The 56,619-nt window shown below is 71.7% G+C and carries 55 protein-coding genes (1 of these 55 only partly in view); 32 read left to right on the forward strand and 23 right to left on the reverse strand.

What is annotated here, in order from left to right:
• Positions 1–51 precede the first annotated feature (51 nt).
• A complete protein-coding gene (locus tag AC07EQ_RS23130) occupies positions 52–1,413 on the reverse strand; it encodes an HNH endonuclease signature motif containing protein (RefSeq protein WP_478389987.1) in 1,362 nt (453 codons plus the stop codon).
• Positions 1,414–1,940: 527 nt separating this feature from the next.
• Here AC07EQ_RS23130 and AC07EQ_RS23135 point away from each other — a divergent pair.
• Positions 1,941–2,399, forward strand: a complete 459-nt coding sequence (locus tag AC07EQ_RS23135) for a MaoC family dehydratase N-terminal domain-containing protein (protein ID WP_478389988.1) — start codon at positions 1,941–1,943, stop codon at positions 2,397–2,399.
• Here the strand turns inward: AC07EQ_RS23135 and AC07EQ_RS23140 are convergent, their stop codons facing one another.
• Complete coding sequence (locus AC07EQ_RS23140) at positions 2,400–3,737, reverse strand: carboxypeptidase regulatory-like domain-containing protein (protein WP_478389989.1); 1,338 nt, start codon at positions 3,735–3,737, stop codon at positions 2,400–2,402.
• Positions 3,738–3,948: 211 nt separating this feature from the next.
• Here AC07EQ_RS23140 and AC07EQ_RS23145 point away from each other — a divergent pair, with 211 nt between their 5' ends.
• The 19 genes from AC07EQ_RS23145 to AC07EQ_RS23235 all read left to right on the forward strand — a co-directional run bounded on the left by AC07EQ_RS23145 (position 3,949) and on the right by AC07EQ_RS23235 (position 19,142).
• Entirely contained in the window at positions 3,949–4,575 is a 627-nt protein-coding gene (locus tag AC07EQ_RS23145; protein WP_478389990.1) for a TetR/AcrR family transcriptional regulator, read from the forward strand.
• Positions 4,576–4,608: 33 nt separating this feature from the next.
• Positions 4,609–5,241: an NUDIX hydrolase gene (locus AC07EQ_RS23150; RefSeq protein WP_478389991.1), complete on the forward strand. Its 633-nt coding sequence runs from the start codon at positions 4,609–4,611 to the stop codon at positions 5,239–5,241.
• A 70-nt stretch (positions 5,242–5,311) separates the two neighbouring features.
• Positions 5,312–6,289 carry a DUF3048 domain-containing protein gene (locus tag AC07EQ_RS23155; protein WP_478389992.1) on the forward strand — a complete coding sequence of 326 codons (978 nt, stop codon included), beginning with the start codon at positions 5,312–5,314 and terminating at the stop codon, positions 6,287–6,289.
• A 5-nt stretch (positions 6,290–6,294) separates the two neighbouring features.
• Positions 6,295–7,395 carry a CapA family protein gene (locus AC07EQ_RS23160; protein WP_478390133.1) on the forward strand — a complete coding sequence of 367 codons (1,101 nt, stop codon included), beginning with the start codon at positions 6,295–6,297 and terminating at the stop codon, positions 7,393–7,395.
• 91 nt (positions 7,396–7,486) lie between these two features.
• Positions 7,487–7,939 carry a TSCPD domain-containing protein gene (locus AC07EQ_RS23165; protein WP_132484160.1) on the forward strand — a complete coding sequence of 151 codons (453 nt, stop codon included), beginning with the start codon at positions 7,487–7,489 and terminating at the stop codon, positions 7,937–7,939.
• 106 nt (positions 7,940–8,045) lie between these two features.
• Positions 8,046–8,858 carry a PA domain-containing protein gene (locus AC07EQ_RS23170; RefSeq protein WP_478389993.1) on the forward strand — a complete coding sequence of 271 codons (813 nt, stop codon included), beginning with the start codon at positions 8,046–8,048 and terminating at the stop codon, positions 8,856–8,858.
• Positions 8,855–10,123 (forward strand): M28 family peptidase, encoded by a 1,269-nt coding sequence (locus AC07EQ_RS23175; RefSeq protein WP_478389994.1) that lies wholly within the window; start codon positions 8,855–8,857, stop codon positions 10,121–10,123. The genes AC07EQ_RS23170 and AC07EQ_RS23175 overlap by 4 nt, the downstream gene beginning before the upstream one ends.
• Positions 10,124–10,244: 121 nt before the next feature.
• Complete coding sequence (locus tag AC07EQ_RS23180; RefSeq protein WP_478389995.1) at positions 10,245–10,730, forward strand: NUDIX domain-containing protein; 486 nt, start codon at positions 10,245–10,247, stop codon at positions 10,728–10,730.
• Between the two features lie 223 nt (positions 10,731–10,953).
• Positions 10,954–11,775, forward strand: coding sequence for a CoA transferase subunit A (locus tag AC07EQ_RS23185; RefSeq protein WP_478389996.1), 822 nt, complete (start codon positions 10,954–10,956; stop codon positions 11,773–11,775).
• Entirely contained in the window at positions 11,772–12,542 is a 771-nt protein-coding gene (locus AC07EQ_RS23190; RefSeq protein WP_452614138.1) for a CoA-transferase subunit beta, read from the forward strand. Before AC07EQ_RS23185 ends, AC07EQ_RS23190 begins: the two co-directional genes overlap by 4 nt.
• A 69-nt stretch (positions 12,543–12,611) precedes the next feature.
• A complete protein-coding gene (pcaH, locus tag AC07EQ_RS23195; RefSeq protein ID WP_478389997.1) occupies positions 12,612–13,364 on the forward strand; it encodes a protocatechuate 3,4-dioxygenase subunit beta in 753 nt (250 codons plus the stop codon).
• Positions 13,364–13,936 (forward strand): protocatechuate 3,4-dioxygenase subunit alpha, encoded by a 573-nt coding sequence (gene pcaG, locus AC07EQ_RS23200; RefSeq protein WP_478389998.1) that lies wholly within the window; start codon positions 13,364–13,366, stop codon positions 13,934–13,936. The genes pcaH and pcaG overlap by 1 nt, the downstream gene beginning before the upstream one ends.
• On the forward strand, positions 13,908–15,266 hold the full coding sequence (gene pcaB / locus AC07EQ_RS23205; protein WP_478389999.1) for a 3-carboxy-cis,cis-muconate cycloisomerase: 1,359 nt from the start codon (positions 13,908–13,910) through the stop codon (positions 15,264–15,266). Before pcaG ends, pcaB begins: the two co-directional genes overlap by 29 nt.
• Positions 15,263–16,024 carry a 3-oxoadipate enol-lactonase gene (pcaD, locus tag AC07EQ_RS23210; protein ID WP_478390000.1) on the forward strand — a complete coding sequence of 254 codons (762 nt, stop codon included), beginning with the start codon at positions 15,263–15,265 and terminating at the stop codon, positions 16,022–16,024. Before pcaB ends, pcaD begins: the two co-directional genes overlap by 4 nt.
• On the forward strand, positions 16,024–16,419 hold the full coding sequence (gene pcaC, locus AC07EQ_RS23215; RefSeq protein ID WP_452614133.1) for a 4-carboxymuconolactone decarboxylase: 396 nt from the start codon (positions 16,024–16,026) through the stop codon (positions 16,417–16,419). Before pcaD ends, pcaC begins: the two co-directional genes overlap by 1 nt.
• A 15-nt stretch (positions 16,420–16,434) precedes the next feature.
• Positions 16,435–17,235 carry an IclR family transcriptional regulator gene (locus AC07EQ_RS23220; protein ID WP_478390001.1) on the forward strand — a complete coding sequence of 267 codons (801 nt, stop codon included), beginning with the start codon at positions 16,435–16,437 and terminating at the stop codon, positions 17,233–17,235.
• Between the two features lie 28 nt (positions 17,236–17,263).
• Positions 17,264–17,596, forward strand: coding sequence for a hypothetical protein (locus tag AC07EQ_RS23225; protein WP_478390002.1), 333 nt, complete (start codon positions 17,264–17,266; stop codon positions 17,594–17,596).
• A gap of 30 nt (positions 17,597–17,626) precedes the next feature.
• Positions 17,627–18,802, forward strand: a complete 1,176-nt coding sequence (locus tag AC07EQ_RS23230) for an acyl-CoA dehydrogenase family protein (protein WP_478390003.1) — start codon at positions 17,627–17,629, stop codon at positions 18,800–18,802.
• Positions 18,803–18,929: 127 nt separating this feature from the next.
• Entirely contained in the window at positions 18,930–19,142 is a 213-nt protein-coding gene (locus AC07EQ_RS23235; protein WP_132484184.1) for a hypothetical protein, read from the forward strand.
• A 113-nt stretch (positions 19,143–19,255) separates the two neighbouring features.
• Here the strand turns inward: AC07EQ_RS23235 and AC07EQ_RS23240 are convergent, their stop codons facing one another.
• Genes AC07EQ_RS23240 through AC07EQ_RS23250 form a run of 3 tightly spaced genes read right to left on the reverse strand, consistent with a single transcriptional unit; the run spans position 19,256 to position 22,005 of the window.
• Positions 19,256–19,819 carry a GNAT family N-acetyltransferase gene (locus AC07EQ_RS23240; RefSeq protein WP_478390004.1) on the reverse strand — a complete coding sequence of 188 codons (564 nt, stop codon included), beginning with the start codon at positions 19,817–19,819 and terminating at the stop codon, positions 19,256–19,258.
• Positions 19,809–21,287 (reverse strand): APC family permease, encoded by a 1,479-nt coding sequence (locus AC07EQ_RS23245; protein WP_478390005.1) that lies wholly within the window; start codon positions 21,285–21,287, stop codon positions 19,809–19,811. Before AC07EQ_RS23245 ends, AC07EQ_RS23240 begins: the two co-directional genes overlap by 11 nt.
• A 19-nt stretch (positions 21,288–21,306) precedes the next feature.
• The gene (locus tag AC07EQ_RS23250; protein ID WP_478390006.1) at positions 21,307–22,005 is read right to left on the reverse strand and encodes a GPP34 family phosphoprotein; all 699 of its coding nucleotides are present in this window, start codon (positions 22,003–22,005) and stop codon (positions 21,307–21,309) included.
• Between the two features lie 269 nt (positions 22,006–22,274).
• On the opposite strand from AC07EQ_RS23250, the gene AC07EQ_RS23255 reads away from it, so the two are divergent.
• Positions 22,275–24,152: an ABC transporter ATP-binding protein gene (locus tag AC07EQ_RS23255; RefSeq protein ID WP_478390007.1), complete on the forward strand. Its 1,878-nt coding sequence runs from the start codon at positions 22,275–22,277 to the stop codon at positions 24,150–24,152.
• A gap of 6 nt (positions 24,153–24,158) precedes the next feature.
• Here the strand turns inward: AC07EQ_RS23255 and AC07EQ_RS23260 are convergent, their stop codons facing one another.
• Positions 24,159–24,650: a MarR family winged helix-turn-helix transcriptional regulator gene (locus AC07EQ_RS23260; RefSeq protein WP_478390008.1), complete on the reverse strand. Its 492-nt coding sequence runs from the start codon at positions 24,648–24,650 to the stop codon at positions 24,159–24,161.
• 92 nt (positions 24,651–24,742) lie between these two features.
• Positions 24,743–25,732 (reverse strand): PHP domain-containing protein, encoded by a 990-nt coding sequence (locus AC07EQ_RS23265; protein WP_478390009.1) that lies wholly within the window; start codon positions 25,730–25,732, stop codon positions 24,743–24,745.
• A gap of 125 nt (positions 25,733–25,857) precedes the next feature.
• Between AC07EQ_RS23265 and AC07EQ_RS23270 the strand changes: the two genes are divergently transcribed.
• Positions 25,858–26,925 carry a tartrate dehydrogenase gene (locus AC07EQ_RS23270; RefSeq protein ID WP_478390010.1) on the forward strand — a complete coding sequence of 356 codons (1,068 nt, stop codon included), beginning with the start codon at positions 25,858–25,860 and terminating at the stop codon, positions 26,923–26,925.
• 65 nt (positions 26,926–26,990) lie between these two features.
• Here AC07EQ_RS23270 and AC07EQ_RS23275 read toward each other — a convergent pair whose 3' ends face one another.
• The 10 genes from AC07EQ_RS23275 to AC07EQ_RS23320 form a co-directional block, all read right to left on the reverse strand.
• Entirely contained in the window at positions 26,991–28,337 is a 1,347-nt protein-coding gene (locus AC07EQ_RS23275) for an amidase (protein WP_478390011.1), read from the reverse strand.
• 84 nt (positions 28,338–28,421) lie between these two features.
• Positions 28,422–30,035 carry a thiol reductant ABC exporter subunit CydC gene (gene cydC / locus AC07EQ_RS23280; RefSeq protein WP_478390134.1) on the reverse strand — a complete coding sequence of 538 codons (1,614 nt, stop codon included), beginning with the start codon at positions 30,033–30,035 and terminating at the stop codon, positions 28,422–28,424.
• A 5-nt stretch (positions 30,036–30,040) separates the two neighbouring features.
• Positions 30,041–31,642, reverse strand: coding sequence for a thiol reductant ABC exporter subunit CydD (gene cydD / locus AC07EQ_RS23285; protein ID WP_478390012.1), 1,602 nt, complete (start codon positions 31,640–31,642; stop codon positions 30,041–30,043).
• The gene (locus AC07EQ_RS23290; protein WP_478390013.1) at positions 31,639–32,415 is read right to left on the reverse strand and encodes a cytochrome d ubiquinol oxidase subunit II; all 777 of its coding nucleotides are present in this window, start codon (positions 32,413–32,415) and stop codon (positions 31,639–31,641) included. The genes cydD and AC07EQ_RS23290 overlap by 4 nt, the downstream gene beginning before the upstream one ends.
• An 11-nt stretch (positions 32,416–32,426) precedes the next feature.
• Entirely contained in the window at positions 32,427–33,698 is a 1,272-nt protein-coding gene (locus tag AC07EQ_RS23295; protein WP_478390014.1) for a cytochrome ubiquinol oxidase subunit I, read from the reverse strand.
• 109 nt (positions 33,699–33,807) lie between these two features.
• On the reverse strand, positions 33,808–34,473 hold the full coding sequence (locus tag AC07EQ_RS23300; protein WP_478390015.1) for a response regulator: 666 nt from the start codon (positions 34,471–34,473) through the stop codon (positions 33,808–33,810).
• The gene (locus tag AC07EQ_RS23305) at positions 34,470–35,630 is read right to left on the reverse strand and encodes a sensor histidine kinase (protein WP_478390016.1); all 1,161 of its coding nucleotides are present in this window, start codon (positions 35,628–35,630) and stop codon (positions 34,470–34,472) included. The genes AC07EQ_RS23300 and AC07EQ_RS23305 overlap by 4 nt, the downstream gene beginning before the upstream one ends.
• Positions 35,627–36,394, reverse strand: a complete 768-nt coding sequence (locus AC07EQ_RS23310) for an ABC transporter permease (protein WP_478390017.1) — start codon at positions 36,392–36,394, stop codon at positions 35,627–35,629. The genes AC07EQ_RS23305 and AC07EQ_RS23310 overlap by 4 nt, the downstream gene beginning before the upstream one ends.
• Before the next feature lie 9 nt (positions 36,395–36,403).
• A complete protein-coding gene (locus tag AC07EQ_RS23315) occupies positions 36,404–37,378 on the reverse strand; it encodes a S1C family serine protease (RefSeq protein ID WP_478390018.1) in 975 nt (324 codons plus the stop codon).
• Between the two features lie 65 nt (positions 37,379–37,443).
• Positions 37,444–38,259 carry a TerC family protein gene (locus tag AC07EQ_RS23320; protein ID WP_478390019.1) on the reverse strand — a complete coding sequence of 272 codons (816 nt, stop codon included), beginning with the start codon at positions 38,257–38,259 and terminating at the stop codon, positions 37,444–37,446.
• Between the two features lie 292 nt (positions 38,260–38,551).
• Between AC07EQ_RS23320 and AC07EQ_RS23325 the strand changes: the two genes are divergently transcribed.
• Together AC07EQ_RS23325 and AC07EQ_RS23330 are read left to right on the forward strand one after the other, a co-directional pair.
• Positions 38,552–39,238, forward strand: a complete 687-nt coding sequence (locus AC07EQ_RS23325) for a GntR family transcriptional regulator (RefSeq protein WP_478390020.1) — start codon at positions 38,552–38,554, stop codon at positions 39,236–39,238.
• Between the two features lie 17 nt (positions 39,239–39,255).
• Complete coding sequence (locus tag AC07EQ_RS23330; RefSeq protein ID WP_478390021.1) at positions 39,256–40,155, forward strand: aminoglycoside phosphotransferase family protein; 900 nt, start codon at positions 39,256–39,258, stop codon at positions 40,153–40,155.
• Between the two features lie 25 nt (positions 40,156–40,180).
• On the opposite strand, the gene AC07EQ_RS23335 is transcribed toward AC07EQ_RS23330, so the two are convergent.
• Together AC07EQ_RS23335 and AC07EQ_RS23340 are read right to left on the reverse strand one after the other, a co-directional pair.
• A complete protein-coding gene (locus tag AC07EQ_RS23335; RefSeq protein ID WP_478390022.1) occupies positions 40,181–41,014 on the reverse strand; it encodes a class I SAM-dependent methyltransferase in 834 nt (277 codons plus the stop codon).
• On the reverse strand, positions 41,011–41,916 hold the full coding sequence (locus tag AC07EQ_RS23340; protein ID WP_478390023.1) for an NAD(P)/FAD-dependent oxidoreductase: 906 nt from the start codon (positions 41,914–41,916) through the stop codon (positions 41,011–41,013). The genes AC07EQ_RS23335 and AC07EQ_RS23340 overlap by 4 nt, the downstream gene beginning before the upstream one ends.
• Before the next feature lie 65 nt (positions 41,917–41,981).
• Here AC07EQ_RS23340 and AC07EQ_RS23345 point away from each other — a divergent pair, with 65 nt between their 5' ends.
• Positions 41,982–42,548, forward strand: a complete 567-nt coding sequence (locus AC07EQ_RS23345; RefSeq protein WP_132484230.1) for a helix-turn-helix domain-containing protein — start codon at positions 41,982–41,984, stop codon at positions 42,546–42,548.
• 21 nt (positions 42,549–42,569) lie between these two features.
• Here AC07EQ_RS23345 and AC07EQ_RS23350 read toward each other — a convergent pair whose 3' ends face one another.
• From AC07EQ_RS23350 to AC07EQ_RS23360, 3 genes are read right to left on the reverse strand one after another with little or no spacing between them, the layout of a single operon-like run.
• Positions 42,570–43,511 carry a 2Fe-2S iron-sulfur cluster-binding protein gene (locus AC07EQ_RS23350; RefSeq protein WP_478390024.1) on the reverse strand — a complete coding sequence of 314 codons (942 nt, stop codon included), beginning with the start codon at positions 43,509–43,511 and terminating at the stop codon, positions 42,570–42,572.
• 42 nt (positions 43,512–43,553) lie between these two features.
• The gene (locus AC07EQ_RS23355; RefSeq protein ID WP_478390025.1) at positions 43,554–45,371 is read right to left on the reverse strand and encodes an NAD(P)H-dependent oxidoreductase subunit E; all 1,818 of its coding nucleotides are present in this window, start codon (positions 45,369–45,371) and stop codon (positions 43,554–43,556) included.
• The gene (locus tag AC07EQ_RS23360) at positions 45,362–47,284 is read right to left on the reverse strand and encodes a molybdopterin oxidoreductase family protein (RefSeq protein ID WP_478390026.1); all 1,923 of its coding nucleotides are present in this window, start codon (positions 47,282–47,284) and stop codon (positions 45,362–45,364) included. The genes AC07EQ_RS23355 and AC07EQ_RS23360 overlap by 10 nt, the downstream gene beginning before the upstream one ends.
• A gap of 455 nt (positions 47,285–47,739) precedes the next feature.
• On the opposite strand from AC07EQ_RS23360, the gene AC07EQ_RS23365 reads away from it, so the two are divergent.
• The 5 genes from AC07EQ_RS23365 to AC07EQ_RS23385 all read left to right on the forward strand — a co-directional run bounded on the left by AC07EQ_RS23365 (position 47,740) and on the right by AC07EQ_RS23385 (position 55,064).
• Positions 47,740–49,440, forward strand: coding sequence for a thiamine pyrophosphate-binding protein (locus tag AC07EQ_RS23365; protein WP_478390027.1), 1,701 nt, complete (start codon positions 47,740–47,742; stop codon positions 49,438–49,440).
• Positions 49,441–49,665: 225 nt separating this feature from the next.
• Complete coding sequence (frc, locus tag AC07EQ_RS23370; protein WP_478390028.1) at positions 49,666–50,892, forward strand: formyl-CoA transferase; 1,227 nt, start codon at positions 49,666–49,668, stop codon at positions 50,890–50,892.
• 2 nt (positions 50,893–50,894) lie between these two features.
• Positions 50,895–53,024: an acetate--CoA ligase family protein gene (locus AC07EQ_RS23375; RefSeq protein WP_478390029.1), complete on the forward strand. Its 2,130-nt coding sequence runs from the start codon at positions 50,895–50,897 to the stop codon at positions 53,022–53,024.
• 194 nt (positions 53,025–53,218) lie between these two features.
• On the forward strand, positions 53,219–54,652 hold the full coding sequence (locus AC07EQ_RS23380) for an Nramp family divalent metal transporter (protein WP_478390030.1): 1,434 nt from the start codon (positions 53,219–53,221) through the stop codon (positions 54,650–54,652).
• Between the two features lies 1 nt (position 54,653).
• The gene (locus AC07EQ_RS23385) at positions 54,654–55,064 is read left to right on the forward strand and encodes a hypothetical protein (RefSeq protein ID WP_478390031.1); all 411 of its coding nucleotides are present in this window, start codon (positions 54,654–54,656) and stop codon (positions 55,062–55,064) included.
• Between the two features lie 13 nt (positions 55,065–55,077).
• Here the strand turns inward: AC07EQ_RS23385 and AC07EQ_RS23390 are convergent, their stop codons facing one another.
• Positions 55,078–55,245, reverse strand: a complete 168-nt coding sequence (locus tag AC07EQ_RS23390; protein ID WP_397525411.1) for a hypothetical protein — start codon at positions 55,243–55,245, stop codon at positions 55,078–55,080.
• A gap of 93 nt (positions 55,246–55,338) precedes the next feature.
• Here AC07EQ_RS23390 and fdhD point away from each other — a divergent pair, with 93 nt between their 5' ends.
• Both fdhD and AC07EQ_RS23400 read left to right on the forward strand, forming a co-directional pair.
• Positions 55,339–56,172: a formate dehydrogenase accessory sulfurtransferase FdhD gene (gene fdhD, locus AC07EQ_RS23395; RefSeq protein ID WP_478390032.1), complete on the forward strand. Its 834-nt coding sequence runs from the start codon at positions 55,339–55,341 to the stop codon at positions 56,170–56,172.
• Between the two features lie 136 nt (positions 56,173–56,308).
• A protein-coding gene (locus tag AC07EQ_RS23400; protein ID WP_478390033.1) for an MFS transporter crosses the window boundary here: on the forward strand, positions 56,309–56,619 show its 5' portion. 1,039 nt of this gene lie beyond the right edge of the window; the window shows 311 of its 1,350 coding nt (coding positions 1–311); it begins with the start codon at positions 56,309–56,311; the stop codon falls past the right edge of the window.

Below are 56,619 nucleotides of genomic sequence, written 5' to 3' on the forward strand. Positions count from 1 at the left end.
CACCGGCGAGACCTGCAGCGACGCGTCCTTGCTCTGATCACTCATGGTGCACTATCCTCCACTGTGGACAGTTACACCGCAGAACTTACAGTCCCCAGTGCCTCTGCCACCTGGTCTGGGTGTTCGCCTGGGGTCCACTGTGGGCGGTGGGATGAACTCGGGCCGCCCATCGCGCATGGCGATGTCCCACCTCTGGTTGTGAAGCGTGCGGTGATGGTGTGCGCAGAGCATGACCATGTTGTCCAGGTCGGTGGCGCCGCCGTCGACCCAGTGCTGGACGTGGTGTGCTTCGGGTGTTCCCGGCGGTCGGTCGCATCCTGGGAAGGCGCATGCGCCGTCGCGGCGGAGTAGTGCGGTGCGGATGTGGGTGGGTGCGGTGCGTTTCGTCCTGCCGACGTCCAGTGGGAGGCTGTCGCCGTCGAGGATGATGGGCAGGATTTCGGCGTCGCAGGCGATGCGGCGTGCGTTGTGGGCGGTGATGGCGCGTTCGGTGTTGAGGGTGCCGGGCATGCCGTCCTCGCCGATGACCTCCAAGCCCCGCTTCAAGTCCTCGAAGTCGATAGCGATCGTCATCTGCGGTCGTTGTCCACCGGTGCGGGGCATTCCGTCGTGGTCCAACGCCAAGTCCAGTAGCGTGGCGAAGCCGTCGGCGTTCCGCTGCCCCGCAGTGCGAGGATCCTTCTCCCCATCAACCTCAGGGTGGGGTGCGGCGAGGGGCTCGATCAACGCGGCGAACTTCGCCCCGGTCTCCCGGTCCAGTTTCGCTTTGATGACGGTCATGCCGTCCCGGGTGGTCGCGTAGTGCAACTCGCGTGCGTCGTGCTGGGCTTCCTCATCGCGGAACGCACCGTCCTGGTCGAGGAGGTAGCGGATGCGTTCGGCAAGTTTCTCCAACTCCCTCGGCGGCATCGTCCGCGCATACCCCGCAAGCGTTGATTCCACCTCAGCGACCTGGTGGCAGCGGGCGTACTCGGGCAGACGCCGGATTCCGTTGACGATGACACGCGCGTGGTCCAGCCCGATCGCGCCCTCAGACAAGGCGGCGGCGGTGTCGGGCATGTCCGGGGGCATCGTCTCGCCGTGGAAGGTTTGCCGGTCTTCGACGTTGCGGGCGACTGTGACGCGGGTTTTCGCGTCACGCGGGTCGATATTGAGAAGCCCCTGCAACCAGACCTGCAGCGACCGGGCGGTGGTGTCGGTGTGGATGGCGCGATGGTCGGCTTCAGCGATGCACCGCAGCTGTTCCCACAGCAGCACCCGCATCTCCTTCTCCAGCCTCTGAATGCGGGTGGCGAGTTCAGCATCGGTGCACGACACCGCCGACTGTGGAGGCATGGCCTCAACTGTCGTGTCCTGGGTGTTCAGTAGCGGTGTCATACCTCCATTCTCCTGCACTCGAACGCGTGTTCGCACTGTTTTTATGGTCGCTTGATCAGGTGAAACACCCCACCAAAGACGGCGAAAATCGAGTCGCGCCAAGAGAAACGGCCACGACACGCCGAAGGCGACCCGCATCCACCACCAAACCCCGCACCGCCACCGGCCGCGCACACCATGCCCGGCGACCAGGGCCGAGTACCCACGAAATCGCGCCATCCCCACGCAACCCAACCCCTGCGACGGATCACCCGAAACCAAACCCCCACCAGCCCCGGCCAACCCGAAACCCGCCACCCCGCAACGCAAGCCCCCAACGAGCCAGCCCACCCCGGGCCATCCCCGCGATACAAAGCCGCCCAGGGGCTGCGGGCCGGATGTCAAGCCTGAAACCCCGAAGGGGCGGCCGCCAGGCCGGGCTTGACCTCCGGCACGCAGCACCAACAATCCACCCATCGCGGGGATGGCCCCAAACACACCGAACCTCTAAAAGCCCCAACCCCAACCACCCCCAAACCCCGTACGATCCCAACCACCCCCACCCAGCAAAGGACGCCAAAAAGATGGCGATCGATCCAACGGTGATCGGCAAGCCCCTCCCGGAGATCAAGGCAGAGATAGAACCGGGCCGCCTCCAACAGTTCGCCGCGTCGATAGGTGAAACGGACCCGATCTACACCGACCGATCGGCCGCCCGAGCAGCAGGCCACCCAGATCTCCCGGTGCCGCCGACATTCCTGTTCGGCCTAACCCTGCAAGGGCCGGACTCCTTCGGCTTCATAGCCGATCTCGGCGTCGACCTGCGCCACGTCCTGCACGGCGAGCAGGCGTTCACCTACCACTCCATCGCCCACGCCGGCGACACCCTGGTGCTGCGCCCGGTGATCGCCGACGTCTACGCCAAGAAGAACGGCCGACTGGAGTTCGTGGTCCGCGAAACCGTCGTCACCCGAGACGACGGCAGCGCGGTGGCGGATCTCAGGGAGGTCCTGATCGTGCGCCACCCGCCGGCCGGCGGCTGATCAGCGCGCACCGGCCATCCGGTGGTGCCGGGCTTCCGGTTCCAGGACGAAGTCGTAGCCGGCGATGCGTCCCGGCCGCACCGCGACCCGGTCCACCGCCGGTCGCATGCCCGGCGCGGAGACGACCACCGTGACGTACTGCCGGGGCAGGTCGTGCACCTCGTACTCGCCCGAGTTCGAGGTCACCAGGTGCGCCAGCTGACCGCCGGTCGGGTCGGTGACGGTCACGATGGCGCCGGGCACCGGCTCGCCACCGGCGGCCCGCACGGTGCCGGTCAGGGTGTGGTGGTGCTTGGGCCGGGGCGCTTCGATCGCCGGGTCCACCACGACTTCGCTGTCGTCCTCGTGCTCGTAGGTGCCCGCGGTGGTGACCGCTTCCGGGTCCGCGGCCTTCTTCCGCTTCATGCGAAGCTGGTTGAACACCACCAGCAGGACGCCCAGCGCGCACCAGGCGACCAGGCCGAGGACGGCGGGCAGGGCTCCCGCGCCGTTGAAGTACAGGACGCCGCGCATCGAGTCCACGGCCTGCCCGAGCGGCAGGAACCGGTGCAGCGACTGGAAGAACACCGGCACCAGTTCCTTCGGGATGGCGCCGCTGCTGGAGGGCATGCTCAGCAGCACGAACAGTCCCATGGCCACGCCGGGGATGAACTGCTTCACGAACGGCACGAGCCCGAACGTGGTCCACGCGACCGCCTGGGTGAGCAGGAATCCGATCAGCATCAGGACCGGTTCGTTGTAGATCACGTCCATCGACAGCGCGGCGAAGTAGCACACCACGGAGGCGAACGCGCCGACTCCGGCCAGCGCCAGCAGTTTCTGCCGGGTGGTCAGCGCGGCGCGCAGCAGCATCATCACCGTGATGTAGGGCGGGATGTTCATCGCCAGCAGGACGTAGAAGAGGCCGGTGCCCATGACGTCGCCGGGCGCGGGCGGGGCGAGGTCGACGAGCGCCAGGTGGTGGCCCGCGGCCGTGGCGATCGGGGTGAACACCTGCTGCAGCACCATCATCAGCGCCGAGCCGTTGGCCTTCGCGTAGAACAGCTGCCCGTCGGCCGGGTCGTAGGCGGCGACGACCTGGCGCTGCAGGATCGCGTCGCGCGCGCCCTGCTCGTCGGGCACCGCGGTGACGTCGATGCCGCCGGGCATCGCCTGGGCGAAGGCTGCGTCGAGGTGCTGCGCCGCCTGGTCGCCGACCACCGCCACCGGCATGTTGTGCGGCGCCGGGGCGTGGAAGGGCAGTAGGTAGCACACCATGAATCCGACGATGAAGAACATCGGGAACCACAGCGCCGATGCCAGGGTGCGCACCAGTGAGCTCGGCTGTGCCTCGGTCAAGAAGCCTCCTCACGACGGGACGGGGGTGCGGCGCTGCACTGGTTCGGATCGCCCGGCCGAGGGCGAGAACTACCCATTGATGGTTAGCGACCCTAACGTATTTCTGCAGTCTGTGCAAAAATGCACGGATGCAACATCGATTTGCCGGAGATGCCGGAAACCGGGCACTAGGCTGAGACGGCCGCCCCGACGAGAGAAACGGACGCCCCCGATGGCCAGGACGACGGCCGCGAGCAGCGCGGGTGCCGAGCAGGAGTGCGGGCTGCGCGAGCGCAAGAAACGGGCGACCCGGCAGGCCCTGCAACAGGCGGCCGTCCGGCTGTTCCTGGACCGCGGCATGGACGCGGTCACCGTCGAGGACATCTGCGCCCGCGCCGAGGTCTCCCCGCGCACCTTCTTCAACTACTTCACCGCGAAGGAAGAAGTGCTGGTGCCCTGGGATCCGGAGAGCGTCGCGAGCACCGCGCGGCGAATCCTGGCCCAGCCCGCCGAGCGCTCGCCGCTGCAGGTGGCGCACGTCGCGCTCGGCGCGGCCATCGACGCCGCGATGGCCGCGCCCATCTGGCGAGACCAGGCGCGGCTGCTGCGCGATCACCCCGAGGCGCTGCGCCGGATCGTGCTCGCCTCGCGCGCCCTGGAGGCCGCGCTCGCCGACGGCCTCGCGCAGCGGCTCGGGCGGGACCGCGCGGACCGGTACGTCCGGCTGCTGGCGGCCACCTCGATCACGGCGATGCGCAGTTCGATCCAGTCCTGGCACGAGGCCGACCCGGACACCGACCTGCACGACTTCCTGGACGAGGCCTTCGACCTGCTGGGCCGCGGCCTGCCACCCGGCTGACCGGTCCCCCGGCGCCCGATCGAAAGGACCGCGATGGCCGACGAACTCGCCACCCTCCCGCAGCGACCGGACGACGCGCGCCGGCAGATCGCGGCCCGCCTGGCCCGGTTCCGCACCAGGCTAATCCCGCTGCAGGGCCGCCGGGCCGCGGCGGTCGCGATCACCCTGGCCAGCGACGGCGGCGAGCTGGGCGTCTGGCTGACCCGCCGGGCCACGACGCTGCGCGCGCACGCGGGCCAGTTCGCGCTGCCGGGCGGGCGGCTCGATCCCGGCGAGGACGCACGGCAGGCCGCGCTGCGAGAACTGCGCGAGGAACTGGGCGTGGCCGCGCCGGAGCAGGACGTGCTGGGGAGGCTCGACGACTACGCGACGCGCTCCGGTTACGTCATCGCGCCGATCGTGGTGTGGATCGGCTCCGCGCCCGAGTTGTCGCCGAACCCGGACGAGGTCGCGCGGGTGGACCTGGTGACGTTGTCCGAGCTGGACGTCGCGCCCCGGTTCGTGGCCATCGCCGAGTCCGACCGGCCGGTCATCCAGCTGCCGCTGCTGGACACCCTCGTGCACGCCCCCACGGCGGCGGTCCTGCACCAGTTCCGCGAGGTGGTGCTGCACGGCCGGGACACCCGCGTCGCCGACCTGGAGCAACCGGTCTTCGCCTGGCGCTGACCCGCTTTAGTGCCCTGGCAGGCGCACTGCGGGCGTAGCCTGGAGCGCGGAGGGATTGCCGGGAGAAACGATGCGACGCGGGCGCACGCGCACGCTGTTCGCAGCGGCGCTGATCCTGCTCGCGGTGTTCGGCACGGCCGCCTGCGGCCTGTTCTCGACGCCGCGCGCCGGGTCCCCTGCGCCGCCGGAACAGCAGCCCGCCACCAGCGGCACCGCCCCGCCGTCCGCCGGGATCCCGCCGCCGGGCCCGCCGGTGCTCGCGGTGAAGATCGACAACGTGGCCGATGCCCGGCCGCCGGTCGGCATCGGTGCCGCCGACGTGATCTACGTCGAGCCGGTCGAGGGCGGTTACAGCCGCCTGCTGGCGATCTTCGCCTCGCACCAGCCGCCGACGATCGGGCCGGTGCGCAGCGCGCGGGAGACCGACGCCGAGCTGCTCCCCCAGTTCGGCCACCCGACGCTCGCGTACTCCGGTGCGGCTCCCGAACTGCTACCGCTCATCGCGGCGGCCCCGGTGACCGACGCCTCCGACGGGCACCAGCCCGCCGCCTACACCCGCGACGAGTCGCGCACCGTCCCGCACAACCTGTTCCTCGACCCGGCGAAGCTGCCGCCCGGCGCGCCCTGGCCGGGCCAGAACCGGATCGTCGCCGGGCCGGCTCCCAGCGGCGGCACGCCGACGGACCACTACGAGGTCACCTTCCCCTCCGCCACCGTCGGCTTCCAGTGGTCCGCCGAGGAGCACCGGTGGCTGGCCTCGATGGACGGGGAGCCGTTCGTGTCCGTCGACGGCGGGCGGCTCGGCCCGCCGACGGTGGTGATCGAGCGGGTCAAGGTCCGCGAGTCCGCGATCCGCGACGCCGCGGGCAACCCGTCCCCGATCGCCGAAACGATCGGTAGCGGCGCGGTCTCGGTGCTCCGCGACGGGCGATCGTTCGAGGGCACCTGGTCCCGGCCCGCCCCCGATGTCGCGGCCACCTACACCGGCCCGTCGGGCAAGCCGCTGCTGCCCGCGCCCGGTCAGGTCTGGATCGTGCTGACGCCGTGAGCGGAATGGACCCGATCCAGCTCTTCCTGTGCGGCGACGTGATGCCAGGTCGCGGCGTCGACCAGATCCTGCCGCACCCCGGCGATCCGGGCCTGCACGAGGCGTACCTGCACGACGCGCGCAGCTACGTCGCGGCGGCCGAGGCGCGCAACGGCCCGATCACGAAGCCCGTCGGCTTCGCCTGGCCATGGGGCGGCGCACTGCACGCTCTCGACGTCGCCGCGCCCGACGTGCGGGTGATCAACCTGGAATCCAGCATCACCTGCAGCGGCGAGTTCGCCCCGGGCAAGGGCGTGCACTACCGGATGAACCCGGCGAACGTGGGCTGCCTGACCGCCGGGCATCCGGACGTCTGCAGCCTCGCCAACAACCACGTGCTGGACTTCGGCCGCCGGGGGCTCGACGACACGCTCGACGCGTTGTCCGGGGCGGGCCTGCGCTGGGTGGGCGCCGGGCACGACGCGGCGGAGGCCCGCCGGCCGGCGGTGATCGGCACGCCGCGCGGCCGGGTCGTGGTCTTCGGCTACGGCGCCGCGTGCAGCGGTATCCCGGCGAGCTGGGCGGCGACCGCGAATCGGTCGGGCGTCAACTTCCTGCCGGACCTCTCCGACCGGCGCGCCGCCGAGATCGCCGGCGAGATCCGCGAGCGGACCCGGCCCGGCGACGTCGTGGTCGTCTCGCTGCACTGGGGCACGAACTGGCAGTACCGCGTCGGTGCCGACCAGGTCCGCTTCGCGCACCGGCTGATCGACGGCGGGGTGCACGTGGTGCACGGGCATTCCTCGCACCACCCGCGGCCGATCGAGATCCACCACAACCGGCTCGTGCTCTACGGCTGCGGCGACTTCATCGACGACTACGAGGGCATCCCGGGCTACGAGCAGTACCGCGACGATCTGCGTCTGCTGTTCTTCGCGTCGCTGGACGCGGGCGGCGAACTCGTCGACCTGCGCATGCTCCCGATGCAGGCCAGGCAGATGTGCCTGCACCCCGCATCGGCCGCCGACACCGACTGGCTCCGCGCCACCCTGGCCCGGATCAGCGCCGCGTTCGGCACCGATGTGGTGCTGTCGAACGGGACGCTGCGCGCACGGCGCCGGGCGTGAAGCGGCCGCCCGGGCGCGGCGGTGGTGCGGCGCTGCGGTACCGTCCCGCATTGTCCATATAGGACGACCCCACGAAGGAGCGACCCCTGGCATGGCCCGCACCGACGCCCCGGCGCGCCGCAGGCGCCGGGTCATCCGGATGGATCAGAGCGCTGCCCGGCAGCACCCGCCGCGCCGCCGCCGCGGCTACACCCTCCGGTTCGACATCGGCGGCGTCACGGGCCACCTGACCACCAACGCCTACCCGGACGGGAAGCTCGGCGAGGTCTGGGTGAGCGTGGAGCAGCAGGGCAGCCCACTCAGCGGCTTCCTGGACAGCCTCTTCGCCGCCGTCTCGCTGGGCCTGCAGCACGGCGTGCCGCTGGAGACCTACGTGGCGAAGTACGCCGGCATGCAGTTCGAGCCGCGCGGCCCGGTGTCCGATGCGGACATCGGCTACGCCCACTCCTTCCCGGACTACGTCTTCCGCCGCCTGGCCCTGGACTACCTGGACGCCCCGACGTGCACCCGACTCGGCATCGTCGGTGGCCCGACCGAGGAGTAACCCGGGCAAACGAGTGGTGATCGTTGTGCGCCCGGATAGCCCTTTGTACCTTTCGTCTTGCTAACCGAATCTTGCTCGCTGCATGCCACGGCATTCAGGAGGACGGATGTCCCAGCACGCACCGCTCCGGCCCCGCAGGTGGTTGTTCGGTTCGGCGGCGTTGGCCACGGCGCTCGTGGCCGGGCTCACCGCGCAGACCTCGCCGGCGACCGCGCAGGGCGGACCCGGCGACCTGCGGTCCTGGGAGCGGGCGCTGCAGCGGGAGGTCGATGCCGACAGCGCGGCGCGGATGAGCGAAGCGATGTCCACCTACCCCGGCCGGGTCGGCACGGAAGGCGCCGAGCGCAGGGCGAACTACTCGGTGGACGAGCTGACCAGGTGGGGCCTGAACGCGAGGCTGGAGAGCTACAGCGTCTACGCCTCGGTGCCGCGGCACATCGCGGTGACCATGACCGGCCCGCAGCGGCGGGAGCTGGAGGTGAAGGAACCTCCCTACCCGTGGCACGAGAACTTCGAGGACGTGGTCGTCGGCTACAACGCCTATTCGCCGGCCGGGCAAGCCACCTCGGACGTCGTCTACGTCAACTACGGCCTGCCGGACGACTACGCGCGGCTCGCCGAGATGGGCGTCGACGTCCGGGGCAAGATCGTGCTGGCCCGCTACGGGCAGAGCTTCCGCGGGGTGAAGTCGAAGGTCGCCGAAGAGCACGGCGCCGCGGGCGTGATCCTGTACTCCGACCCCGCGGACGACGGCTTCACCCGGGGCGAGGTCTACCCGGACGGGCCGTGGCGCAACGCCGACGGCATCCAGCGCGGCAGCGTGCAGTACATCTTCCGTACCCGGGTGACCCGCTCACGCCGGGACGACCGTCCACACAAGACACACCGCGTCTCGATCCGTCGGACGCGGAGAACATGACGAGCGTGCCGACCACGCCGATCTCCTACGGCCAGGCCCAGCACCTGCTGGCCGCGCTGCAAGGCCCGGCGGCACCGGCGGAATGGCAGGGCGGCCTGGACCTGACCTACCGGGTGGGCCCCGGGCCGACCCGGGTCGACCTCGACCTGGACATCGACTACCGGCAGATCCCGGTCAACGACGTGATCGTCGAGATCCCCGGCTCGAAGCACCCGGAGCAGAAGGTGGTCCTGGGGGCGCACTACGACTCCTGGACCTACGGCACCAAGGACGACGTGTCGGGGTGGACGACGCTGATGGAAGCGGCGCGGGCGCTGGCCGAACTGCGCGACCGCGGCTGGCAACCGGAGCGGACCATCGTGCTGGCCGGCTGGGACGGCGAGGAGTACGGGCTGCTGGGCGCGACCGAATGGGTCGAACAGCACCGCGCCGACCTGCTGGAGAACGCCCTGGTGTACCTGAACATGGACGGCGCGGGCGGCGGCAAGAACTTCTCCGCAGGCTCGGTCCCCGCGCTCGACGCCGTGCTGGCCGACATCGCCAAGGACGTCCGCGATCCCGAGCACGGCACGCTGTACCGGAACTGGCAGCAGGCTTCGGGCGAGCAGGACCCGGTGCCGGACCGGCTGGGCAGCGGCTCGGACTACACGCCGTTCCTGGACCACCTCGGCATCGCCTCCGCCGAGTTCGGCACGTCGACGCCGAGCGGCGAGTACCACAGCGCCTACGACGATCTGCGCATGATGCGCGAGTTCCTCGACCCCGGTTACCGGTACCACGAGGCGTCCGCCGCGTACGCGGGCACTTTCGCGTTGCGCATGGCCGGTTCGGACATCGCGCCGATGCTCTACTCCGACTACGCGACAGCGGTCGAGGGCCATCTGCGGGACTTGGACGAGAAGCAGGCCGACGGCCAGGTCGTCGACCTCTCCCCCGCCTACGCCGCGGCGCGGGAATGGCACGCGGCGGCCAAACGGCTGGAGAGCGAAGCGCACGGCGCTCGCGGCGAGCGCGCCGACGCCATCAACGACGCGCTGATCGCCCAGGAACGCGCGTTGACCCAGCAGGAAGGCCTGCCCGGCCGGGACTGGTACAAGCACATGGTCTACGCGCCGGGCCTGTACACGGGTTACGCGGTCCAGCCGCTGTCGGCGATCGACGATGCGATCACCGGCGACGACCCGGCAACGGCCGGGAAGTACCGCGACCTGCTCGTGGATTCACTGCACAAGGCCACCGAGGCAGCACGAGGCGCCGTTCGGTAACGGGTGGAGCGGGGAGCATGGCTCCTGCGGTGTCGAGGTTCGGGGCGCGGCGATCGGGGGTTTCCGGGGGCGCCTCGGCTAGGGTGATCTTTTTCCGGCTTCGTGGAAGGGACCCGCAGCGATGCCCAAGTTCACCTGGCACACCAGCGCCGTGCCCGAGGGCCTGCCGGTGCGGCAGGTGTACGGGTTCCTCTTCGTCCCGGACGGCCGGTTGCTCATCCGCCTCGACGGCAGCAAGCACTCGCTGCCCGGTGGCCGCCCGGAGCCCGGCGAGGTCGAGTACGTCGACATCCTGCGGCGGGAGACCATGGAAGAGGTCACCGTCGGCATCGGCGAGCCGCACTACCTCGGGTACCAGTGCGTGGACGACGGCATCTCGCCGTACGCCCAGGTGCGGATGGCCGCGCTGATCACCACCGTGCACCCGCCGGAGCCGGACCCCGACAGCGGCCGGACCTACCGGCGGCTGCTGGTCCACCCGGGCAAGGCCGGCGACCTCCTCTCCTGGGGCGAGACCGGCTACCTCCAGGCGACCGCCGCCGCCGAAGCAGCGGTCGGCGTCTTCGCCCTGCCCGGCGACGATCTGCCGGAGACCGGCTACCTCTGACGCGACCGCGCTGGCACAACCACCTCAGGCCGCCCTGGCGGCACGCGCAGCCCCGGAACGACCGGTCGGCTGAACCCTCGTCGATGCCCGGTCCCCACATGCCCGCGAACGGCCCCGGAGCTGGCTAAACCGCACGCGCTTCCCTTGACCTGATTCTGCGCGCTGCCGCAGTGTTCGCAGAAAGCACAGACGTTCACTATGCGCACAGCGAGGAGTGGTCGGGGTGGCTCGCATCCTGCAGCTCGACGAGGCCATCGCGGAGCTGGTCCACGACGGCGACACGGTGGCCCTGGAGGGCTTCACCCACCTGATCCCGGTCGCGGCCGGGCACGAGATCATCCGGCAGCGCCGCAAGGACCTGACGCTGGTCCGGATGACGCCCGACATCGTCTACGACCAGCTGATCGGGGCGGGCTGCGCGCGGAAGCTGATCTTCTCCTGGGGCGGCAATCCCGGCGTCGGATCGCTGCACCGCTTCCGCGACGCCATCCAGAACTCCTGGCCGGTGCCGCTGGAGATCGAGGAGCACAGCCACGCCGGCATGGCCAACCGCTACGCCGCCGGCGCCTCCGGGCTGCCCTTCGCCGTGCTGCGCGGCTACGCGGGCACCGATCTGCCGGCGCAGACCGACACCATCAAGATGATCGAGTGCCCCTTCACCGGCGAGCGGCTGGCCGCCGTCCCGGCGATCAACCCGGACGTCGGCATCATCCACGCGCAGCAGGCCGACCGGGCCGGCAACGTGCAGATGTGGGGCATCACCGGGGTGCAGAAGGAGACCGTGCTGGCCTCGAAGCGCTCCCTGGTCACCGTCGAGGAGATCGTCGACGAGCTGACCCCGCGCCCCGGCGCCGTGGTGCTGCCGCAGTGGGTGGTCACCGCCGTCGCGGAGGTGCCCGGCGGCGCCGCCCCGTCCTACGCACAGGGCTACTACGAGCGCGACAACGCCTACTACCAGCAGTGGGACCCCATCGGCCGGGACCGCGAGAAGTTCGAGAACTGGCTGGAGACCGAGGTCCTCAGCACCGAGAGGAGTGCCCGATGAGCTCCGCCGAATTCACCTCCGACGAGATGATGACCGTCGGCGCCGCCCGCTCCCTGCGCGACGGCGCGGCGTGCTTTGTCGGCATCGGCCTCCCCAGCACCGCCGCGAACCTGGCGCGCCGCACGCACGCCCCGAACCTGGTGCTGATCTACGAGTCGGGCACGCTCGGCGCCAAGCCCGACCGGCTGCCGCTGTCCATCGGCGACGGCGTGCTGGCCGACACCGCCGACTCCGTGATCGGCGTGCCGGAGATCTTCAACTACTGGCTGCAGCCCGGCCGCATCGACATCGGCTTCCTCGGCGGCGCGCAGGTGGACCGCTTCGGCAACATCAACACCACCGTGATCGGCGGCGACTACGCCAACCCGAAGGTCCGGCTGCCCGGCGCCGGTGGCGCGCCCGAGATCGCCGCGTCCTGCCGCGAGGTGCTCATCGTGATGCGGATGAGCCCGCGCAGCTTCGTGGAGAAGGTCGACTTCGTCACCTCCGTCGGCTACGGCACCGGCAAGGGCGACCGGGAGGAGCTCGGTCTGCGCGGCCGCGGCCCGGTGAAGGTGATCACCGACCTGGGCGTGCTGGAGCCGGACCCGGAGACCTGCGAGCTCACCCTCACCCAGCTCAGCCCCGGCGCGACGGTCGAGCAGGCCCGGGAAGCGGTGGGCTGGCAGCTGAAGGTCGTCGACGAGCCGACCGTGCTGCAGGCGCCGACCGAGACCGAGCTGACGGTGCTGCGGGAGCTCAAGGCGACGATCGGCGGCGCGAAATGACCGACGTGCACTGCTCGGGACTGGCAGTCGTCCGGCCCGCCTGACAGCTTGGACGCAAGAGGAGCTGCGATGACACCCCACGAGACCCGGTCGCCGGCCGGGCTGATCCTGCCGGAGTACGGCAGCGACGACCAGTCCCACCCGGCGCTGAACACCCCCGAGTACCGCTCGTCCGCGCTGCGCTACCCGAAGCAGCCGCTGCAGTACCTGCCCCAGTACCTCACCGAGATCACCGGGCCGCTGCTCGGGCAGGACCGCTGCGGCGAGCGCGACCACGACCTGACCGTGCAGCACGACGGCGAGCCTCTCGGCGAACGCATCATCGTCAGCGGCCGCGTGCTGGACTCCGGCGGCAAAGCCGTGCCGAACACCCTGGTGGAGATCTGGCAGGCCAACTCCGCCGGCCGCTACCGGCACCAGGGCGACCGGCACCCGGCGCCGCTGGACCCGAACTTCTCCGGCACCGGCCGGTGCATGACCGACGCCGACGGCAACTACGAGTTCATCACCATCAAGCCCGGCGCCTACCCGTGGCGCAACCACGACAACGCGTGGCGCCCGGCGCACATCCACTTCTCGCTGTTCGGGCAGGCGTTCACGCAGCGGCTGATCACCCAGATGTACTTTCCCGGCGATCCGCTGTTCCACCAGGACCCGATCTTCAACTCGGTGCGCGACGAGCAGGCCCGGGAGCGGATGATCTCCCGCTTCGACCTCGACACGACCGTGCCGGAGTGGGCGCTGAGCTACAAGTTCGACATCGTGCTGCGCGGCCCGGAGGGCTCGGTGTTCGAGGACGAGGAAGAGGAGGACGACGACTGATGGCTGCCCCCAAGCCCCCGGCCACCACGCCGTCGCAGACGGTCGGCCCGTTCTACGCCCTGCCCGGCGGCATCCTCTGGGACGGCGGCCAGGAGGTCGTCGCCGCCGAGCACCCGGGCGCGTTCGTGCTGCACGGGCGGCTCACCGACGGCAACGGCGATCCCATCCCGGACGGCGTGGTCGAGATCTGGCAGGCCGACGAGCACGGCCGGTTCGACCACCCCGACGACCCTCGCCCGGAGTCCTCGTCGTGGCAGGGCTTCGGCCGGTGCCCGACCGACGCCGACGGCGGGTTCTGGTTCCGCACCGTGAAGCCGGGCCCGCTGCCCACGCCGGACGGCGGGACCGAGGCGCCGCACCTCGACGTCACCGTGCTGGCCCGCGGCATGCTCAACCGGGTGGTCACCCGCGTCTACTTCCCGGACGAGGAGCAGGCCAACGCGGCCGACCCGGTGCTGTCTACAGTGGACCCGGCGCGCCGCGGCACGCTGGTCGCGGCGGCCGATGACCGCGGCTACCGCTTCGACATCCGGATCCAGGGCGATGGCGAAACAGTCTTCTTCGCGGTCTGACGACCTGTTCGGGCCGATGTTCGGCACGCCCGCAGCGGCCGAGCGGACCAGCGGTTCCGCCTGGTTGCAGGCGATGCTGCGCTTCGAGGCGGCGTTGGCTTCGGCGCAGGCCGAGGCCGGGGTCATCCCGGTCCCGGCCGCCCAGGAGATCGCCCGGCACTGCCGGGCCGAGCTGTTCGACGTCGGCTCGATCGCCGAGCGCGCGGTGTCGTCGGCGACGCCGGTGATCGCGCTGGTGCGCGACCTGAGCGCGCTGGTGAGCGCCGAGGCGAAGCCCCACGTGCACCGCGGGGCGACCAGCCAGGACGTGATCGACACCGCCGCCATGCTGGTGGCGCGCGACGTCCTGGACCTGATCATCGCGGATCTGCGCGCCGTGGCGGCGGAATGCGCGACGCTCGCCGAACGGCACCGGCACACCGTGATGATCGCCCGCTCGCTGCTGCAACAGGCGTTGCCGACGACGTTCGGCTGCCGCTGCGCCGGCTGGCTCACCGCGCTCGACGAAGCCATCGCCGCGCTCAGCCGCATCCGGGACGAACGGCTGGCCGTCCAGCTCGGCGGCGCCGCGGGCACGCTCGCCTCGCTCGGCGCCGACGGCGTCCGGGTCATCGGCCTGCTCGCCACCGAACTCCGGTTGGCCGAACCCGTCGTGCCCTGGCACACCGACCGGACCCGGGTCGCCGAACTGGCCGGGGCGCTGGGCACCGCGGCCGGGGTGCTCGGCAAGATCGCCCTGGACGTCGAGCTGCACGCGCAGACCGAGGTCGGCGAGCTCGCCGAGGGCAAGGCGGGCGGTTCCTCCGCCATGCCGCACAAGCAGAATCCGGTGTCGGCGGTGCTGATCACCGCCGCGACCCGGCGGGTGCCCGCCCTGGTGGCGACCCTGCTGTCGGCGATGCCGCAGGAGTACGAGCGCGCCGCCGGGGCCTGGCAGTCCGAGTGGGAGCCGCTGACCGAACTGCTGCGCCTGGTCGCCGCGGCGGCCGCGCAGTCCCGGCGGCTGCTGGCGGAACTGCAGGTGCACCCCGAGAAGATGGCCACCAACCTCGCCCTCACCGGCGGTCTGGTGATGGCCGAAAGCGCGACCGGGCCGCTGATGGCCGGCCTCGGCCGCACCGAGGCGCAGGCCCTCGTCGCCCGGCTGTGCCGCCACGCGGTGCAGGAGGGCACGACGCTGCGCGCGCAACTGCTGGCCGATCCGCAGGTGCGGACGGTGCTTTCGGAGGCCGAGGTCGTCGCCGCCACCGAACCGGCCGACTACCTCGGTTCCGCCCCCGCCTTCATCGACCGCGCCCTGGCCGCACACGCCGAATTGGAGAACCCGTGAACGTGAACTACGAGCTGACCGGACCCGACGGCGCGCCGGTCGTCGTGCTGTCCAACTCGCTGGGCACCGACCTGACGCTGTGGGACGAGCAGGTTCCCGCGCTGGCGCGGGAGTTCCAGGTGCTGCGCTACGACCAGCGCGGCCACGGCGGTACCGCGGGCAAGCCCGGGCCGTACGCGCTCAAGCAGCTCGGCGGCGACGTGCTCGCGCTGCTGGACACCCTCGGCATCCGCCGGGCCCACTTCGCCGGGGTCTCGCTAGGCGGCATGACCGGCATGTGGCTGGCCGAGCACGCGCCGGAGCGCATCGACCGGCTCGCGCTGATCTGCACCTCCGCCGACCTGGGCCCCGCGTCGATGTGGCGGGACCGTGCGGCGCTGGTGCGGGAGAAGGGCACGCAGGTGATGGTCGAGCCGTCGCTGCCGAGGTGGTTCACCCCGGCCCTGGCCGAGCGGGCGGAAATCGTCGAGAAGTTCGGCGGCATGCTCGCCGCGGCCGACGACGAGGGCTACGCGGGCTGCTGCGAGGCGATCGCCGGCATGGACCTGCTGCCGAAGCTGGGCGAGATCACCGCGCCGACGCTGGTGATCGCGGGCGCCGAGGACGCGGCCACTCCCCCGGAGCACGCGGAGCAGATCGCCGCGGCCGTCGCGGGCGCCCGCCTGGAGGTGCTTTCCCCGGCGGCGCACCTCGCCAACGCCGAACAGCCCGAGACCGTCAACCGGCTGCTGCTGGAACACTTCACGAGGAGCCTGTGATGCCCGACCGCCTCGACGACGAAACCCGGCGCGACCAGGGGATGCAGGTGCGCCGGCAGGTCCTCGGCGACGAGCACGTGGACCGCGCGAACACCAAGATCACCCCGTTCACCGAGGGCTTCCAGGACTTCATCACCCGCTACGCGTGGGGCGAGCTGTGGAGCGGCGACGGCGTCGACCGGCAGACCCGCAGCATGCTGACGCTGGCGATCCTGGCGGCGGTGGGCTGCGAGGACGAGTTCGCGATGCACGTGAAGGCCGCCCGCCGCAACGGCGTCCCGCCGGAGCACATCCGCGAGGTGCTCATGCACGTCGCGATCTACGCCGGGGTGCCCCGCGCGAACAGCGCCTTCGCGATCGCCAATACGATCCTCGGCGACGAGCAGTCCGACTGAAGCTGGAGAAACGCCATGGAACCCGTGTCCGACACGAGCGGCGGTTACGTCCAGTCGCTGGCGCGCGGGCTCCTGGTGATCCGCGCGTTCAACGAGTCCAGCCCGGAGATGACGCTGTCGGAGGTCGCCCGCGCGACCGACCTGTCGCGCGCGGCGGCCCGCCGGTTCCTGCACACCTTGGTGCACCTCGGTTACGTGTGGACCGACGGCCGGGTCTTCGCGCTCACCCCGCGCGTGCTGGAGCTGGGCTTCGCCTACCTGTCCAGCGTGTCGCTGCCGGAGATCGCCCAGCCGCACCTGGAGCGGCTGGTCGCCGAGGTGCACGAGTCGGCGTCGGTGTCGGTGCTCGACGGCCCGGACATCGTCTACGTCGCCCGCGTCCCCACCTCGCGGATCATGACGGTGTCGATCAACATCGGCACCCGGTTCCCCGCCTACGCGACCTCGATGGGCCGGGTGCTGCTCGCTCACCTCGGACCCGCCGACCTGGACGCCTATCTGTCCGAAGTGGACCTGGAGCCGCTGGGCCCGCACACGATCACGACCCCGGCGGCGTTCGAGGAGGAGCTGGCCCGCATCCGCGAGCAGGGCTGGGCGCTGGTCGACCAGGAGCTCGAAGCGGGCCTGCGCTCGATCGCGGCGCCGATCCGGGACCGGGCGAACAAGGTGGTGGCGGCGGTGAACATCTCCTCGCACGCCTCCCGCACCAGCCCGGAAGAAGCCCGCGAGAACCTCCTGCCGCCGCTGCAGGCAACGGCGGCGCGGATCAGCGCCGACCTCGCGGTCGCCCCGCAGTCCCGCGCGGTTTCGCGCTGAAGCGCGGGTCGCGGACTACCGGGCGACGGTGGAGCGGGTCGAGCCGGGCGGGCTGCCCGCCGCGGGCGTGGCCGCCGCGCGCGCCGCAGGTGCCCGCCGAGTGTTCGCCCCAACTGGGGTACCACAACAGTGGTATGACGTGCTGACCTCGGAGTTCGGGCAAGTGGACGACGAATCGGACATCGACACGGCAGTCCTGGAGCGCATCGACGCCGTGCCCACCACGGCCGTGGTGGGCATCGCCGAGACGGGGACCGTCGAGGGCGTGCACGGCCCCCGGACTCTCCACGTCCTGGTCACCCCGGGTCGAGATCGCCGCCCGGACCGGCCGCACGACCGGGTGACGGCCGGTGCACACTGATCGTCGATCAGTGCGATTTGGAGGTCGACCATGGGGACCGGTGCGCGGGCGGATCTCGTCGAGCGGGCGGCGGCGCTTCGGCCGCTGCTGGAACAGCATCGGGCCGAAGGCGAGCAGGAACGGCGGCTCGCCGACGAGTCGATCGCCGCGCTCGACGAGGCGGGCTTGTTCCGCGCGTGGGTGCCGCGCCGGTTCGGCGGACTGGAAACCGACCTGCGCACCATCATGGACGCCACCGCCGAGGTCACCCGGGGCGACGCCGCCGCGGGCTGGCTGGTGCTGATCCTCGGCTGCGGCGACTGGCTGACCGGCCTCTTCCCCGACCAGGCGCAGGAAGAGGTCTTCGGCGCCCCGGACACCAAGGTGTGCCAGGTGCTCACTCCGAAGGCCTCCGCCGAGCGCGTCGACGGAGGCTGGCAGGTCAGCGGCAGCTGGGCGCCGGCCTCCGGCTGCCTGCACTCCGGCTGGGCCATGCTCGGCATGTCGTTGCCTGCGCACGGCGACGAGCCGGCGGACGCCGCGTTCGGGCTGGTCCCGATGAGCGAGCTGCGTGTCAAGGACACCTGGTTCACCCTCGGCATGCGCGGCACCGGCAGCAACCTGCTGATCGGCGAGAACGTGTTCGTCCCCGACCACCGGCTGCTGCGCCGGGGTCCGGCGACGCGGGGCGTGTTCACGCGCCGCCGCAACGATTCCCCGCGCTACCGCACCGCCGTGGTCCCGACGCTGGCGACGTTCCTGATCGCCCCGCTGCTCGGCATGGCCGAGGGGGCGCTGGAGCACGTGCTGTCGCAGGCCGGCCGCAAGGGCATCGCGTTCACCAGCTACCAGCGGCAGCGCGATTCGACCGCGTTCCAGCTGGCCGTGGCGGAGGCGTCGACGAAGATCGACGTCGCCCGGTTGATCGCGGACCGGTCGGCGGCGGTGGTCGACGGCCACGCGCTGTCCGGGACCCACCCGGGCTACCTGGAGCGCGCCCGGCTGCGGCAGCATTCCAGCCACGCGATCCAGCAGTGCCGCGAAGCCGTCGACGGGCTCGTCTCCGCCTACGGCGCGTCGGCGCTGTCCGAATCGGACCCGCTGCACGCCATCCTGCGCGACGTCCAGACCGCCGCCCGGCACGCGCTCGCACACCCGGCCAGCAACGCGGAGCTGTTCGGCCGCGCGCTCCTCGACGTCGATCCCAACATCACCGAGATGATCTGACGGCTTCCCCTCCGGCCACACGATCCAGTGACAGCAGGAACCTTGTTCCGGGCTTCCTGGTCGAAGCGGTGTCGCCGCCGATGAGGCGCCGGTCACGGCATTGCTGGTCCGAAGAAGGGAGCTTCGCGTGGCAGAGATCCGGGTCCGGCTGCGCGGTGGGCCGGAGGACGGCCACGAGGTCGCCGTTTCCGCGGACGTGTCGGGCAAACCGGTACCGCGCATCACGTTCCCCGCGCGGGCCCGCAATTCCCAGGCCGTGCCGCCGCTGCTGATCTACGAGCGCGGCAGGAGGCGACCGGACGGCACCTGGGAATTCGACTACGTCGGCGCGGAGACCTGAGGCGCGGCGGTTTCCGTGGGAATCGGCACTCCGGTTTCCGCCGAAATCGCCGACCACGCCAGTCGGCCACTGTGGACACGAAGCGCGCCGCGGGGCGGTCCTGATCGGGAGCGTCAGCGCGCGGGGCGCCACATCGGGTAGAGGCTGGGGCCGCCGGGGAGGGCGATCGGGTCGCCGTGGTCCTGGAAGCCCAGGCGCAGGTAGAGGTTCCGGCTCCGCGCGCTGCTGGCCTCCAGGTACGACGGCATCCCCTCGGCGTCCCACCGGCGGAGGGCGCCGCTGAGTTCCCGGCTTCCGACGCCGGTGCCCTGCACCGCCGGGTCGACGCCGATCAGGGCCAGGTACTCGTGGGGGTCGCGCGGGTGCCGTTCCGCGCTCAGGGCGCCGAACTCCCGGAACCGGTGCGCCCGGTCCCCGGCCAGGTCGAGCAGGCGCTGGGAGCCCGCGTCGTCGAGCATGCTCGGCGGCCCGGTGCGCGCCGCGAGCCAGACCTGCACCGCCAGGCCGTCCGCGCCGCTGATCACCCGCCCGAGCGCGCCGGCCTGCGCGAGGACCATGACGAACCACTCGCGGTACACGTGGTGCCGGTGCTCCAGGTCCGGCAGCAGCCACCGGGCGAACGCGTCGTCGGCGAAGGCCCGCAGCAGCGTGCGCACCCGGACGTCCTCAGTGGACATCAGCGGGCTCCGCGTCGGCCTGGAAGGTGGTGGCGCGGGCGCCCATCCCGATCCGCGCGTAGGCCTCCGGCCGGAACCGCTTCAGCGCCGCGCCCCAGCCCGCGCCGAGCGCCAGCACGACCACGAAGCCCAGCGGCAGCGCCCACGCGGCCGGGTCGCCGTCGGGCACGCCGAGCACGGTGCCGAACGACGTCACCGTCAGGACCAGCACCACCGCGAGCACCGCGGCGGCCAGCGCCGGCGCGATGGCGGTCCGCCACCGGCCGTGCCCGTGGTCGCGTTCGCGGATGAAGTAGCCGACGACGGCGATCGACGTCAGCAGCACCAGCGTCAGGACGCCGAGCGCGCCCACCGAGGCACCCCAGAAGAACAGGTAGGTGATCGGGTCCACCCCGGTGACCGCGACCAGCGCCACCACGACGGCCACGATCGCGGTGGTGGTCAGCGAGCCCGCCGCCGGGGCCGAGGTGCGGGAGCTGGTCGTCCCCCACCAGCGCAGGCCGACGCCTTCCCGGCCCAGCGCGAAGAAGTACCGGGCGCAGACGTGGTGGAACGACAGCGTCGCGGCGAACAGGCTCGTCACGTACAGCGCCGAGCCGATGGTCACCAGCACGCCCGGCAGCCGCTGCCCGGCGAGCACGAAGAGCAGTTCCGTGGAATGGGTCTCGGCCTGCGAGACGATGGCGTCCGGCCCGGTGGCCACCGTCATGGCCCAGGTCGACAACGAGTAGAGGCCGCCGATGACGACCAGCGAGATGTAGGTCGCGTAGATCACCGTGCGCGGGTTCTTCGCCTCCTCGGCGAGCACCGTGGAGTTCTCGAACCCGATGAACCCGGTGAAGGCGATCACCAGGATCACCCCGGCCGCGCTGGTCATCAGCTGGGCCGGGTTGAGGGTGTCCAGCACGACGCCGGCGGCCGACGGCTCGGACACGAACGCCGCGTCGTAGACCAGGAGGATCGCCACCTCGGCGAGCAGCAGCACGCCCAGCACCCGCCCGTTGACGTCGATGCGCAGCACGCCGAGCACCGCGATCAGCGCCAGGCCGGCGGCCGAGAGCACCCACCACGACACCTCGACGCCGCTGATCTGCTGCACGAAGTCGGCCGCGCCGACGCCGAAACCGCCGAGCAGGCTGGCCAGGATCATCAGGTAGGAGACGAGCGCGAGGCCCCCGGCCGCGGTGCCTGCCACCCGGCCGAGCCCCTTGGCCACGTAGGCGTAGAACGCGCCGGCGTTCTCCACGTGCTGCGACATCGTCACGTAACCGATCGCGAACAGTCCGAGGATCAGCGCGATCGCCAGGTAGCCCAGCGGGATCCCGGTCACCCCGGACACCGCGAACCCGCTGACCGCACCGCCTCCGACCACCGTTTCCGGGGCCGCGGCAGCGACGGTGAAGAACACGATCGACGTCACGCCCAGCCGGGCGCGGGCCAGGGCTGCGGAGACTTTGGACGGTGGCAACGCTCGCTCCTCTGCGCTCTCAGTGCCTCGGGGTGATCGCGGACTGGCCGCGGGCGGCGCCCACCTCGCTGACCAGGGTCCGCAGCGGGCCCGGGATGCGCGGCTCCCAGGACTCCATCCGGTACTCGCCCTGCCTGGTGACGTGCTTGGCGAGCCGGATCTGGCGCAGCACGCCGGTTTCCCGCAGCAGCAGCGCCAGGGTGATCTCGGCGAGCCGGGCGGGGATGGTGATCATGCCGCTGCCGCTGGCCGTTTCGGCGCCGGTGAACAGCGTTTCCAGGTCCACCTCCGGGTTGCGCACGCCGTCGTCGGTGAGCCGCCAGGCCGCCGCCGACCCGCCGCGCCAGCCGCCGGACACCGGCACCTCCCGGAGCACGTCGGTGATGGTCAGCCGGGCGCGCACCTTCTCGGTGGCGGTCTGGCTCAGGTACTCCAGCCACGTCCGCACGTCGTGGCCGGATTCCTCGCGGATCTCCCGCAGGATCGCCCAGGACAGGAAGTCCGGGCAGCGGCCCTTGCCGCTGGGCCGGACGCTGGGCGTCACCGTGACCTCCTCTTCGAGGATCAGCTCCGCCAGCAGCCCGCCCGCGCAGCCGAGCGCCACCAGCGAGCCGTCGATCCTGGGCGAAAGGCGCTGTTCCCCGGTGTGCGCGGCCAGGAAGAACCGGTCCGCCACGCGCAGCGGGATGCGCGCGGGGTCCTGCCCGGAAACCGTCAACGCCCACCCCCGGCCGAAGTGCTGATCAACACGCGGTCGCTCCCGTCCGACGCAGCGGCCTGCCGGTCAATCTCCCGAGTTCGGACCGTGTCCGAGCCAGCGCACAGAGTAACGTACGTGAAGCATTGTTCAAGATAGCCGTCCAGCACGGCGCCGACCGACGCGCCCGCGCGGGAATCGACGCTCGTCCCGCGGCGTTGACTTCGACTTAACTCGAAGTTTCAGGATGGTGCTCGACCGCGTTGGACCGCTTGAAGAGGACTGCGAACATGACGGTGACATGGGAGACGATGCGCTCCTTCGCCAGTGACGAATCCGTGACCCGGCAACGTCTCTCGCCCGGGCTGGCCCGGCGCATCTTCCGCTACGCCCGGCCCTACACCCGCGACATCATGCCCTTCCTGGCGCTGGTGGCGTTCGCCGCGGTGCTCGGCATCGTCAACCCGCTGCTGTTCAAGGCCATCATCGACGACGGGATCGTGCCGCGGAACATGGGCGTGATCGTCTGGTTGGCGGTGGCCGTCGCCGGCGTCGCGCTCCTGGAGGCCGCGACGTCGCTGCTGCAGCGCTGGTACTCCGCGCGGCTCGGCGAGGGACTGATCTACGACCTGCGTTCGGAGGTCTTCGACCACGTGCAGCGGATGCCGGTGGCGTTCTTCGTGCGGGCGCAGACCGGAGCGCTGGTCAGCCGGCTCAACAACGACGTCATCGGCGCGCAGCGGGCCCTGACCAGCACGCTGTCGTCGGTGGTGTCCAACGTGCTGAGCCTGGTGCTGGTGCTGGCCACCATGTTCACCCTGTCCTGGCAGATCACCCTGATCGCGCTGGCGATGCTGCCGCTGTTCCTGCTGCCGGTGCGGTGGATCGGGCGGCGGCTGCAGCGGGTCACCCGGGAGCAGATGAAGGTGGACGCCGAGATGAGCTCGCTGATGACCGAGCGCTTCGGCGTCGCCGGGGCGATGCTGGCCAAGCTCTACGGTCGCGCCGACGAGGAGTCCGAGCGGTTCTCGCGGCGGGCGGCGCGGGTGCGCGACATGGGCGTGGTGTCGGCGATGTACAGCCGGGTGTTCTTCGTCGCGCTGACGCTGCTGGCGTCGCTGGCCACCGCGGTGGTCTACGGGCTCGGCGGCGGGCTGGTGCTCACCGGGGCCTTCGAGCTGGGCACCCTGGTGGCGCTGGCAACGCTGCTCAGCCGCCTGTACGGGCCGCTGACCGCGCTGTCCAACGTGCACGTCGACGTGATGACCGCGCTGGTCAGCTTCGACCGCGTCTTCGAGGTGCTGGACCTGCGGCCGATGATCCAGGAGAAGCCGACCGCGAAGCCGCTGCCCGCCGGGGCGGCCGACGTCGAGTTCGACGCGGTGTCGTTCCGCTACCCGGCGTCCAGCGAGGTTTCGCTGGCGTCGCTGGAATCGGTGGCGCGGCAGGACAACGCGCCCGCGCACGACGTGCTGCACGACATCTCGTTCCGCGCCGCGCCGGGCCAGACCATCGCACTGGTCGGCCACTCCGGCGCGGGCAAGACGACCATCACCAACCTGGCCGGGCGGCTCTACGACGCGGATTCCGGAGCGGTGCGCATCGGCGGCGTGGACGTCCGCGACGCGACGCTGGCCTCGCTGTACTCGACGGTCGGCGTGGTCACCCAGGACTCGCACCTGTTCCACGACTCGATCCGCGCCAACCTCACCTTCGCCCGGCCCGACGCGACCGACGAGGAGCTGACCGAGGCCCTGCGGACGGCGCAGCTCGGGCACCTCGTCGCGTCGCTGCCGGACGGGCTGGACACGGTGGTCGGCGACCGCGGCTACCGGCTCTCCGGCGGCGAGAAGCAGCGGCTGGCGATCGCGCGGCTGCTGCTGAAGGCGCCGCCGATCGTCGTGCTGGACGAGGCGACCGCGCACCTGGACTCGGAATCCGAGGCGGCGGTGCAGCAGGCGCTGAAGACCGCGCTGTCCGGGCGAACGGCGCTGGTCATCGCGCACCGGCTGGCCACGATCCGGGAAGCGGACCGGATCCTGGTGGTCTCCGACGGGCGCATCGCGGAGCAGGGCACGCACGCCGAGCTGCTGGCCCGCGGCGGCCTGTACACCGAGCTCTACCGCACCCAGTTCGCGCAGCAGGACGACACCGACGAGGCGGCGTGAGGGTGTTCAGTCCCGCTGCGGCGGCGCGGTGGTGAGGTTCCCCTCGGGGTCCAGGTGCGCGAGCATGGCGGCGCAGAGCTCGTCGAGCTGGCGCACCTGGGCGTCGGAGAGGCCGTCGAAGATCAGGTCGCGGACCTTCTCCACGTGGCCGGGGGCCGAGGCGACGAGCTTCCCGTAGCCGGCTTCGGTGAGCTCCGCGACGTTGCCGCGACCGTCGGAGCACGCGCGCTGCCGCCGCACCCAGCCCTGCTGCTCCAGGCGGGCGACCACGTGCGACACCCGGGACGGCGAGGCGTTGGACCGGGCCGCGAGTTCGCTCATCCGCAGCGCGCGTTCCGGGTGCTCGCTGAGCATCGCCAGCACCCAGTAGCCGAAGTGGGTCAGGCCGGCGTCCCGTTGCAGCTGGTTGTCCAGCGCGGCCGGGACGACGGTCATCAGGGCGGCGAACTTCCGCCAGGCGCACTGCTGGGTGTCGGTCAGCCATCGGGTCTCGGTCACCTGGTCAGCATACCCGGAATGTATTTGAACATTCAAATACAATGCGTGATCAGCGGCGGAGCGATCCGGCGGGGATCGCTGGTGCGCTCGGCTCACCGCCGGGCCAGCAGGTCCTCGGCCGGGAGCGCGTTGATCACGCGGTCGGTGGGCACCTCGCACTCCTCGGCCCGCGCGCATCCGTAGGCCAGCCAGTCCAGCTGGCCCGGGGCGTGCGCGTCGGAGTCGATGCTGAACGCGCAGCCGATGTCGCGGGCGAGCCGGATCAGCTCGCGCGGCGGGTCCAGCCGGTCCGGCCGGGAGTTGATCTCGACCGCGACGCCGTTGTCCCGGCACGCCTCGAACACCGCCACCGCGTCGAAAGTGGACTGCGGCCGCTTCCGGTCGCCGATCAGCCGCCCGGTGCAGTGGCCCAGCACGTCCACGTGCGGGTTCGCCACCGCCGCGCACATCCGCCGCGTCATGGCCGGCGCGGCCATCCGCAGGTCGGAGTGCACGCTGGCCACCACGACGTCCAGCTCGGCGAGCAGGTCCTCGTCCTGGTCCAGCTCGCCGGCCGACAGGATGTCGACCTCGATGCCGGTGAGGATGCGGAACGGCGCGAGGCGCTCGTTGAGCCCCGCGACCACCTCCAGCTGCTGGCGCAGCCGGTCGGCGGACAGGCCGCGGGCCACGGTCAGCCGGGGCGAGTGGTCGGTGAGCACCATCCACTCGTGCCCGAGCTCCCGGGCGGTGATGGCCATCTCGGCGATCGGGCTGCCGCCGTCGGACCAGTCGGAATGGGTGTGACAGTCGCCGCGCAGCGCCGCGCGCAGCCGCCGCCCGTGCTCGGGAACGTCCACTTCGGACCGCAGGCGCGCCAGGTAGTCCGGGATCTCGCCGCGGTGTGCGGCCTCGATGACGGCGGCGGTGGTCTTGCCGATGCCCTCCAGCGCGGTCAGCCGCCCGGACGCCACCCGCTGGTCCAGGTCCGGGAGGTCGTCGACGACCGCGGCGGCGCGCCGGAACGCCCGCACCCGGTAGGTCGGCGCGCCCTCGCGCTCCAGCCAGAACGCGATTTCGCGCAATGCCCGTGTCGCATCCACGCCGTCCTTGGTAGCCGCTGCCGGGCCGGAGCGCCACCGGCGATTCGCCCCGGGGTCTTGGCCGCGGGCGGCCCGCGGCGTTAGATGGCGACCGGAACGGTTCTCCGAGAGGCGCGAGGTGCAGATTGCAGCAGTACGAAGTGGCGGTCCTGCCCGGTGACGGGATCGGCAACGAGGTCATGCCGGAAGCGTTGCGGGTGCTCGAGGTGATCGGCGCGAAGTACGGGGTGCGGTTCGGCTTCCGGCACTTCGACTGGAGCTGCGAGACCTACCGCAGCACCGGCCGCATGATGCCCGCCGACGGGCTGGACCGGCTGCGCGACCACGACTCGATCCTGCTCGGCGCGGTCGGCTGGCCCGGCGTGCCCGACCACATCTCGCTGTGGGGGCTGCTGCTGCCGATCCGCCGCGAGTTCGACCAGTACGTCAACCTGCGCCCGGTGCGGCTGCTGCCGGGCGTGACGCCGCCGGTGCGCGACAAGGAGCCCGGCGACATCGACTTCTGGGTGGTCCGGGAGAACACCGAGGGCGAGTACTCGCAGCTCGGCGGGCGGCAGGGCGAGGGCACCCCGAACGAGATGGTGCTGCAGACCGCCGCGTTCACCAGGCGCGGCACCGACCGCATCATGCGCTACGCCTTCGAACTGGCCCGCAAGCTCGGCAAGCCGCACGTCACCTCGGCGACGAAGTCCAACGGCATCTACTACTCGATGCCGTACTGGGACGAGCGGTTCGCGGCCATCTCCGCCGAGTACCCGGACATCACCGTCGACCAGGACCACATCGACATCCTGTGCGCGCGGTTCGTGATGACGCCGGAGCGCTTCGACGTGGTCGTCGCCAGCAACCTCTTCGGCGACATCCTCTCCGACCTCGGGCCCGGCGTGACCGGCACGATCGGGGTCGCGCCGTCGGGCAACATCAACCCGGAGCGCGACTACCCGTCGACGTTCGAGCCGGTGCACGGCTCGGCGCCGGACATCGCGGGCCGGGGCATCGCCAACCCGATCGGCCAGATCTGGTCCGCGGCGATGATGCTGGACCACCTCGGCCTGCCGGAGGCCGGGGCCGACGTGGTCCGCGCGATCGAGCAGGTCCTGACCGACGCGTCGGCGCCGCGCACCCCGGACCTCGGCGGCAAGGCCACCACCGAGGACCTCGGCAAGGCCGTCGCGACCGCCGTGCAGGGCTGACCGGCCGGCGCCGGTTTCGCGAGAGATCGACGGTCAGCCGGTCCTCGCGAAGCCGCGCCTGGCGGTCAGCGTGCGGCGTCGGTGATCCTGGCCGCGACGGCCAGCAGCAGGTCTTCGTGCCCGGGCCGGCAGGCCAGCTGGACGCCGACCGGGAGGCCGCCGATGGTGCCGGCCGGGACCGAGACCGCCGGGATGCCCGCCACGTTCCACGTCTTGGTCAGCGACACCAGGGCGCCGCGGACCGTCTCGGCGGCGCCGTCGATCTCGATTTCGCGCTGACCGATGGCGGGCGCGACGACGCAGGTCGTCGGCAGCGCCAGCAGGTCGACGTGGGTGAGCAGGACGTCGATCTCGGCACGCCACCGGTCGCGGGCCGCGACCGCCCGCACGTGCTGCCAGCCCGCCGTCTTCGCGGCTTCTTCCAGCCGTTCCAGGACGTCCGGCGTGAACAGCTGCGGGTTCTGCGCCACGCGCTCGGCGTGGATCGCGTACGCCTCGCTGTACTGGATGCCCGCGAAGGCCTTGTGCAGGACGACCGGGTCGCACAGCTCGACGTCGCGCACCTCGAGGCCGTCGAGGTCCAGGGCGGCGCGGGCGGTCCGCGCGACTTCCGGATCGGTCGGGTGCAGCGTGTCCGGGTCGATCCAGCCGATGCTCGCGGTCTCCCCCGCTTCGCGGCTGACGGTGTTGCGCAGCCCGGCCAGCACCCGGTAGCCGGTCCGGCAGTCGTGCGCGGTCCTGGCCAGCACGCCGACGTGGTCCAGCGACTGCGACAGCGGGAACACGCCGCCGGTCGGGATCGCGTTGAACGCCGGTTTGAAGCCCACCACCCCGCACATCGCCGCCGGGATGCGCACCGAGCCGCCGGTGTCGGTGCCCAGCGCCAGCGGCACCATCCCGGCCGCGACCGCGGCCCCGCTGCCGCCGCTGGACCCGCCCGTGACCCGGCTCGGGTCGTGCGGGTTGCGGGACGGCCCGTGATGCGAGCTGTCACCGCTGGCCCCGAACGCGAACTCGTGCGTCGTGGTCTTGCCGACCAGCACCGCGCCGCCGTCGCGCAGCCGCTGCACGCACTCGGCGTCCGATGTGGACACGTTCGCCGCGAAGTGCGCCGATCCCATGGTCGTGGGCAGGTCGACGACGTCGATGATGTCCTTCACCGCCACCGGGATCCCGTGCAGCGGCCCCCGGTCGACGCCTTCGGCCAGCTCGGCGTCGGCCTTCTCGGCGGCCTTCAGCGCGCCGTCGCGGTCGACGGTCACGAAGGCGTTGAGCTCGCGGTCGAGCTCTCCGATGGACGCCAAGGCGGCCCGGGCCAGTTCGGCCGCGGTCACCTCGCCGGCGCGCAGTGCTTCGGCGAGCCCGCCGAACGTGCGGTCGGCGAAGAAGCCCGCTGGACGTTGCTGGGTCAACGCGGCTGCACCCCTCTTCCCGGCGTCCGGTGAACGATCATCCTGCGCCGCGGCGGCGATTCAGTCAACGTTTCAACCAAACGATCACCGGGCGGCGACGAGCAGCTCCGCCTCCCAGAGATCGAGGTAGGGGCCGGGGACCGCCACCAGTTCGTCGTGCGGGCCGCGTTGCACGATCCGGCCGCGATCCAGGACGAGCACCTCGTCGAACTCCGGTAGGCAGGCCAGCCGGTGCGTGACGACGACCGTCGTGCGGCCGGATCGCGCGCGCAGGACACCGGCGAGCAGTTCGTCGGCCAGGCCGGTCTCCAGGGATTCGCCCGGTTCGTCCAGGAGCAGCACGGGCGGGTCGGCCAGCAGTGCCCGGGCCAGCAGCAGGCGCTGCCGTTGGCCGCCCGAGATGTCCTGGCCGCTCTCGCCGACGAGCGTGTCGAACCCCGCAGGCAGGCCGCGTATCCAGCCGAGCAGCCCGGCCTGCGCCGAGGCGTGCGCCAGCTGCTCATCGGTGGCATCCGGCGCGGCCAGCCGCAGGTTCTCCCGGATGGTGGTGTCGAAGACGTGCGCGTCCTGGGTCACCGCACGGGTTTCCGGGTGCTCGACCCGCCCGGTCGACGGCTCGACCAGCCCGGCCATGACGCCGAGCGCGGTGCTCTTGCCCGCCCCGCTGGCGCCGACGATCGCGACCGTCCGGCCGGGCGCGATGACCAGGTCGATGCCGCGCAGCGCCGGAGCCGCGTAGTGCACCGACACGTCGTGGAGGGCGAGCCTTCCCGCGTTCGCCTGCGGGTCCGGCTTCGGCGCGACGGTCACCAGCTCGGCGACCCGCCGCAACGCCGGACGGTGTTCGGCGTACTTGCGGGCGGCTTCGATGAGCGGCAGAACCGGCTCGAATGCCGCCACCGCCAGGAATCCCACCACCGCGGCCGTGACCTGCTGGTGGCCGTCGAGCAGCGCGAGCCACGTCGCGCCCACCGCGGTCAGGCCCTGGACCGCGATCCCGGCCGCGGTCAGAAAGCCGGCCGCATGGGCGGAAGCCCGCTCTCGGCGGACGATCCGCGCGGTGTGCTCCCCTGCTCGGGCCGTCGCCCCGGCGGTGGCGTTGAACGCGGCCAATTCCCTTGCGCCGTCGACGAGGTCCGCGCTGGCCACCGCGAGCAGCGCACGATCCTCCGCTGCGGCGGCCAGATTCCTGCCCGCCATCGGCACCGCGAGCAGCGGCACCACCACACCGGCCAGCAGCAGGCCCGCGACCAGCACCGACCCGGCCGCCGGGGCGACCGCGAGGCACACCAGCGCCGACGAGGCGCCCACGACGAGCGCTATCGCCACCGGTGACAGGCAGCGCAGCAGCAACTCCTGCACGCTGTCCACGTCGGCGATCAGGCGCGCCAGCGCGTCGCCATCGCGCAACGGCGGTCGCCCGAGCCTCGACCGGAACACCTTCGGCCGGAGCTCGGCGACCACTCGCAGCGCGGCGTCGTGCCCGGCGAGCCGCTCCAGATAGCGGAACGTGCCGCGCGCCAGCGCGCAGGCGCGGACGCCGACGATCGCCAGGCCCAGCGCGGACAGCGCGGGCTGCTCCGCGGCGCGGGTGATCAGCCAGGCCGCCAACGCCATCAGGCCCACGGCGCTCAGTTCGGCGACCATCCCGCACGCCACCGCGGCGAACAGCCGCGGCGCGCGGAAGAGCCGCAGCATCGCGATCACGCCGCCACCTCCGCCGGGGATTCGACGACGCCGCCGCGAATCCGGATGACCCGGTCAGCAGTCGCGAGCAGGGCGGGGCGGTGCGCGACCACGATGGCCGTGCGGCCGCTGAGCACCGACGCCGCCGACGCCGCCAAGGCCGATTCGCTGTGCAAGTCCAGCCGTGCCGTGGGCTCGTCCAGCAGCACGATCGGCGCGTCCTTCAGGTAGGCGCGGGCAACGGCGATGCGTTGCCGCTGCCCCGCCGACAGGTCCGCCCCGCGCTCGCCCAGCCGGGACCGGTAGCCCTCCGGTCGCCGTTCGACGAACTCCGCGGCGTGCGCGGCGCGGGCCGCCGCGCGCACCTGCTCCATCGATGCCTCCGGTGCGCCGAGGCGGATGTTGTCGGCCACGGTCGCGGCGAACAGGTGCGGGTGCTGCGGCACCCATGCCACCCGGCGTCGCCACCGGTCGATGTCGAGATCCCGCAGGTCGACGCCGTCGACGAGGATCCGCCCGCTCTCCGGCGCCACGAAGCCCAGCAGCAGGTGGAGCACCGTGGACTTGCCCGCGCCGCTGGGGCCGACCAGCGCGACCCGCTCCCCCGGGCGGACCACGAACGAAACCCGGTCCAGCACCGGGGTTTCCTGGCCGGGAAAGCGGACCGTCACCTCGTCGAACCTGATCTCGCCCGCCGTCGCGCGGCGCCGGCCGGCCGGCTCGCCCGTTGGGCGGTCGAGGATCTCGAACGCCTCCTCGACCACGGCCATCCCCTCGGCCCCGGCGTGGAACCTGGTGCCCAGCGCGCGCAGCGGGATCAGTGCCTCCGGCGTCAGCAGCAGCACCAGCAGGGCGGTGTCGAGGTGGAGGCCGCCGGCGAGCAGGCGCAGGCCGATCGGCACCGCCACCAGCGCGATCGCCAGCGAGCACACGACTTCCAGCACGAAGCCGGACAGGAACGCCACGCGCAGCGCGCCCATCGTCGCCCGGCGGTGCTCGTCGGCCATCCGCCCGATCACCGCCGCCTGGTGCTCGGCCCGCCGGAAGACCCGCAGGGTGGTCAGCCCGGCCAGGACGTCCCGGAAGTGCCCGCCCAACCGCCGGAGGTGCGCCCACTGGTGCCGGGTGACGTCGCGGGTGCGCAGCCCGATCACCGCGCCGAACAACGGGATCAGCGGCATGGTCGCGGCGACGATCAGCGCCGAGGACCAGTCCGCGAAGCCCAGCCGCACCAGCACCAGCGGCGGCACCGACGCCGCCACCACCAATTGCGGGACCACGCCGGTGAGCAGGGGCTCCACTGCGTCGAGCCCTCTGGTGACGAGCGTGGTGAACGATCCGCTCGACCGCTGCGAGCCCGCGCGGGCCAACAAGTCGCGGCGCACCGCCGCCTTCGCGCCCGCCGCGGCGCGCTGGATCAGCGCACCACCGGCCCACGCGGCGCAGGCTCGCAGCGCGACCGCGCCCGCCAGCCACGGCAGGTAGCCGGGCTCGAGCCGGGCGATGGCGCGGGCCAGCAGGCCGGCTTGCGCGATGATCAGCGCGCCTTGCGCCAGCGCCAGGCACGCCAAGGCGATCAGGACGGGTCGGGGCAGCAGGCCCAGCAGTCGCTTGTTCACAGGTACGACGGCCTTTCCACCCGGCCCCGGCACACCCACCACGAGTAGGCCTGCGCGGCGATCAGCAGCGGCGTGATCACCAGCATCGCCGGGAGCAGCAGGCCCAGCGTGCCGGGATCGGCGGCGTTGTCCAGCAGCGGTAGCCGGATTCCCACCGCCAGGCACAGCACCACCATCGCCGCCGACGTCAGTGCGAACGCCCGCCGCTCGTCGCCGCGCCCGAACAACGCCCTCGCCCGCCGGTGCAGCGGCCCGGACAGCCGAAGCGCGGCGAAGGCCAGCCCGTGCACCGCGAACACCGCCGCGATCGCGACCGCCGCCAGCACCGCGCCGGGCCCGGTGGCCACGGCGTGGATCTGGCCCGCCAGCAAGCCCGCGAACATCCAGCCCCAGCTGAGCGCGACCGCCCAGCTGCCGCCGGTGATCGTCGCGTCGCAGATCGCCCACCAGGCCCGGGCATCCGCCCGGCCGCGCAGCCACAGCCCCATGTCGCGCAGGATCCAGCCGCACAGCAGCAGCACCACCGCCGGGAACAGGCCGCTGAGCAGTTCTCCTTCCAGTTCGGGGAAATTGCCGACGAGGACGCCGGCGGTGGCCACCAGCCAGACCTCGTTGCCGAGGAAGAACGGGGCGATGGCGGCGATCACCAGGCGGCGTTGCGCCGCGTCCCGGCCCAGCACCGGCAGCAGCATGCCCACCCCGATGTCCGCACCGCCCAACAAGAAGTAGCCGAGGGCGAAAACGCCCAACGCCACGACGGCCAGCAGTTCCACGAGCGGTCTCCTCACAGCGACGCGGTGATCGGGGTCGGGCAGGTTCCGTCCTCCGGGCGGCCCAGGGCGACCTGGCCGGGCGCGCGACCGGCCTGGCGCAGCAGCAGCACCCAGTTCACCACCAGCAGGAGTCCGAAGAGGACGGTGAAGGCCACCAGCGATGCCCGCATCGCCGCCGGTGACACGTCGGAGACCGCGTCCCGGGTGAGCAGGACGCCGTTGATCACCCACGGCTGGCGGCCCATCTCGCGGAACACCCAGCCGGCGAGCATCGCGATGTAGGGCAGCGGGATCGCCGCCACCAGCACCAGATGCCACAGCCGGAACCGCAGGACCACCGGCCTGAACAGGGCCAGCAGCGCGCTCGGCAGCACCAGGAGGAACATGAACCCGAACGCCGCCATCATCACCGAACCACCGGCGCTCACCCACCCCTCCGGCGGCACGTAGTCACCGGCACCGAAGCGAGCGACCCGCTCCGCCTGCAACCGGGCGATCTCCGCGTCCCGGCCGCCCCACACCGCGAGCTTCATCGGCTGGTGGTCACCGAGCACGTCGAACTGGATCCCGCCCGCGGTCGCGGTCGCGAACAACGCCGGAAGCGCGGTGAACACCCCGATCCGCAGCGACTTGGTGAACAGGTCCGCCTCCGGGTCGCGGCGGAACAGGCGGTAGGCGCTGATCCCGGCGACGAAGAAGCCTGCCGTGACGAGCGCTCCGCCCAGGATGTGCCAGAACGCCGCGATCGACGCCGGGTTCGTCAGCACGGCCCAGGAATCGGTCAGCCGCAGCTCGTCGCCGACCCGCTCGTAGCCCACCGGGTTCTGCAGGAATCCGTTGGAGACCATGATCCAGTAAGCCGAGGCGTACGCGGTGATCGTGACGCCCCAGATCAACCCGAGGTGCACCCAGCGGTTCAGCCGGCCCCAGCCGAAGATCCACAGCCCGAGGAACGTCGACTCGACGAAGAACGCGACCAGCGTCTCCATCGCCAGCGACGCGCCGAAGACGTTGCCGGCCCGGTGCGTCAGCCCGCTCCAGGCCAGACCGAACTGGAACTCCATCACCAGCCCGGTGACGATGCCGACGGCGTAGTTGATCACGTACAGCTGGCCCCAGAACCGGGTCATCCGCTGGTGCACCGGATTCCGGGACAGCGTCGCCCTGGTCTGGATGCACGCCACCAGCGTCGCCAGTCCGATGGTCAGGGCGACGAACAGGAAGTGGCCGCCTGCGGTCAGGGCGAACTGCAGGCGCGCCAGGTCGAGGGTCTCGGGATTCACGCCGACAACACTGGCGGCGAGGTGCACCCCGGGTCGTCAGCCCGGGGCGGGCACTTCGGCTACCGCCGCGGTTGCGCCCTAGGGGCGATCCCTTACGCCTGGAGTTGCGCTACTCCAGCCAGCCCGGCGTGATCAACGCGGATTCGTAGGCGAAGACCACCAGCTGCGCCCGGTCGCGCGCGGCGAGCTTGCTCATGATCCGGCTCACGTGCGTCTTCGCCGTTGCCGGGCTGAGCACCAGCCGCCCGGCGATCTCGTCGTTGGACAGGCCGCGCGCCACCAGCGCCAGCACCTCGCGCTCCCGGTCGGTGAGCGAGTTCAGCCGGGGGTGCGGCGCCGGCCGGTCGGCGCGGTCGGCGAACTCCGCGATCAGCCGCCGGGTGATGGCCGGGGCGAGCAGCGCGTCGCCGCGGGCCACCACCCGCACCGCGTGGATCAGCTCGGTCGGCTCGGTGTCCTTGACCAGGAAACCGCTGGCCCCGGCGCGCAGCGCGGCGTAGACGTAGTCGTCCAGGTCGAAGGTGGTCAGGATGATCACCTTCACCGCCGCCAGCTTCGGGTCGGCGGCGATCCGGCGGGTCGCCTCCAGCCCGTCCAGGTCCGGCATCCGGATGTCCATCAGCACCACGTCGGGCCGCAGCTCCGCGGCTCGGCGCACCGCCTCGGCACCGTCCGGCGCCTCCGCCGCGATCTCGATGTCGTCCTCGCTGCCCAGGATCGACCGGAAACCGGCGCGCACCAGCGTCTGGTCGTCGGCCAGCAGCACCCGGATCACCTGGCAGTCCTCCAAGGCAGGCGAGCGTGCACCCGGAAGCCGCCGGACGAGCGCTGCCCGGCCGAGAATTCCCCGCCGAGCGCCTGCGCGCGTTCTTCCATCCCCCGGATCCCGTTGCCCCGGTCGGTGTTCCGGCCCGCTGTGCCGGCTCCGTCGTCGTCGATCTCCACGCGCACATCATGATCGGAATACCGGATCCGCACGCAAGCGGTGCGCGCGTCGGCGTGTCGGGTCACGTTCGTCAGCGCCTCCTGCACGATCCGGTAGCCGGCGAGGTCGACCTCCGGCGGCAGCGGCCGGACCGGCCCGGCGAGTTCGGTGCGCACCGCCAGCCCGGCGACCCCGGCCTGCTCGACCAGCGCGTCGATCCGGGCCAGGCTCGGGGCGGGCGCGGTCGGTGCCGCCTCGTCGACCTGGCGCAGCACGCCGAGCGTGGCCCGCAGGTCGCGCAGCGCGTCCTTGCTGGCCTGCTTGATGGACACCAGCGCCGGTTCCGCCTGGCCCGGATCGGCGTCGAGGCGGTGCAGCGCGGCCCCGGCCTGCACGTTGATCAGCGAGATGTGGTGGCCGAGCACGTCGTGCAGCTCCCGCGCGATCCGCAACCGCTCGTCGCTGGCGTGCCGGCGCGCTTCCTCGTCCCTCTCCCGCTCGGCGGCCAGCATCCGCTGCTCGGCCTCGCGCAGGTAGGCGCGGCGGTTGCGGACCAGGCCGCCGATCGCGACCGCCGCGACCAGCCACCCGGCCAGCAGGTACGTCGAAGTGTTGTCGAGGTGCCGCCGGCCGGAGCCCACCTCGCCGTAGCCGACCAGGAGCATCGCCGCGACGGCGAGGACCGCCGCCACCGCGGTGCGTCCCTCCGCCGCCACCGTGAACAGCGCGACCGCGAACGCCAGCACCAGCGGCCCGTCGAAGGTGCTCAGCGGGTAGTAGAAACCGCACGCCACCAGCGTGAACAGCGCGACCGGCACCGGGAACCGGCGGCGGCGGAGCAGGGCGGCGCAGGCGGCGGCGATCAGCAGGCCGTCCAGCAGGTGGAAGTCGGCGAACGTGGTGGGGAACCGCAGCAGCCCGGAACCCACGACCATCGCCGCGACCACCAGCGCGAGCGCCGCATCGGCGGCCCGGCCGTGCAGGGGCCATCGCCGGGAGTCCGTCATACCCGGAAGAATAGGCGCGCTCCGGTGCGCGTCAGCAGGCCGCGCGCGACGATCTCCAGCACGACCAGGATCGCCACCGACTCCACCGCCAGCAGCGCCACCAGCACGTACAGCTGGACGATCCCGGCCTGGACGGGACTCGCGCCGCCGAGCAGCATCCCGACGAACGCGCCCGGCAGCGTCACGGTGCCCACGGTGCGGGTCTGGTCCAGCGCGGGCACCAGGGCGCCGCCGGCCACCGGCCGGGCGATCTCCAGCCGCGCCGCGCGGCCCATCAGCCCCAGTGCCAGCGCGGCCTCCACCTCGCCGCGCCGCTGCTGCAGCTCGTCCAGCAGCCGCCGCCCGGCCAGCGCGGTCGCCACCAGCGCGCCGCCGATCAGCTGCCCCACCAGCGGGATCAGCACCAGCCCGGTCAGCGGGACCGCGCCGGTTACGACGAGCAGCAGCACCGCCGGGGCGACGCCGGCGGCGATCGGCAGCGCCGCCCACAGCCACGTGCGGTCGCCGGTGATCCGCCGCCCGGCGGTGTGCGCGGCGATCGCGAACATCAGCACGATGAACAGCGCCGCCAGGGCGGTCCACCGGACGATGTAGGCGATCAGCAGCGATACGACGAGCAGCTGCACGGCGCCGCGCAGGCCGGCGAACAGCACGTCGCGGTATCGCGCCAGCCCGCCTAGGCCGGCGACCGCCGCGGCGGTGACCAGTAGCAACGCGATTGCCACGCCGAGCGCCGGCGTGACCGGGATGGATCCGGAGAGCACCATCCGACTCTATGCCGCCGGACCCCCTCCGCCCGCCTGGCTCCGGCCGTCCCGGAGTTCCACGGGTTCGGTGATCACGTCGACCAGCGCGCCGTTGCGGGTGACCGTGATCTGCAGCGGCCGGCCGATGGCCTCCGCGAACATCAGCCGCTGCAGGCCCTGCGCGTCGCGCACCGGGCTGCCACCCGCGGTCAGCACCAGGTCGCCGCGGTGCAGTCCGGCCCGGGCCGCCGGGCTCTGCCGCACCACGTCGACGACCCGCAGCCCGGTGTTCTGCCCGGTGCGTTCGGCCAGGTCGTCCGGCAGCGGCGCCGGGATGGTCACCAGGCCCAGGAAGGCGCGGCGGACCCGGCCGTCCCGGACCAGCGAGTCGACGATGCGCCGGGTGGTGGCGTTGATCGGGATCGCCAGGCCCAGGCCGACCCCGGCGACCGCGGTGCTCACGCCCACCACCACGCCCCGCGCGTCCGCCAGTGCGCCACCGGAGTTACCGGGGTTGAGGGCGGCGTCGGTCTGGATCACGTCCTCGATGATCCGGGCCGCGTTCCCGCTGCGCACGGGCAGCGACCGGCCCAGCCCGCTGACCACGCCGGCGGTGACCGATCCGGCCAGCCCGAGCGGATTGCCCACGGCGACGACGAGCTGCCCGACCACCAGCCGGTCGCTGTCGCCGAGCCGGACCGGCGGCGGCGTTTCCCCGGCCGCCCGGACCACGGCCAGGTCGGAGAGCGGATCCGTGCCGACGACGGTGAACGGGGCGCTGGTGCCGTCGGCGAAGCGCGCGGTGCCGCCGCCGGCCCGGCCGATGACGTGCGCGTTGGTCAGCATGAAGCCGTCGGCGGTGAACACCACCGCCGATCCGGCGGCCTCGCCCCATTCGCCGGACGAGTGCAGGCTCGCCACGCTGGGCGTGATCGCCGCCGCGACGGCCGCCACCGTCCGTGAGTAGGCGTCCAGTTCGTCGAACCGATCCTCCGAAGCCATCGCGGGCCTCCAACCGGAATCTCGTGGTTCTTCCAGAACGCCGGGCGGCCCGCGCGAATTCCGGGTCAGGGCGAGGGTGCGCGCGCCGCGGTGATCGCGCTCAGCGCGGCGACCACGGCGATCATCCCGAGCGTCAGCACCGTCACCTGCGCGTCCGGCGCGGTTCCGGTCACCCCGGCCAGCACCGACTTCGCGCCGATGAACACCAGCACCACCGCGAGCCCGGCCGAGGCGTCCGGGATCCGGTCGACCAGGCCGGCGACCAGGCGGAACAGCCGGTGGAAGCCGAGCAAGGAGAACATGGCGGCGCAGAACGCCAGGTACGCCCCGCCGGTCACCGCCGCCGACACCGAGAACAGTGCGAGAACCGCGGCCGCCAGCACCGCCGCGGCCGGTGCGGCCCCGGGCCTGCCCAGCACGGCCGGGAGCGTCGCCGCGTCGTCGTGGCGGAAGACCGGCCACGCGGCCGCGAGCACGCAGGCGCCGAACAGCGCGGAGATCCAGGCGATGGCGGAGGCGCTCGGGATGCCGAACGCGATCAGCCCGCACCGGGCCAGCACGGAAGCGGCCACGCCGAGGACCACGACTCGGTGCCGATCCCGCGCTCCGCTGGTGATCAGCACGAACACCACCAGCGCGTCGACCGTCACCGCCAGCGAACTGCCCCACCCGGAGAAGAACGCCCCGGCGCTCGGGACATCGCCGACGGCGAGCACCGCAGCGCCGAACAGCGCGGCGAGCAGGAGGTAGCCGCCGACGGCGAGCGCGTCATCGCGCGGCGACGGTTCGGGCCGCGCCCGCCAGCCCGAGGCCAGATCGCGGGCTACGAGCGCGAGCAGGATTCCCGCCGTCGCGAACCACAACAACGCAGGCACGTGCATGAGCGCCTCCGGCTGGGAGGATCGCTGGTCCCCCGCAGGCCGTTGTCGGGCCCAGCACCAGTCGTTCTAGCCCCGCCGCGCACGCCATGTCCAGCAGCACCAGGCCGTTCCATCCGATCGGCCCAGCGCTCCGTCCCATGTGGACGATCACGTCAGGCGGGGCGTCGCCGCGGGTTCGGAGCGACGCATACTGTATGCTAAAGCCATCGGGCAAAACGCCCGCCGCCGACCGCAAGCGCACCGACCGACCAGGACCGCCGGGCGGACCTGGCCCAGCCCCGGAGTTGACCGCATGTCGCTGACCTCGAAACTTTCGCAGGGCATCGCCGCGCGCCAGGTCGCGCGCCCCGTCCCGCTCCGGGAAACCGTCTACGAAGCCATCCTGGAACTCATCATCACCGGCGAGCTCAAGCCCGGCCAGCACCTGGTCGAGAAGGAACTCGCCGAGCTGCTCGGCGTTTCCCGGCAGCCGGTGCGCGAAGCGCTGCAATGGCTGAAGAAGGACGAATGGGTCGACCTGCGGCCGGGCTACGGCGCGTTCGTGCACAGCCCCACCCCGGACGAGGCCGACCAGCTGCTGAGCGTCCGCACGCTGCTGGAGGCCGAGTCCGCCCGGCTGGCGGCGCTGAACTCGACCAAGGAGGGCGTGGCCGGCCTCAAGCAGGTCCACAAGCGCGGCGTCCAGGCCCTCAAGGCCGACGACATCGACGAGGTGGTCGCGGCCAACGCCGAGCTGCACGCCCTGATCACCGAGATGTCCGGCAACAAGATCCTCAAGGAGATCGCGGCCCAGGTGGCGCGCCGGGTCCGCTGGTACCACACCCCGGTGGCCAAGTCCCGGGGCAAGAAGTCCTGGGACGAGCACTCGGCCCTGATCGACGCGATCAGCAAGGGCGAGGCCGACCGGGCGGCCCGGCTGATGCGCGAGCACACCGAGCACACCCGCGAGACCTACCTGGCGCAGAACTCCGAGGGCTGAGCGGGAGGATCGCCGGCATGACCGACTTGACCGCGCGGCAGGTGGCCGCGCTTGTCGCGGATGCGTTGGCGCTGCCGGGCCCGCTCGCGGTGCGCCCGATCGACGAGGGCGGCGAGCACCTTTCGTGGTGGATCGGCGAGTGGCACGTGGCGCGGTTCGCCGCGGATGCCGAATCGGCGATCCGGCAACGCCGTGAGCTCGCGGTCCGCGACCTGCTCCGCGACCGGATCGGCGTGGCACTGCCCCGCTCGGCGGCCGCCGGCGAATGGGCACCCGGCCTGACGTTCACAGTGGACGAACGCCTGCCCGGAACTTCCGCGGAGGTGCGGCCGGTGTCCGCGGCGGGCGAACGGGACCTGGCGGTGATGCTGTCCGGGCTGCGGGCGGTGCCCATCGCCAGCGCCGCCGGGCTGGGCGTCCCGACCGCTACCGAGCGGGATTTCCCCGAGCTGGTGCGCGAAGCGGGGGAAGCCGCCGACCGGCTCGCGGCGCAGGACCACCTGCGGGCGGATTACGCCCCGGAGCGGCTGGCTCTTCTGGTAGGCCCGCCGCAGGCGCAGGTCCTGCTGCACGCCGATTTGAAGGGTGAGCACCTGCTCGTCGACGAATCCGGCGCGATTTCCGGCGTGCTGGACTGGACGGATGCCGGAACAGGCGATCCGGCAACGGATGTCGCGGGTCTCGTCATCTCGGTCGGTGCACCTGCCGCCGCCCGCATCGCCGAGCAAGCGGGGTACGGCGAGGACGTCGTCGCCAGAGGGCTCGTGCTCGCCCGTTGCGACACTGTCATCCGGCTCGACGACCGGCTCAACGGCGACGACGACAGCCCTGAGGCGCTGCTACGCGACCAACTCGCCCGCGCCTGGCAGCCGACTGCGCTCGACGACGGTCACCGCGCGCGCTCCGGGTCGCGGTAGCCATCCGGAGCGCGCGGATCGCACATCAGGATTGCGGCTTGCGGCCGAAGTGCACCGTTTTCGCCGTCAGCAGGAACAGGTCCTGCCGGTGGTCGATGCCCGCCGGATCGGCCGGATCCAGCAGCCTGTCCAACGTGGCCAGGTCCTCGGCGTCCAGGGCATCCGCGAGGCCCTTGCGCTGGCGCTCCAGCTGCCGCCGCACGAACTGCTTCGGCCCATCGGCCAGGGGCGCGGCGTGGTCGACGAGGAACGTCTTGCTGCGCGCGTCGATCAGGCCCGCCGCGCGCAGCATGCCGGGCCAGTCCTCCAACACCCGCACCGATCCCGGCAGCTCGGCCCGCATCCGGCCGAATCGGTCCGCCATGGCCGCGTCCAACCTGGTCTGCAGGCCGGGACGCCCGAATCCGAGGTCGCGCGGCAGCCAGCGCTCCGGCAGCCCGCCCTCGACGATGGCCAGCACGCCACCGGGCGTGAGCAGCCCGGCCAGCTGGTCCAGCGCGCCCTGCTGATCGCCGACGTGGTGCACGGCCTGCCCCGACCACACCAGGTCCGCCGGTTCCAGGCCGGCGAGTCCCGCCGGGAACTCCGCCACCTGGGTGCGCAGCTTGACGCCGAGCCGCTCGGCCCGCTGCTCGGCGCGCGCCAGCAGTTCCGGCGTCCCGTCCACCGCCGTGACCTCGGCTTGCGGGAACGCCGCCGCCAGCCGGCAGGCCGCGACGCCCGGCCCGCTGCCGATGTCCAGAACCCGTTGCGGTGTCAGGTGTTCCAGCTCCTCGATGGCCTGCCGCACGTACGGTCCGTGCGCCTCGCCCTCCTGCTCCAGCAGGTCGGCCATCGCCGCCCAGTCGATGTCGTTCACCGCGCCACCTCCAGCAAGTCCGCTTCCACCAGATCCCCGTTGACCGCGGCCGCGGCCTTCGCCCCGGCCGCCGCCGCGTTCACCACCTGGGCCCGCGGGTCCACGACGTTGCCGACGGCCCACACCCCCGGCACGCTGGTCAGCCCGCTCGGGTCGACCCGCACCCAGCCGTCGTCCCCGACCTCGCAGCCCAGTCCGGTCAGCAATGCGTCGTTGGGCACGAACACAGGCGGCACGAAAAGCACGGTCAGCGCCTCGACGGTCCCGTCCGCCAGCCGCACGCCGCGCAGCTCGTCGCCCGTCACCTCAAGGCCGCCGACCACGCCGTCGACGATCCGGACGCCGCGCGCGATCAGCTTGGCGCGGCTGTCGTCGTCCAGGGTCTCGGCGAAGAACACCACGTCGTCCGACCACTGCCGCACCAGCAGGGCCTGGTGCACGGCCCCCTGCTGCCAGCCGAGCACGCCGAACGGCTGGTCGCGGACCTCCCAGGCGTGGCAGTACGGGCAGTGCAGCACGTCCTGCCCCCAGCGTTCCCGCAGGCCGGGGACCTCCGGGAGCTCGTCGCGCAGTCCGGTCGCCACGATCAACCGGCGCGCCCGCACCACGCGGTCGGCCAGCTCGACGTCGAACTCCTCGCCGTCGCGCCGCACCGCTCGCACCTCGCCGGTCTCGACGCGGCCGCCGTAGCGCTCGACCTCCGCTCGACCGGTGGCCAGCAGTTCCGCGGGCGGCGTGCCGTCCCGCGAGATGAATCCGTGCACCTGGTGCGCCGGCGCGTTGCGCGGCTCGCCCGAGTCGACCACGAGCACCCGGCGGCGGGCCCGCGAAAGCACGAGCGCGGCGTTCAATCCGGCGGCGCCACCGCCGATGACCAGTACGTCTACCGTTTCCGTTCGCATGACACCCACCATGCGCCCGGCCCGGCGAACTTGACAAACCTTGTTGCTGTTTCTGCAATAAAGAAATGGAAGACGTCCTCGCCGCCGTCGGACCGCGGCTCAAACGCATCCGCCAGGAGCGCAACTGCACCCTCGCGGCGCTGTCGGAGACGACCGGGATCTCGATCAGCGTGCTGTCCCGGCTGGAGTCCGGGCAGCGCAAGCCCAGCCTGGAGCTGCTGCTGCCGATCGCCAACGCCCACCAGGTGCCGCTGGACGAGCTCGTCGGCGCCCCGCCGGTCGGCGATCCCCGGGTTCGGCTGAAGCCGATCCGGCAGCACGACATGACGGTGGTGCCGCTCACCCAGCACCCCGGCGGCCTGCAAGCCTTCAAGATGGTCATCGGTGCCGACCGCAGCGACCCCGACCCGCGGACGCACGAGGGCTACGAGTGGCTGTACGTGCTCAACGGCAAGCTGCGGCTGGTGCTCGCCGACCACGACGTCGTGCTCAAGGTCGGCGAGGCGGCCGAGTTCGACACGCGGCTGCCGCACTGGTTCGGCAGCACCGGTGAGGCGCCGGTGGAGATCCTCAGCCTGTTCGGGCCGCAGGGCGAGCGGATGCACACCCGCGCGAAGCCCCGCGACAAGTAGCGGATCGGGCAGCAGACCCGGTCACGGCTCGCCCTTGCGCTCCCGGTTCTGCACGTGCTGCCAGCCGAACCGGCCCTTGATGCACAGGTTGCCGTGGCCGACCGAGCTGTCGTGCGGCGAGGTGACCCGGACTATCTCGTTGTCCTGCGTGTGCAGCGTGAGGTTGCAGCCGACACCGCAGAACGTGCACACCGTCGTGGTCTGCTGCTGCCGCGACTCGTCCCAGGTTCCCTCGTCGCGCATGTCGAACTCCGTCTTGAAGCTCAACGCGCCGGTCGGGCAGACCTCGATGCAGTTCCCGCAGTAGACGCAAGCGGATTCCGGCAGCGGCCGGGCGAACTCGGTGGAGATCCGCGCGTCGAAGCCGCGCCCGGCGACGGCGATGGCGAAGGTGTTCTGCCACTGCTGCCCGCAGGCGTCCACGCACTTGTAGCAGAGGATGCACTTGCCGTAGTCGCGGACGTAGAGGTCGTTGTCGACCTTCGCGTCCTGCCGCACGGTCGCGGCCGCGCTGCCGTCCGGCTCCTCGTGCTCTCCCGGCCGGCGTTCGTCGTGGTCGTCGGCGGGCGGCTCGGGCGGGCCGAACCGCTCCGGCTGCGCGCCGCACTCGGCCATCCACTCGCCGACCTGCGGCGTGGTCGACAGATCCGCCGAGGACGCCAGCAGTTCCAGCACCACCTTGCGGCTGCGCCGGGTGCGCTCGGAGTCGGTGCGCACCACCATGCCGGGCGCGACCTGCCGCGAGCACGACGGCACCAGCGTGCGCGAGCCCTCGACCTCCACCATGCAGACCCGGCAGGCGTTGCGGGGTTGCAGCGTGTCGCCCCAGCACAGCGTGGGGATCGAGATGCCCAGCGCCGTGCACGCGTCCAGGATCGTCGAGCCCTCCGGCACGCTGACGGTGCGACCGTCCAAAGTGAACTCGACCAGGCGACGCGGAAGCCCGATGTCGACGGCCGTCATGCCGCGCCTCCCCCGGCATCCGCCCGGGCGGCGGTGAAATCGTCACTCATGCGACCCTCCAGCTGCGAACGCGCCGAGTTGCTCCACTGCGGACTCCACCGCGTTCCAGGCCGTCTGCCCGAGCCCGCAGATGGACGAATCCCGCATCACCTGGCCGACTTCGCGCAGCAGCGCGAGGTCGTCCGCGCCGTCGCCGCGACCCCGCGCGAGCCGCTGCAACGCCTCCTCCTGCCGCACCGTGCCGACCCGGCACGGCACGCACTGCCCACACGACTCGTCGCGGAAGAACGCCGCGATGCGCAGCAACAACGCGGGCAGGTCGGCGGTGTCGTCGAAGACCAGCACCACCCCCGAACCCAGCGTGGTACCGGCCTCCCGCACGGCTTCCAGGCTCAGCGGCAGGTCCAGCCGGTCGGGCCCGACGAATCCGCCCGCCGCGCCGCCGAGCAGCACCGCGCGCAACCGCCGCCCGTCGCGCACTCCGCCGGCCAGCTCCAGCAGTTCCCGCAGGGTCGTGCCGAACGCGACCTCGTAGACGCCCGGCCGCCGCACGCTGCCGGAGAGGCAGAACAGCCGTGTCCCGGTCGACTGCTCGGTGCCGGTGCGCGCGTATTCCGCGCCGCCGCCGGTCAGGATCAGCGGCACGTTGATCAGCGTCTCGACGTTGTTGACCACGGTCGGCTTGCCGAACAGGCCGCGCTCCACCGGGAACGGCGGCTTGCTGCGCGGCTCGCCGCGGTAGCCCTCGATCGAGTTGAAGATCGCGGTCTCCTCGCCGCAGATGTAAGCGCCCGCGCCGCGGCGCAGCTCGATGTCGAAGTCGAAGCCGTCCCGGCCGAGGATGCCGCGACCGAGCAGGCCGCGCTCGCGGGCCTGGGCGATCGCGTTCCGCAGGCGGCGGGTGGCCCGCGGGTACTCGCCGCGGATGTAGAGGTAGCCGCGGGCGCAGCCGGTGGCGAAGCCGGCGATGGTCATCGCCTCGATCACCGCGAACGGATCGCCCTCCATGACCACCCGGTCCTTGAAGGTGCCCGGCTCGCTCTCGTCGGCGTTGCACACCAGGTAGTGCGGTCGCGCCGGCTGGCCCGCGGTGGCCTCCCACTTGCGGCCGGTCGGGAACGCCGCCCCGCCCCGCCCGGTCAGCCGCGCCTCGGTGAGCTGCCGGATCACCTCGGCCGCACCGATGTCCAGGGCTCTCCGGAGCGCCTCGTAGCCGCCGTGCGCCCGGTAGTCGTCCAGGCTTTCCGGGTCGACCACGCCGATCCGGCGCAGCAGGCGCAGCTGCGGATCGCCGGCCTGCGGCACCGAGTCCCGCACCGGCGGCTCGCGATCACCGTCCACCGGACCGGTTCCCGCGATATCCACAGTGGACTCTCCGGTGGCCGGGGCGACCAGTTGCGCGCGGGCCGGGTCACCGGCTTGGAACGCCAGCGCGGCCGGAGCCCGCTCGCACACGCCGAGGCACGGGCTGCGCAGCCACATCACGCCGTCGTGATCCTTGCCCGCCGCGCCCAGCGAAGCCTCCAGCGCCGCGCACACCTGCGCCGATCCGCCCGCCTTGCAAGCCAGGTCGTCGCAGACGTGCACCACCCGCGGCGGGCGCGGGCCCAGCGCGAACAGCGCGTAGAAGCTGGCCACGCCGTAGGCATCGGCAGGCGGGATGGCCAGCCGTTCGCAGATGTGGTTCAACGCGCCCGTGCTGATCCAGCCCACCCGGTCGTTGACGGCGTGCAGCGCGGGCAGCAGCTGATCCCGGCCCGCCGGCGGGCCGTGCCCGTTGCCGCCGGGCGGGCCGAGCAGCGCGTCCACCGCCGCGCGCTCGGCATCCGTCGGTGCGGCGTTGAGCAGCTTCAGATCCACAGCGCCTCCTGGTGGGCTCCGGCCGGCAGCTTGTCGACGCGGATCGCGGCGGCCTTGTACTCGGCCGTGCCCGCCACCGGGTCGGTGGCCTCGATGGTGATCAGGTTGACGTCCACCTCGTCCGGGAAGTGGAACGTCATGAACGCCAGGCCCGGCCGGAGCCCGGCGTCCAGCCGGACCGGCGCGACGATCGACCCGCGGCGCGAGGAGATCTGCACCCGCTCCCCCTCTGCCACGCCCAACGCCTCGGCGTCGGCCGGGCACAGGTCGAGGGTTTCGCCGCGCCGCATCGGCGAGTTGAAGCCCTGCGACTGCACCCCGGTGTTGTAGGAGTCCAGCCGGCGGCCGGTGGTCAGCCGCAGCGGGTACTCCTCGCTGAGCTCGTCGACCGGCGGGCTGTGCCGCACCGGTGCGAACACCGCGGGCTCGCCGCGCGCGATCGGGTCGTCCGCCCACAGCCTGCTGTGCAGGTAGGTCGGTTCCAGCGAATCCTCGGAGAAGCAGGGCCACTGGATGCCGCCGAGCTCCGCGAGCCGCTCGTAGGACATGCCATGGTGCATCGGCGAGAGCGCCCGGACTTCCTCCCACACCTGCTCGGCGGTGTCGTAGTGCCAGTCGTGGCCGAGGCGCCGCGCGATCTCGCAGATGATGTCGATGTCGTTGCGCGCCCCGCCGGGCGGATCCAGCGCCTTGCGCACCCGCTGCACCCGACGCTCGCTGTTGGTGAAGGTGCCGTCCGTCTCGCACCAGGCCGCCGAGGCGGGCAGCACGACGTGCGCCTGCTGCGCGGTCTTGGTGAGGAAGATGTCCTGCACCACCAGGTGTTCCAGGTTCCGCATCCGCTTGAGGGTGCGGCCGGAGTCTGCCTCGGACTGCACCGGGTTCTCGCCGATCGCGTACACCGCGGTGAGGTCGCCGCGATCCATCGCCTCGAACATCTGCGTCAGGTGCCAGCCGTAACGCGGCGGGATGCTCGAACCCCAGGCCGCGTCGAACCGATCGCGAACCTCGGGCGAGAGGATGTCCTGGAAGCCGGGCAGCCGGTTGGGAATGGCACCCATGTCGCCGCCGCCCTGCACGTTGTTCTGGCCGCGCAACGGGTTCAGGCCGCTGCCGTAGCGGCCGACGTGCCCGGTCAGCAGTGACAGGTTGATCAGCGACAGCACGTTGTCGGTGCCGTTGTGGTGCTCGGTGATGCCCAGCGTCCAGCACAGCTGGGCGCGGTCGGCGCGCGCGTAGGCGTGGGCGAGTTCCTCGATGAGCTCGGCGGGCACTCCCGTTTCCAGCGCCGCGACTTCCGGCGTCCACTGCCGCACTTCGGCGGCATAGTCGTCGAAACCGCCGGTGGCGCGGTCGATGAAGGAACGGTTGACCAGCCCGGACGCGATGATCTCCCGGCCGATCGCGTGCGCCAGCGCGATGTCGGTGCCGACGTGCAGCTGCAGCCAGCGGTGCGCCCACTCGGCGGTGCTGGTGCGCCGCGGGTCCACCACGTACAGCTTGGCGCCGCGGTTGACGGCCTTGAGAACGTGGTGGAAGAAGATCGGGTGCGCCTCGCGGGCGTTGGAGCCCCACAGCACGATCAGGTCAGCGTCCTCGATCTCCTGGTAGGACGACGTGCCGCCGCCGCTGCCGAAGACCTGGGCCAGGCCCGCCACGCTCGGCGCGTGGCAGGTCCGGTTGCAGGAGTCGACGTTGTTGGTGCCGATCACGGCGCGCGCGAACTTCTGCGCCACGTAGTTCATCTCGTTGGTGGCGCGGGCGCAGGAGAAGACGCCGAAAGCGTCCGCCCCGCGCTGTTCGACGGTGCGCGCGATTCCTCCGGCGGCCCGGTCGAGCGCTTCCTCCCACGACGCGGGCCGCAGGTCGCCGCCGTCGCGCACCAGGGGCTCGATCAGCCTCGTGTACCCCATTCCTGCCGCCTCCTCGATACCGAAGATCGAGCGGGTTCTCCTCTGCAACAACGCATTCCGGCGTTCGGCACAAGCGGTCGACCGCGGTCGGCGTCTCCGATTTCGAGCGGGAAAGCCGATACCGAACGGCTGCCCGCTGCGGGAATCCCCGTGCTCGCCGGCCCGCTCGGCGGCGATGCCGGGGTGACCACCGCCAGGCAGTGTATACAGTATGTGACGCTCGCGGCAAGATTGCGCCATCCGCACCTGGTCCGGCAATGGGCACGATTCCCACATCGCGAGCCCGTGACCAGCGTGAACTCTGCCGATAAATTCCACTGTGGACAAGATCAGGCCGCACGGAGAGCCGAATCCGGCTATGGACACCCACCTGGTTCTGCGGTAAGCCTGAAGAGCACCTCATACGGTATGCAGTATGGAGCCGACCGTAGGCACCGGCTTGGAGGAGAGCGCAGATGGCCCAGACGACACCCGACCAAGCAGGCGAAACCGAGCTGATCTCCGGCGGTCACCTCGTCGCCAAGGCGCTCAAGGCCGAAGGCGTGGACACCATCTTCACGCTCTGCGGCGGGCACATCATCGACATCTACGACGGCTGCGTCGACGAGGGCATCGACGTGATCGACGTCCGGCACGAGCAGGTCGCCGCGCACGCCGCCGACGGCTACGCGCGGATCACCGGGCGCCCGGGCTGCGCCGTGGTCACCGCAGGCCCCGGCACCACCGACGCGGTCACCGGCGTGGCCAACGCGTTCCGGGCCGAGAGCCCGATGCTGCTCATCGGCGGGCAGGGCGCGCTGTCGCAGCACAAGATGGGCTCGCTGCAGGACCTGCCGCACGTCGACATGATGAACCCGATCACCAAGTTCGCCGCCACCGTGCCGCACACCGAACGCGTCGCCGACATGGTGTCGATGGCGTTCCGGGAGTGCTTCCACGGCGCACCCGGCCCGTCGTTCCTGGAAATCCCGCGCGACATCCTCGACGGGTCGGTGCCGCTGGCGAAGGCGCGGATCCCCGGCGCGGGCGGATACCGCGCCACCACCCGCTCCGCAGGCGATCCGGACGCCGTCGAGAAGCTGGCCGACCTGCTGGTCAAGGCGGAGAAGCCGTGCATCCTGCTGGGCAGCCAGACCTGGACCTGCCGGGCGACGGACCCGGCGGTGCAGCTGGTCCGCGAGCTGAACCTGCCCGCGTTCTGCAACGGCGCCGGGCGCGGCACGCTGCCGCCCGGGGACCCGCTGCACTTCCAGCTCGCCCGCCGCTACGCCTTCGACAACGCCGACCTGATCATCATCCTGGGCACCCCGTTCGACTTCCGGATGGGCTACGGCCGCCGGCTCTCGCCCGAGGCCACCGTGGTGCAGATCGACCTGGACTACCGCACCGTCGGCCGCAACCGCGACATCGACCTGGGCATCGTCGGCGACGCCGGCGCGGTGCTCACCGCGCTCGCCCAGGCCGCCTCCGGGCGGCTGGACAACGGCGCGAGCGGCCGGAAGGGATGGGTGCAGGAGCTGCGCGAGGTCGAGACCGCGGCCTACGAGAAGCGGCTGCCGCGCCAGCACTCCACGGCCTCCCCCATCGACCCGTACCGGCTGGTGCACGAGATCAACGAGTTCCTCACCGAGGATTCCATCTACATCGGCGACGGCGGCGACATCGTCACCTTCTCCGGCCAGGTCATCCAGCCCAAGGCGCCCGGGCACTGGATGGACCCCGGCCCGCTGGGCACCCTCGGCGTCGGCGTGCCGTTCGCGATGGCGGCCAAGCACGCCCGCCCCGACCAGGAAGTGGTGTGCCTGTTCGGCGACGGCGCGTTCAGCCTCACCGGCTGGGACTTCGAGACGATGGTGCGCTTCGGCCTGCCGTTCGTGGGCATCGTCGGCAACAACTCGTCGATGAACCAGATCCGCTACGGCCAGATCGCCAAGTACGGCGAGGACCGCGGCCGGGTCGGCAACACCCTCGGCGACGTCGAGTACAGCAAGTTCGCCCAGATGCTCGGCGGCTACGGCGAAGAGGTCCGCGACCCCGGCGAGATCGGCCCGGCCCTGCGCCGGGCGAGGGAGTCGGGCCTGCCTTCGCTGATCAACGTCTGGGTCGACCCGGACGTCTACGCACCAGGAACCATGAACCAGACCATGTACAAGTGAGAAGCACGTTTTCCAGACTCATTTTTCTTAGCGGTGCCGGTGGCGGAACCTCAGGCGCCTCCTCGGTCCGGGATCCCCGACTTGTGTATGCCAATACGCGGCATCGGGGCTGTCCTCCCAGAGAACCCCGGCGGGGTGGGCACAGCCTGAGAACCCGCGGCGGTGCAACTTGCGAAGGTGGGCTAAGCGGCTTCGCCGCTTCAGAGAACAAAAGAGGTGCTTGATATGAGCGCTTTGGAAGGTGTCCGGGTGCTGGACATGACGCATGTCCAATCCGGACCGTCCGCGACGCAAATCCTGGCCTGGCTCGGCGCCGACGTGGTGAAGCTGGAGGCACCGACCGGCGACATCACCCGCCGCCAGCTGCGCGATGTCGACGACGCCGACAGCCTGTACTTCACCATGCTCAACTGCAACAAGCGCAGCATCACGCTGAACATGAAGTCCGATCGCGGCAAGGAGATCTTCGCGAACCTGGTCGCCGATTCCGATGTGCTGGTGGAGAATTTCGGGCCCGGCACCGTGGACCGGATGGGTTTCACCTGGGAGCGGCTGCGCGAGATCAACCCGCGCTTGGTCTACGCCTCCATCAAGGGCTTCGGCGACGGACCGTACACGCACTACAAGGCCTACGAGGTCGTCGCCCAGGCGATGGGCGGGTCGATGAGCACGACCGGCTTCGAGGACGGGCCGCCGCTGGCCACCGGCGCGCAGATCGGCGACTCCGGCACCGGCATCCACACCGTCGCGGGCATCCTCGCCGCGCTGCTTCAGAGGGCGGAAACCGGCCGGGGACAACGGGTTTCGGTGGCGATGCAGCACGCCGTGCTCAACCTCTGCCGGGTCAAGCTGCGCGACCAGCAGCGGCTCGCGCACGGCCCGCTGCGGGAGTACCCGAACGCCGCCTTCGGCGACGAGGTGCCGCGCTCGGGCAACGCCTCCGGCGGCGGTCAGCCCGGCTGGGCGGTGCGCTGCAAGCCAGGCGGCCCGAACGATTACATCTACGTCATCGTGCAGCCGCAGGGCTGGGCGCCGATGGCGCGGCTGATCGGCCGGCCCGAGCTGGTCGAGGACCCGGACTGGGCCACGCCGGAGGCACGGCTGTCCAAACTGGACAAGATGTTCAGCATGATCGAGGAGTGGACGCTCGGCCTGGACAAGTGGTCCGTGCTGGCGGCCCTGAACGAGCACAACATCCCGTGCGGGCCGATCCTGTCCACCCAGGAGATCATCGAGGACGCGTCGCTGGCCGCCAACGACATGATCGTCACGGTCGACCACCCGGAGCGCGGCGCGTTCAAGACCGTCGGCTGCCCGATCAAGCTGTCCGATTCCCCGGTGCGGGTCGACCGCTCCCCGCTGCTCGGCGAGCACACCGCCGAGATCTTCCGGGACCGGTTGGGCATCGGCGAAACCGAACTGGCCGAGCTGAAGGCGAACGGGGTGATCTGAGCATGGCTTACGACGGTGCCCGCGTGCGGGAGGTGCTCGACGCGGTCCGGGCGGACGGCCGGGCGGCGCTCACCGCGCCGGAGGCGAAGGTGCTCTGCGACGCCTACGGCATCCCGACCGCCGGGGAGGGCCTCGCGACCAGCGCCGACGAGGCGGTGTCGCTGGCGCGGGAGTTCGGCGGCCCGGTGGCGTTGAAGATCGTCTCGCCGGACATCCTGCACAAGACCGACGCGGGTTGCGTGCTCGTGGACGTCAGCGGCGACGAGGCGGTCCGCGCCGGCTACGCGCAGATCCTCGCCAATGCGCACGCCTTCACCGAGAACCCGGCGATCGCCGGAGTTCAGGTGCAGCAGATGGTCGGCGGTCACGAGGTGATCGTCGGCGCCACCACCGATCCGACCTTCGGCAAGGTCGTCGCCTTCGGCCTCGGCGGGGTGCTCGTCGAGGTCCTCAAGGACGTCACGTTCCGGCTCGCTCCCCTCTCCGCGGAGCAGGCCCGCTCGATGCTCGACGACATCGCCGCCGCTGACGTGCTGCGCGGCGCGCGCGGCAGCGAGCCGGTGGACGCCGATGCCCTGGCCGACGTGCTGCGCCGGGTCTCGGACCTCGTGCACGACTTCCCGGAGATCGCCGAGCTCGACCTCAACCCGGTGTTCGCCACCGCCGCCGGGGCCACCGCCGCCGACGTGCGGATCGTCCTGGCGACCGAGGAGAGCGCCCCGCCGGTCCGGCATTCGCCGGAGGAGATCCTGCATGCGATGCGACGGCTGATGAATCCCCGCAGCGTGGCCGTGATCGGCGCCTCCAACGAGGAGGGCAAGATCGGCAATTCGGTGATGAAGAACCTGATCAACGGCGGCTACGCGGGCGAGATCCACCCGGTCAACCCGAAGGCCGACGAGATCCTGGGCCGCAAGGCCCACCGCAGCATCACCGACGTGCCCGGCGAGGTCGACGTCGCGGTGTTCACCGTGCCCGCCAAGTTCGTGGCCGCGGCGCTGGAGGAATGCGGGCAGAAGCAGATCGCCGCCGCCGTGCTGATCCCGTCCGGCTTCGCCGAGACCGGCAACCACGAGCTGCAGGCGGAGGTGGTGGAAGTCGCGCGCAAGCACGGGATCCGGTTGCTGGGGCCGAACATCTACGGCTACTATTACACGCCGCAGAACCTCTGCGCGACGTTCTGCACGCCCTACGACGTGCGCGGCGGCGTGGCCCTGACGTCGCAGAGCGGCGGCATCGGCATGGCCATCCTGGGCTTCAGCCGCACCACCAAGATGGGCGTGTCGGCGATCGTCGGGCTCGGCAACAAGTCCGATGTGGACGAGGACGACCTGCTGACGTTCTTCGAGCAGGACGACAACACGCACTGCGTGGCGATGCACCTGGAGGACCTCAAGGACGGGCGGGCCTTCGTCGAGGCCGCCCAGCGGGTCACCAAGAAGAAGCCGGTCGTGGTCCTCAAGGCCGGGCGCACGGATCTCGGTGCCCGGGCGGCCGGCTCGCACACCGGCGCGCTGGCGGGCAACGACAAGGTCTACGACGACATCCTGCGGCAGTCCGGCGTGGTCCGGGCGCCCGGGCTCAACGAGATGCTGGAGTACGCGCGCGGCATCCCGGTGCTGCCCACGCCGAAGGGCGAGAACGTCGTCATCATCACCGGCGCGGGCGGGTCCGGCGTGCTGCTGTCGGACGCCTGCGTGGCGGCCGGGCTGCGGCTGATGGACATCCCGCCGGACCTCGACGAGGAGTTCCGGCGCTACATCCCGCCGTTCGGCGCGGCGGGCAACCCCATCGACATCACCGGCGGCGAGCCGCCGAGCACCTACGAGGCCACCATCCGGCTGGGACTGCGGGACCCGCGCATCCACGCGCTGGTCCTCGGCTACTGGCACACCATCGTCACCCCGCCGATGGTGTTCGCGGAAGTCGCCGCCCGGGTCGCCGAGGAGGCCCGCGCCGACGGCGTCGACAAGCCGATCGTGGTGTCGCTGGCCGGTGACACGGAGGTCGAGAAGGCCGCCGAGTACCTCTTCGACCACGGCATCGTCGCCTACCCCTACACGACCGAGAAGCCCGTCGCGGTACTGGGCGCCAAGTACCAGTGGGCCCGCGCCGCCGGCCTCCTCGGCTGAGTCCGGTGCAGGTGGGCGATTTCGCGCGAAATCGCCCACTGGCACGCGTGGCGAGCGGCGATTTCGCGCGAAATCGCCGCTCCCCAGCGGGCATCGCACCGGCTTGAAGAAGTCCAACCAGGGCAAGGAGGTCCGATGTGGACGCTGAGAGAGCGCCCGGGAGAGATCCAGAACCGGTAATAGGACGGGACGAGGTGTGGCGGGCCGGCGGGCTGGAGCCGATGCCGATCCGCAAGCTGCCCGAGTCGCCGCCGTCGGTCCACCTGCTCGGCCCCACGGTGTTCCTGGTCGCGCTCGGGGTCGGCATGGGCGAGTCGTACATGTGGCCCAGGCTGGTGCTGGTCTTCGGCCCCGAGATCCGCTGGCTGTTCCTCATCGGGGTCACGCTGCAGGCCGTGGTGATGCTGGAGATGGCCCGCTACGCGATGGCCACCGGCGAGAGCATCTTCTCCGGCGCGGCGCGGCTGGCCAAGCCGGTGATGTGGTTCTTCTTCGTCACCGCGATCGCGGTCTACATCTGGCCGGGTCACCTGTCGGCGGGCGCGGCGGCGCTGGAGGAGATCACCGGCGTGCCGTGGGTGGTGTCGGCGTGCGTCGGCCTGCTGCTGGTCGGCGTGGTGTTCACGCTGGCCAAGGTGATCTACAACCTGCTGGAGAACGTGCTGTCGGTGCTGATCGGGCTGCTGGTGGTCGGTACCGCGGTGGTGGCCGCGATGGTCGGCGACCTCTCGGACCTGACCGCCACCATCACCGGGATGTTCCACTTCGGGTACTTCCCGGCGGAGGCGATGTCGCCGTCGTGGTTCCCGGTCGTGGTGGGCTCGATCGCCTTCGCCGGGCCGTCCGGCATGCAGCAGATGTGGTACACGCTGCACCTGCGCGACAAGGGCGCCGGGATGGGTGTGCACATCCCCCGCATCCGCGGCCTGCGGCACGCGGGCGAGGAGGAGGCGATGCCCTCGCGCGGGTTCATGTTCGACACCACCGATCCCGACGAGATGCGCAAGTGGAAGGGCTGGCGGCGCTGGGTCACCTTCGACGCGCTGCTGCTGTTCTGGGGCATCACCATGCTGGTGACGATCTCGTTCACCGTGCTGGCGCAGTCGGCGGCGCGGGAGAACCCCGGGGTGCGCGGGCTGATCGAGTCCGGGGAGCGGGAGGCCGCGCTGGGCGCGATGGCCGACGCGTTCTCGGCGGCGGGCGGCCCGGTGCTGGGCTCGGTGTTCCTCGGGTTCATCGCGCTGATCGGCCTGAACGCCACGCTGGGCCTGTTCGACTCGTTCTCCCGCGGCCAGGCCGACATGACCTACCACTTCGTGCCGGGTGCGCGGCGGTTCCGGATGTCGCACCTGTACGCGGCGTTCCTGTGGGGCGTCATCGCCTTCGGCATCCTGATCCTGCTGTTCGGGCCGGCGGACGGGCCCGGCGCGATCCTGGACGTCCTCGCGTTCCTGTCCACCTTCGCGATGGGCGCCTACTGCGTGGTGCTGCTGCTGGTGAACAACCGGATGCTGCCGCGCCCGATCCGGCCGCGGTGGTGGAGCAACGTGATCATCGGCTTCGGCGCGGTGTTCTACCTCGGAATGCTGTTCTTCAGCCTCGTCGAGTACGGAGTGGTCGTGAGCTGACATGCCATTCAGCAGCCGGACGTCCGCGCCGGGCCTGGTGATCGGGGCGGTAGCGGGGTTGTTCGCCGGGACGCTCGTGCTGGCCGGCGGGGCGCCGCCGGGGTGGGCCGCGGTCACCGGCCTGATGCTGGCGTTGCCGCTGGCCGCGCTCGGGGCGGGCTGCAGCGTCCTGCGGGAGCACGGCGTGTTGCGCGGCGGCGCTTTCGCCCCGGTGGCGCTGTACTGGGTGATCGCCTTCCCGGTCGCCCGGCTCGTCCAGGACGTGGGCACCCGCCTGGTCCTGGACGAGCGGTTCGATTGGCCGCCGCAGCCGCTGGCCTTCCTGGCGTACCAGGCGTTGATCAGCGTCGGGTTCGCGATCGGGTTCGTGTGGGTGCACGAGCGGCTGCTGCCTCGCGGTGCCCCGAGATGACGGCGCCCGCGGCTCAGCGCTCCCGGGCGGCCGGCTCGGACCGCGCGCCGCCGGATCGCTGACGATCCGCGCGGCTGGATTCGATCGCGGCGGACGTGGCCAGCCCCAGCATGCGCCCGTCCGCCGCGTAACCGCGCGGCAGGTCGGCGAAATGCCGCAACACGGAACGAAGTATTCGCATTCAGATGCACCTCCCTTTGTGCATACAGTATCCCGTCGTTTGTCCGAATAGTGAAGCTCATGTGATCAGTAGCACCTGGATGGATGATGCCCAGTGGGCCGCGTGACCAGCAGACGACCTGTCATCAGCCTCCGCGACGGCGCGCGCCGGGCACGCCCGGACACGCTCGTCACCGAGGAACCGCTGGAGATCCGCCTCGGCGGACGACCGCTGACGATCACCATGCGCACGCCCGGCGACGACTTCGACCTGGCGGCCGGATTCCTGGTCTCCGAGGGCGCGGTGCGCCGGACCGGCGACCTGCTGGGCATCCGCTACTGCGCGGGCGCGACCAGCGACGGCGCGAACACCTACAACGTGCTCGACGTGGCGCTCGCGCCCGGCACGGCCCCGCCGGAGAACTCGTTGCAGCGCAACTTCTACACCACTTCGTCCTGCGGCGTCTGCGGAAAGGCGAGCCTCGACGCGGTCCGCACCGTCGCGACCTGGCCGGTCCGTGACGATCCCGCCCCGCTGGACCCGGCCGTGCTGATCGCGCTCCCCGACCGATTGCGCGCCGCGCAAAGGGTTTTCGACCGCACCGGCGGCCTGCACGCCGCCGGCCTGTTCGGCCTGGACGGCGAACTGCTGCGCCTGCGCGAGGACGTCGGGCGGCACAACGCGGTCGACAAGGTCGTCGGCTGGGCGCTGCGCGAAGATCGGTTGCCGCTGTCCGCGACCGTGCTCGTGGTCAGCGGCCGGGCGTCCTTCGAGCTGGTGCAGAAGGCCGTGATGGCCGGAATCCCCGTGCTGGCCGCCGTTTCCGCGCCTTCGTCGCTGGCCGTGGACCTCGCCGCGGAATCCGGCTTGACGCTGGTCGGATTCCTGCGCGGCACCAGCATGAACGTCTACGCCGGGGCGCACCGCCTCGGGCTGGTGCCGGCATGAGCAGCCCTGTGTCAACCTCAGCCCTCCTCAACCGCGCCCCTGGGGACCGTGACGCAAACCAGCCACGAGAAACCACGCAACGGGAGATCGGGCCGAACGCAACCACCACTGTGAATCGCGGAGAGGCGGACCAGTCATGAGAGGGCGGTGGACGATGATCGGCCTGCACACGCCGAACCGCGAGGTCCGCGACCACCACGGCCGCAGGTACCGGGTAGGCGAAGTGCCGCGCGAGCTCATCGGGCGTTCCCGCACGACGGTGCTGTGGCTGTGCTGGCTGCCGATGCTCCTCGTCGGCGCCATGCAGTACGCCTACGGCGCCGCGGTTCCCGCGCTGGCCGCCGGCGGCCACGACACCGGCAGCCTGTTCTGGGCGCTGGCCGGATGGGCGGTTTTCCAGGCGGGCGCCGGATTTCCGGTGGCGCACCTGCGGCAGCGCGACCGCAC

The sequence above is a fragment of the Saccharopolyspora sp. NPDC045839 genome (assembly GCF_056431645.1).

Bases quoted from the DNA above. Each gene is read 5' to 3' on its own strand.
- AC07EQ_RS23160 (WP_478390133.1), top strand. From the start codon at position 6,295: ATGGACCCGATCCAGCTCTTCCTGTGCGGCGACGTGATGCCAGGTCGC.
- pcaB (WP_478389999.1), top strand. From the start codon at position 13,908: ATGGCGAAACAGTCTTCTTCGCGGTCTGACGACCTGTTCGGGCCGATG.
- AC07EQ_RS23165 (WP_132484160.1), top strand. From the start codon at position 7,487: ATGGCCCGCACCGACGCCCCGGCGCGCCGCAGGCGCCGGGTCATCCGG.
- AC07EQ_RS23315 (WP_478390018.1), bottom strand. From the start codon at position 37,378: ATGGCTTCGGAGGATCGGTTCGACGAACTGGACGCCTACTCACGGACG.
- pcaG (WP_478389998.1), top strand. From the start codon at position 13,364: ATGGCTGCCCCCAAGCCCCCGGCCACCACGCCGTCGCAGACGGTCGGC.
- cydC (WP_478390134.1), bottom strand. From the start codon at position 30,035: ATGCTGCGGCTCTTCCGCGCGCCGCGGCTGTTCGCCGCGGTGGCGTGC.
- AC07EQ_RS23340 (WP_478390023.1), bottom strand. From the start codon at position 41,916: ATGCGAACGGAAACGGTAGACGTACTGGTCATCGGCGGTGGCGCCGCC.
- AC07EQ_RS23190 (WP_452614138.1), top strand. From the start codon at position 11,772: ATGAGCTCCGCCGAATTCACCTCCGACGAGATGATGACCGTCGGCGCC.
- AC07EQ_RS23145 (WP_478389990.1), top strand. From the start codon at position 3,949: ATGGCCAGGACGACGGCCGCGAGCAGCGCGGGTGCCGAGCAGGAGTGC.
- AC07EQ_RS23305 (WP_478390016.1), bottom strand. From the start codon at position 35,630: ATGACGGACTCCCGGCGATGGCCCCTGCACGGCCGGGCCGCCGATGCG.
- AC07EQ_RS23320 (WP_478390019.1), bottom strand. From the start codon at position 38,259: ATGCACGTGCCTGCGTTGTTGTGGTTCGCGACGGCGGGAATCCTGCTC.
- AC07EQ_RS23240 (WP_478390004.1), bottom strand. From the start codon at position 19,819: ATGTCCACTGAGGACGTCCGGGTGCGCACGCTGCTGCGGGCCTTCGCC.
- AC07EQ_RS23175 (WP_478389994.1), top strand. From the start codon at position 8,855: ATGACGAGCGTGCCGACCACGCCGATCTCCTACGGCCAGGCCCAGCAC.
- AC07EQ_RS23365 (WP_478390027.1), top strand. From the start codon at position 47,740: ATGGCCCAGACGACACCCGACCAAGCAGGCGAAACCGAGCTGATCTCC.
- AC07EQ_RS23155 (WP_478389992.1), top strand. From the start codon at position 5,312: ATGCGACGCGGGCGCACGCGCACGCTGTTCGCAGCGGCGCTGATCCTG.
- AC07EQ_RS23360 (WP_478390026.1), bottom strand. From the start codon at position 47,284: ATGGGGTACACGAGGCTGATCGAGCCCCTGGTGCGCGACGGCGGCGAC.
- AC07EQ_RS23170 (WP_478389993.1), top strand. From the start codon at position 8,046: ATGTCCCAGCACGCACCGCTCCGGCCCCGCAGGTGGTTGTTCGGTTCG.
- AC07EQ_RS23390 (WP_397525411.1), bottom strand. From the start codon at position 55,245: ATGCGAATACTTCGTTCCGTGTTGCGGCATTTCGCCGACCTGCCGCGC.
- AC07EQ_RS23330 (WP_478390021.1), top strand. From the start codon at position 39,256: ATGACCGACTTGACCGCGCGGCAGGTGGCCGCGCTTGTCGCGGATGCG.
- AC07EQ_RS23150 (WP_478389991.1), top strand. From the start codon at position 4,609: ATGGCCGACGAACTCGCCACCCTCCCGCAGCGACCGGACGACGCGCGC.
- pcaH (WP_478389997.1), top strand. From the start codon at position 12,612: ATGACACCCCACGAGACCCGGTCGCCGGCCGGGCTGATCCTGCCGGAG.
- AC07EQ_RS23180 (WP_478389995.1), top strand. From the start codon at position 10,245: ATGCCCAAGTTCACCTGGCACACCAGCGCCGTGCCCGAGGGCCTGCCG.
- pcaC (WP_452614133.1), top strand. From the start codon at position 16,024: ATGCCCGACCGCCTCGACGACGAAACCCGGCGCGACCAGGGGATGCAG.
- AC07EQ_RS23325 (WP_478390020.1), top strand. From the start codon at position 38,552: ATGTCGCTGACCTCGAAACTTTCGCAGGGCATCGCCGCGCGCCAGGTC.
- AC07EQ_RS23385 (WP_478390031.1), top strand. From the start codon at position 54,654: ATGCCATTCAGCAGCCGGACGTCCGCGCCGGGCCTGGTGATCGGGGCG.
- AC07EQ_RS23350 (WP_478390024.1), bottom strand. From the start codon at position 43,511: ATGACGGCCGTCGACATCGGGCTTCCGCGTCGCCTGGTCGAGTTCACT.
- frc (WP_478390028.1), top strand. From the start codon at position 49,666: ATGAGCGCTTTGGAAGGTGTCCGGGTGCTGGACATGACGCATGTCCAA.
- AC07EQ_RS23220 (WP_478390001.1), top strand. From the start codon at position 16,435: ATGGAACCCGTGTCCGACACGAGCGGCGGTTACGTCCAGTCGCTGGCG.
- AC07EQ_RS23375 (WP_478390029.1), top strand. From the start codon at position 50,895: ATGGCTTACGACGGTGCCCGCGTGCGGGAGGTGCTCGACGCGGTCCGG.
- AC07EQ_RS23345 (WP_132484230.1), top strand. From the start codon at position 41,982: ATGGAAGACGTCCTCGCCGCCGTCGGACCGCGGCTCAAACGCATCCGC.
- AC07EQ_RS23255 (WP_478390007.1), top strand. From the start codon at position 22,275: ATGACGGTGACATGGGAGACGATGCGCTCCTTCGCCAGTGACGAATCC.
- AC07EQ_RS23135 (WP_478389988.1), top strand. From the start codon at position 1,941: ATGGCGATCGATCCAACGGTGATCGGCAAGCCCCTCCCGGAGATCAAG.
- AC07EQ_RS23230 (WP_478390003.1), top strand. From the start codon at position 17,627: ATGGGGACCGGTGCGCGGGCGGATCTCGTCGAGCGGGCGGCGGCGCTT.